53 protein-coding genes, 1 tRNA gene and 1 pseudogene (2 of these 55 running past the window's edge) are annotated in these 56,030 nt (G+C 71.8%); 28 read left to right on the plus strand and 27 right to left on the minus strand.

Annotation, left to right across the window (positions count from 1 at the left end; translation table 11 throughout):
- Window positions 1–1,147, plus strand: the 3' portion of a protein-coding gene (gene pyk, locus AB0I06_RS19990; protein WP_363120151.1) for a pyruvate kinase. It extends 275 nt beyond the left edge of the window; only the last 1,147 of its 1,422 coding nucleotides appear in the window; the start codon falls outside the window, past its left edge; its stop codon occupies window positions 1,145–1,147.
- 5 nt (window positions 1,148–1,152) lie between these two features.
- On the opposite strand, the gene AB0I06_RS19995 is transcribed toward pyk, so the two are convergent.
- Together AB0I06_RS19995 and AB0I06_RS20000 are read right to left on the minus strand one after the other, a co-directional pair.
- Window positions 1,153–1,941, minus strand: a complete 789-nt coding sequence (locus tag AB0I06_RS19995; RefSeq protein WP_363120152.1) for a helix-turn-helix domain-containing protein — start codon at window positions 1,939–1,941, stop codon at window positions 1,153–1,155.
- A gap of 87 nt (window positions 1,942–2,028) precedes the next feature.
- Window positions 2,029–2,112 (minus strand) — tRNA-Leu (locus AB0I06_RS20000).
- A 101-nt stretch (window positions 2,113–2,213) separates the two neighbouring features.
- Here AB0I06_RS20000 and AB0I06_RS20005 point away from each other — a divergent pair.
- Complete coding sequence (locus AB0I06_RS20005; RefSeq protein WP_363120233.1) at window positions 2,214–2,870, plus strand: response regulator; 657 nt, start codon at window positions 2,214–2,216, stop codon at window positions 2,868–2,870.
- A gap of 72 nt (window positions 2,871–2,942) precedes the next feature.
- Here the strand turns inward: AB0I06_RS20005 and AB0I06_RS20010 are convergent, their stop codons facing one another.
- From AB0I06_RS20010 to AB0I06_RS20045, 8 genes are all read right to left on the minus strand, one after another.
- Window positions 2,943–3,659 (minus strand): ABC transporter ATP-binding protein, encoded by a 717-nt coding sequence (locus tag AB0I06_RS20010; protein ID WP_363120153.1) that lies wholly within the window; start codon window positions 3,657–3,659, stop codon window positions 2,943–2,945.
- Window positions 3,656–4,519, minus strand: coding sequence for an ABC transporter ATP-binding protein (locus AB0I06_RS20015; protein ID WP_363120154.1), 864 nt, complete (start codon window positions 4,517–4,519; stop codon window positions 3,656–3,658). The genes AB0I06_RS20010 and AB0I06_RS20015 overlap by 4 nt, the downstream gene beginning before the upstream one ends.
- A 5-nt stretch (window positions 4,520–4,524) precedes the next feature.
- Entirely contained in the window at window positions 4,525–6,339 is a 1,815-nt protein-coding gene (locus AB0I06_RS20020) for a branched-chain amino acid ABC transporter permease (RefSeq protein ID WP_363120155.1), read from the minus strand.
- A gap of 4 nt (window positions 6,340–6,343) precedes the next feature.
- Window positions 6,344–7,273, minus strand: a complete 930-nt coding sequence (locus tag AB0I06_RS20025) for a branched-chain amino acid ABC transporter permease (RefSeq protein ID WP_363120156.1) — start codon at window positions 7,271–7,273, stop codon at window positions 6,344–6,346.
- Window positions 7,274–7,411: 138 nt separating this feature from the next.
- Entirely contained in the window at window positions 7,412–8,641 is a 1,230-nt protein-coding gene (locus tag AB0I06_RS20030; RefSeq protein ID WP_363120234.1) for a branched-chain amino acid ABC transporter substrate-binding protein, read from the minus strand.
- Window positions 8,642–9,427: 786 nt separating this feature from the next.
- A complete protein-coding gene (locus tag AB0I06_RS20035; protein ID WP_363120157.1) occupies window positions 9,428–10,300 on the minus strand; it encodes a trypsin-like serine protease in 873 nt (290 codons plus the stop codon).
- 129 nt (window positions 10,301–10,429) lie between these two features.
- A complete protein-coding gene (locus AB0I06_RS20040; RefSeq protein ID WP_363120158.1) occupies window positions 10,430–10,918 on the minus strand; it encodes a hotdog fold thioesterase in 489 nt (162 codons plus the stop codon).
- Between the two features lie 56 nt (window positions 10,919–10,974).
- Window positions 10,975–13,254 carry an FdhF/YdeP family oxidoreductase gene (locus AB0I06_RS20045; protein ID WP_363120159.1) on the minus strand — a complete coding sequence of 760 codons (2,280 nt, stop codon included), beginning with the start codon at window positions 13,252–13,254 and terminating at the stop codon, window positions 10,975–10,977.
- A gap of 846 nt (window positions 13,255–14,100) precedes the next feature.
- On the opposite strand from AB0I06_RS20045, the gene polA reads away from it, so the two are divergent.
- Window positions 14,101–16,827 carry a DNA polymerase I gene (gene polA / locus AB0I06_RS20050; protein WP_363120160.1) on the plus strand — a complete coding sequence of 909 codons (2,727 nt, stop codon included), beginning with the start codon at window positions 14,101–14,103 and terminating at the stop codon, window positions 16,825–16,827.
- Between the two features lie 681 nt (window positions 16,828–17,508).
- Here the strand turns inward: polA and AB0I06_RS20055 are convergent.
- The gene (locus AB0I06_RS20055) at window positions 17,509–18,375 is read right to left on the minus strand and encodes a DUF4184 family protein (RefSeq protein WP_363120161.1); all 867 of its coding nucleotides are present in this window, start codon (window positions 18,373–18,375) and stop codon (window positions 17,509–17,511) included.
- A 342-nt stretch (window positions 18,376–18,717) separates the two neighbouring features.
- Between AB0I06_RS20055 and AB0I06_RS20060 the strand changes: the two genes are divergently transcribed.
- From AB0I06_RS20060 to AB0I06_RS20070, 3 genes are all read left to right on the plus strand, one after another.
- Window positions 18,718–20,478: a lytic transglycosylase domain-containing protein gene (locus AB0I06_RS20060; protein WP_363120162.1), complete on the plus strand. Its 1,761-nt coding sequence runs from the start codon at window positions 18,718–18,720 to the stop codon at window positions 20,476–20,478.
- 149 nt (window positions 20,479–20,627) lie between these two features.
- Entirely contained in the window at window positions 20,628–20,762 is a 135-nt protein-coding gene (locus AB0I06_RS20065) for an SPW_0924 family protein (protein WP_363120163.1), read from the plus strand.
- A 24-nt stretch (window positions 20,763–20,786) separates the two neighbouring features.
- Window positions 20,787–21,779 carry a DUF3068 domain-containing protein gene (locus tag AB0I06_RS20070; RefSeq protein ID WP_363120164.1) on the plus strand — a complete coding sequence of 331 codons (993 nt, stop codon included), beginning with the start codon at window positions 20,787–20,789 and terminating at the stop codon, window positions 21,777–21,779.
- Here the strand turns inward: AB0I06_RS20070 and hrpB are convergent.
- Both hrpB and AB0I06_RS20080 read right to left on the minus strand, forming a co-directional pair.
- Entirely contained in the window at window positions 21,769–24,291 is a 2,523-nt protein-coding gene (gene hrpB, locus AB0I06_RS20075; RefSeq protein ID WP_363120165.1) for an ATP-dependent helicase HrpB, read from the minus strand. The genes AB0I06_RS20070 and hrpB overlap by 11 nt on opposite strands.
- 46 nt (window positions 24,292–24,337) lie before the next feature.
- Window positions 24,338–25,150, minus strand: coding sequence for a class I SAM-dependent methyltransferase (locus tag AB0I06_RS20080; protein ID WP_363120235.1), 813 nt, complete (start codon window positions 25,148–25,150; stop codon window positions 24,338–24,340).
- Between the two features lie 364 nt (window positions 25,151–25,514).
- Here AB0I06_RS20080 and rpsA point away from each other — a divergent pair, with 364 nt between their 5' ends.
- The 4 genes from rpsA to AB0I06_RS20100 all read left to right on the plus strand — a co-directional run bounded on the left by rpsA (window position 25,515) and on the right by AB0I06_RS20100 (window position 29,213).
- Window positions 25,515–27,011, plus strand: coding sequence for a 30S ribosomal protein S1 (gene rpsA, locus AB0I06_RS20085; protein WP_142164567.1), 1,497 nt, complete (start codon window positions 25,515–25,517; stop codon window positions 27,009–27,011).
- A gap of 159 nt (window positions 27,012–27,170) precedes the next feature.
- Window positions 27,171–28,109 (plus strand): PAC2 family protein, encoded by a 939-nt coding sequence (locus AB0I06_RS20090; RefSeq protein WP_363120166.1) that lies wholly within the window; start codon window positions 27,171–27,173, stop codon window positions 28,107–28,109.
- A 52-nt stretch (window positions 28,110–28,161) separates the two neighbouring features.
- Entirely contained in the window at window positions 28,162–28,782 is a 621-nt protein-coding gene (coaE, locus tag AB0I06_RS20095) for a dephospho-CoA kinase (RefSeq protein WP_363120167.1), read from the plus strand.
- 50 nt (window positions 28,783–28,832) lie between these two features.
- A complete protein-coding gene (locus tag AB0I06_RS20100; protein ID WP_363120168.1) occupies window positions 28,833–29,213 on the plus strand; it encodes a tetratricopeptide repeat protein in 381 nt (126 codons plus the stop codon).
- A 19-nt stretch (window positions 29,214–29,232) separates the two neighbouring features.
- Here AB0I06_RS20100 and AB0I06_RS20105 read toward each other — a convergent pair whose 3' ends face one another.
- Window positions 29,233–29,496, minus strand: a complete 264-nt coding sequence (locus tag AB0I06_RS20105; protein ID WP_363120169.1) for a DUF6343 family protein — start codon at window positions 29,494–29,496, stop codon at window positions 29,233–29,235.
- A 230-nt stretch (window positions 29,497–29,726) separates the two neighbouring features.
- Here AB0I06_RS20105 and AB0I06_RS20110 point away from each other — a divergent pair, with 230 nt between their 5' ends.
- From AB0I06_RS20110 to AB0I06_RS20120, 3 genes are all read left to right on the plus strand, one after another.
- Entirely contained in the window at window positions 29,727–30,407 is a 681-nt protein-coding gene (locus AB0I06_RS20110; protein WP_363120170.1) for a class I SAM-dependent methyltransferase, read from the plus strand.
- Between the two features lie 19 nt (window positions 30,408–30,426).
- Window positions 30,427–30,636, plus strand: coding sequence for a hypothetical protein (locus tag AB0I06_RS20115; RefSeq protein ID WP_363120171.1), 210 nt, complete (start codon window positions 30,427–30,429; stop codon window positions 30,634–30,636).
- 116 nt (window positions 30,637–30,752) lie between these two features.
- The gene (locus tag AB0I06_RS20120; protein WP_363120172.1) at window positions 30,753–31,214 is read left to right on the plus strand and encodes a DoxX family protein; all 462 of its coding nucleotides are present in this window, start codon (window positions 30,753–30,755) and stop codon (window positions 31,212–31,214) included.
- A 72-nt stretch (window positions 31,215–31,286) separates the two neighbouring features.
- Here AB0I06_RS20120 and AB0I06_RS20125 read toward each other — a convergent pair whose 3' ends face one another.
- Window positions 31,287–31,910, minus strand: a complete 624-nt coding sequence (locus AB0I06_RS20125) for an RNA-binding S4 domain-containing protein (protein ID WP_363120173.1) — start codon at window positions 31,908–31,910, stop codon at window positions 31,287–31,289.
- Between the two features lie 193 nt (window positions 31,911–32,103).
- On the opposite strand from AB0I06_RS20125, the gene AB0I06_RS20130 reads away from it, so the two are divergent.
- A complete protein-coding gene (locus tag AB0I06_RS20130; RefSeq protein ID WP_363120236.1) occupies window positions 32,104–32,808 on the plus strand; it encodes a uracil-DNA glycosylase in 705 nt (234 codons plus the stop codon).
- On the opposite strand, the gene AB0I06_RS20135 is transcribed toward AB0I06_RS20130, so the two are convergent.
- On the minus strand, window positions 32,805–33,458 hold the full coding sequence (locus AB0I06_RS20135; RefSeq protein ID WP_363120174.1) for a GntR family transcriptional regulator: 654 nt from the start codon (window positions 33,456–33,458) through the stop codon (window positions 32,805–32,807). The two genes, AB0I06_RS20130 and AB0I06_RS20135, sit on opposite strands and share 4 nt — an antisense overlap.
- A gap of 176 nt (window positions 33,459–33,634) precedes the next feature.
- Here AB0I06_RS20135 and AB0I06_RS20140 point away from each other — a divergent pair, with 176 nt between their 5' ends.
- Together AB0I06_RS20140 and AB0I06_RS20145 are read left to right on the plus strand one after the other, a co-directional pair.
- The gene (locus tag AB0I06_RS20140; RefSeq protein ID WP_363120175.1) at window positions 33,635–35,086 is read left to right on the plus strand and encodes an NCS1 family nucleobase:cation symporter-1; all 1,452 of its coding nucleotides are present in this window, start codon (window positions 33,635–33,637) and stop codon (window positions 35,084–35,086) included.
- A 5-nt stretch (window positions 35,087–35,091) separates the two neighbouring features.
- Entirely contained in the window at window positions 35,092–35,814 is a 723-nt protein-coding gene (locus tag AB0I06_RS20145) for an aspartate/glutamate racemase family protein (RefSeq protein ID WP_363120176.1), read from the plus strand.
- A gap of 17 nt (window positions 35,815–35,831) precedes the next feature.
- Here AB0I06_RS20145 and AB0I06_RS20150 read toward each other — a convergent pair whose 3' ends face one another.
- Window positions 35,832–36,245 (minus strand): RidA family protein, encoded by a 414-nt coding sequence (locus AB0I06_RS20150; RefSeq protein WP_363120177.1) that lies wholly within the window; start codon window positions 36,243–36,245, stop codon window positions 35,832–35,834.
- A gap of 141 nt (window positions 36,246–36,386) precedes the next feature.
- Here AB0I06_RS20150 and AB0I06_RS20155 point away from each other — a divergent pair, with 141 nt between their 5' ends.
- The gene (locus AB0I06_RS20155; protein ID WP_363120178.1) at window positions 36,387–37,166 is read left to right on the plus strand and encodes a nucleotidyltransferase domain-containing protein; all 780 of its coding nucleotides are present in this window, start codon (window positions 36,387–36,389) and stop codon (window positions 37,164–37,166) included.
- Between the two features lie 580 nt (window positions 37,167–37,746).
- Complete coding sequence (locus AB0I06_RS20160; RefSeq protein ID WP_363120179.1) at window positions 37,747–39,639, plus strand: FUSC family protein; 1,893 nt, start codon at window positions 37,747–37,749, stop codon at window positions 39,637–39,639.
- Between the two features lie 59 nt (window positions 39,640–39,698).
- On the opposite strand, the gene AB0I06_RS20165 is transcribed toward AB0I06_RS20160, so the two are convergent.
- Window positions 39,699–40,652: an endonuclease/exonuclease/phosphatase family protein gene (locus tag AB0I06_RS20165; RefSeq protein WP_363120180.1), complete on the minus strand. Its 954-nt coding sequence runs from the start codon at window positions 40,650–40,652 to the stop codon at window positions 39,699–39,701.
- Window positions 40,653–40,786: 134 nt separating this feature from the next.
- Here AB0I06_RS20165 and AB0I06_RS20170 point away from each other — a divergent pair.
- The 3 genes and pseudogenes from AB0I06_RS20170 to AB0I06_RS20180 form a co-directional block, all read left to right on the plus strand.
- A pseudogene (locus AB0I06_RS20170) lies at window positions 40,787–41,112 on the plus strand (amidohydrolase); the annotation flags it as partial.
- A gap of 131 nt (window positions 41,113–41,243) precedes the next feature.
- Window positions 41,244–41,954 (plus strand): DUF899 domain-containing protein, encoded by a 711-nt coding sequence (locus AB0I06_RS20175; RefSeq protein ID WP_363120181.1) that lies wholly within the window; start codon window positions 41,244–41,246, stop codon window positions 41,952–41,954.
- Between the two features lie 155 nt (window positions 41,955–42,109).
- Complete coding sequence (locus AB0I06_RS20180; protein ID WP_363120182.1) at window positions 42,110–42,292, plus strand: hypothetical protein; 183 nt, start codon at window positions 42,110–42,112, stop codon at window positions 42,290–42,292.
- Between the two features lie 134 nt (window positions 42,293–42,426).
- Here the strand turns inward: AB0I06_RS20180 and AB0I06_RS20185 are convergent, their stop codons facing one another.
- Entirely contained in the window at window positions 42,427–42,861 is a 435-nt protein-coding gene (locus AB0I06_RS20185) for a hypothetical protein (protein ID WP_363120183.1), read from the minus strand.
- Window positions 42,858–43,565 (minus strand): ATP-binding protein, encoded by a 708-nt coding sequence (locus AB0I06_RS20190; RefSeq protein WP_363120184.1) that lies wholly within the window; start codon window positions 43,563–43,565, stop codon window positions 42,858–42,860. The genes AB0I06_RS20185 and AB0I06_RS20190 overlap by 4 nt, the downstream gene beginning before the upstream one ends.
- 243 nt (window positions 43,566–43,808) lie before the next feature.
- On the opposite strand from AB0I06_RS20190, the gene AB0I06_RS20195 reads away from it, so the two are divergent.
- The 3 genes from AB0I06_RS20195 (at window position 43,809) to AB0I06_RS20205 (ending at window position 45,856) form a co-directional block, all read left to right on the plus strand.
- Window positions 43,809–44,669: a helix-turn-helix transcriptional regulator gene (locus AB0I06_RS20195; protein WP_363120185.1), complete on the plus strand. Its 861-nt coding sequence runs from the start codon at window positions 43,809–43,811 to the stop codon at window positions 44,667–44,669.
- Window positions 44,670–44,924 carry a DUF397 domain-containing protein gene (locus AB0I06_RS20200; protein ID WP_248501366.1) on the plus strand — a complete coding sequence of 85 codons (255 nt, stop codon included), beginning with the start codon at window positions 44,670–44,672 and terminating at the stop codon, window positions 44,922–44,924.
- Between the two features lie 119 nt (window positions 44,925–45,043).
- Window positions 45,044–45,856, plus strand: coding sequence for an SAM-dependent methyltransferase (locus tag AB0I06_RS20205; RefSeq protein ID WP_363120186.1), 813 nt, complete (start codon window positions 45,044–45,046; stop codon window positions 45,854–45,856).
- Window positions 45,857–45,910: 54 nt separating this feature from the next.
- Here the strand turns inward: AB0I06_RS20205 and AB0I06_RS20210 are convergent, their stop codons facing one another.
- The gene (locus AB0I06_RS20210; protein ID WP_363120187.1) at window positions 45,911–47,323 is read right to left on the minus strand and encodes a PLP-dependent aminotransferase family protein; all 1,413 of its coding nucleotides are present in this window, start codon (window positions 47,321–47,323) and stop codon (window positions 45,911–45,913) included.
- Between the two features lie 47 nt (window positions 47,324–47,370).
- Between AB0I06_RS20210 and AB0I06_RS20215 the strand changes: the two genes are divergently transcribed.
- Window positions 47,371–47,856, plus strand: a complete 486-nt coding sequence (locus AB0I06_RS20215) for a carboxymuconolactone decarboxylase family protein (RefSeq protein ID WP_363120188.1) — start codon at window positions 47,371–47,373, stop codon at window positions 47,854–47,856.
- A 96-nt stretch (window positions 47,857–47,952) separates the two neighbouring features.
- Here AB0I06_RS20215 and AB0I06_RS20220 read toward each other — a convergent pair whose 3' ends face one another.
- From AB0I06_RS20220 to AB0I06_RS20230, 3 genes are all read right to left on the minus strand, one after another.
- On the minus strand, window positions 47,953–49,443 hold the full coding sequence (locus AB0I06_RS20220; protein WP_363120189.1) for a glutamate synthase subunit beta: 1,491 nt from the start codon (window positions 49,441–49,443) through the stop codon (window positions 47,953–47,955).
- Between the two features lie 122 nt (window positions 49,444–49,565).
- Window positions 49,566–50,045: an anthrone oxygenase family protein gene (locus AB0I06_RS20225; RefSeq protein WP_363120190.1), complete on the minus strand. Its 480-nt coding sequence runs from the start codon at window positions 50,043–50,045 to the stop codon at window positions 49,566–49,568.
- 182 nt (window positions 50,046–50,227) lie between these two features.
- Window positions 50,228–50,926 (minus strand): DUF2293 domain-containing protein, encoded by a 699-nt coding sequence (locus AB0I06_RS20230; protein ID WP_363120191.1) that lies wholly within the window; start codon window positions 50,924–50,926, stop codon window positions 50,228–50,230.
- A 123-nt stretch (window positions 50,927–51,049) separates the two neighbouring features.
- Between AB0I06_RS20230 and AB0I06_RS20235 the strand changes: the two genes are divergently transcribed.
- Together AB0I06_RS20235 and AB0I06_RS20240 are read left to right on the plus strand one after the other, a co-directional pair.
- A complete protein-coding gene (locus AB0I06_RS20235; protein WP_363120192.1) occupies window positions 51,050–51,691 on the plus strand; it encodes a uridine kinase in 642 nt (213 codons plus the stop codon).
- 182 nt (window positions 51,692–51,873) lie between these two features.
- Window positions 51,874–52,302 carry a CBS domain-containing protein gene (locus tag AB0I06_RS20240; RefSeq protein WP_363120193.1) on the plus strand — a complete coding sequence of 143 codons (429 nt, stop codon included), beginning with the start codon at window positions 51,874–51,876 and terminating at the stop codon, window positions 52,300–52,302.
- Between the two features lie 164 nt (window positions 52,303–52,466).
- Here AB0I06_RS20240 and AB0I06_RS20245 read toward each other — a convergent pair whose 3' ends face one another.
- Window positions 52,467–53,594, minus strand: coding sequence for a magnesium and cobalt transport protein CorA (locus AB0I06_RS20245; RefSeq protein WP_363120194.1), 1,128 nt, complete (start codon window positions 53,592–53,594; stop codon window positions 52,467–52,469).
- Between the two features lie 270 nt (window positions 53,595–53,864).
- Between AB0I06_RS20245 and AB0I06_RS20250 the strand changes: the two genes are divergently transcribed.
- Window positions 53,865–54,656, plus strand: a complete 792-nt coding sequence (locus AB0I06_RS20250; protein ID WP_363120195.1) for a methyltransferase domain-containing protein — start codon at window positions 53,865–53,867, stop codon at window positions 54,654–54,656.
- Here AB0I06_RS20250 and AB0I06_RS20255 read toward each other — a convergent pair.
- Window positions 54,592–55,596, minus strand: a complete 1,005-nt coding sequence (locus tag AB0I06_RS20255; RefSeq protein ID WP_363120196.1) for a sugar kinase — start codon at window positions 55,594–55,596, stop codon at window positions 54,592–54,594. The two genes, AB0I06_RS20250 and AB0I06_RS20255, sit on opposite strands and share 65 nt — an antisense overlap.
- 100 nt (window positions 55,597–55,696) lie before the next feature.
- Window positions 55,697–56,030: the final stretch of a pseudouridine-5'-phosphate glycosidase gene (locus AB0I06_RS20260; protein ID WP_363120197.1), read on the minus strand. 575 nt of this gene lie beyond the right edge of the window; 334 of the gene's 909 nt are visible here — the last part of the coding sequence; the start codon falls outside the window, past its right edge — the gene reads right to left on this strand; the stop codon is at window positions 55,697–55,699.

Consider the following 56,030-nt stretch of genomic DNA (forward strand, 5'->3'; position numbering starts at 1 on the left):
CACCGTCGAAGACGGCGCCGAAGGCGACGGCCACATGTGCGGCACCACCTACGCCGGCCTCGCCGACGACGTCACCACCGGCGAACGCATTCTCGTCGACGACGGCAAGGTCTGCCTCGAAGTCACCCGGATCGACGGCCCCCGCGTCCACACCACCGTCCTCGAAGGCGGCGTGATCTCCGACCACAAAGGCCTCAACCTCCCCGGCGTCGCCGTCTCCGTCCCCGCCCTGTCCAAAAAAGACGAGGACGACCTCCGCTGGGCCCTGCGCACCGGCTTCGACGTCATCGCCCTCTCCTTCGTCCGCACCGGCCGCGACATCCAGGACGTCCAGCGCATCATGGACGAAGAAGGCCGCCGCCTCCCCGTCATCGCCAAAGTCGAAAAACCCCAGGCCGTCGAGAACATCGACGACATCGTCGCCGCCTTCGACGGCATCATGGTCGCCCGCGGAGACCTCGGCGTCGAAATGCCCCTCGAACACGTCCCCATCGTCCAGAAACGCGCCATCAAACTCGCCAAACGCAACGCCAAACCGGTCATCGTCGCCACCCAGATGCTCGACTCGATGATCGACAACGCCCGGCCCACCCGCGCCGAAGCCTCCGACGTCGCCAACGCCGTCATCGACGGCACCGACGCGGTCATGCTCTCCGGCGAGACCAGCGTCGGCAAACACCCGGTCGAGACGGTCCGCACGATGGCCCGCATCGTCGAAGCGGCGGAAGAAGACATCCTCGCCAAGGGCCTCCCGCCCCTCACCGAACGCAACAAGCCCCGCACCCAGGGCGGAGCCGTAGCCCGCGCGGCGGCGGAGATCGGCGACTTCCTCGGCGCGAAGTTCCTCGTCGCCTTCACCCAGTCCGGCGACACCGCCCGCCGCCTCTCCCGCTACCGCTCCCCGATCCCCCTCCTCGCCTTCACCCCCGACCAGGCCACCCGCTCCCAGCTCAGCCTCACCTGGGGCGTCGAGACGTTCCTCGGCCCGTGCGTCGACTCCACGGACGCGATGGTCGACCAGGTCGACGAACTGCTGCTGCGCTACGGCCGCTGCCGCCCGGGCGACACGGTCGTCATCACGGCCGGCTCCCCACCCGGGGTCTCGGGCTCGACGAACATGGTCCGGGTCCATCACATCGCGGAGTAGCCACGTCAGTACTTGGGCCCGACATGGGCGTCCATGAGGGCGACGGAGGCTTTGCGGGCGACGGAGATGTTGAACGGGTCGCCGTCGCGGGTGCAGTGCGTCCACTCGACGCCGAGCTTGTCCAAGGTGTCGGTGTAGAGCCGCCGGATGTCGTCGGAGACGTTGGTGAAGAAGTACCGCGGATACTCGTAGCGCTTCCGCTCACCGGCGACCATTCGGGTGGTCCAATTGGTGATCCGGCAGCCGTCGGAGTGAATGAGCCCGCGGATGAACTCCCAGGGGTGGGCATCGACGATGGCTTGCTGCCAGGGTTCCAGAGCGATGCGGCGTTCGTGTTTCTTGCCGGAGCCGTGCTGTGGGAAAAGGCAGTGCAGGTGCTTCGAGTAAACCTTCACATTGCGGCACCCGGTCTTGCGGACGCGGCAGACGGAGTTGTCGGGGAAGACCGTGCGCATGGCCGCTTCGCAGGCGTCCATGAGACCCGGCCATGACTCCGTGCAGGTGATCATGAGGTTGGGTACGCGGTGCTCGGAGTAGTGGCTGATGTGACCATCCCCGAGGTACAGGCCGAGGAGATAGGCATAGGCGGGCTCGTCCAGATCCCGCCCGTCGCAGCGTGGGCACTTCGGATCGTGGCGACCGGGGCACTCGCCGCGTTTCGCCCGGTCCACATGCTTCCAATAGCCGATCGTTCCCAGCGGCACGTTGAGGCTACGGGCCACCTCCGCGTTCCTCGCGCCCCCGCGCAGCAGGGTGATGGCCTTTTGTCGTACGTCCGTACCATGGAAGTTCATGCGACCACTGTGTGTCGCTGACAGTGACCAAGAGCAGCAAAAAGCGGAGAACCACGCGAACGTGATCCTCCGCTTCTGATCTTGCGGTGCCCGGTGTGGGATTCGAACCCACATGCCCAAAGGGCACGGCATTTTGAGTGCCGCGAGTCTGACCAGTTCCTCCAACCGGGCAAGTCAGGGGACCGATGAGCAGTGTACCGGTTCACTGTGCGGCCTTGCTGCTAGGTACGCTCTTGGGAGCAGTACCGGCCTGCCCCTACCAAGGAGCCCACGTGAGTGCCCCCGAGTCGCCCCAGCCTGTTGACGTGCCTGAAGAGGACAAGTCGCACGTGCCTCCGTTGACGACGCGGGTCGTCATCGCCGAGGACGAGGCGCTGATCCGGCTCGATCTCAAAGAGATGCTGGAGGAGGAGGGGTACACCGTCGTCGGTGAGGCCGGGGACGGGGAGCAGGCTGTCGAGCTGGCTCGTGAGCGCCGGCCCGATCTTGTCATTCTCGATGTGAAGATGCCGAAGCTGGACGGTATCTCCGCGGCGGAGAAGATCGCGGAGGAGAGCATCGCGCCGGTGCTGATGCTGACCGCGTTCTCGCAGCGCGATCTGGTGGAGCGGGCCCGGGACGCCGGTGCGATGGCGTATCTGGTGAAGCCGTTCAGCAAGAGTGATGTCGTGCCGGCGATCGAGATGGCCGTTTCGCGGTTCACCGAGCTGAAGGAGCTGGAGAAGGAGGTCGCCGACCTCACGCTCCGGCTGGAGACGCGCAAGCTGGTGGACCGGGCGAAGTCGATTCTGCAGACGGAGTACGGGCTGTCGGAGCCGGCGGCTTTCCGGTGGATCCAGAAGACGTCGATGGACCGTCGGATGTCGATGCAGCAGGTCGCGGAGGCGGTCATTCAGGACGCCGAGGAGAAGAAGGCGAACAAGGGCTGAGGCCCCGACGCGTGAGGCCCGTTGCCCTTCCAACCGGAAGGGCAACGGGCCTCTTGGCGTACGGGCGTGACCTCAGTCCTCGCCCAGGTATGCCTTGCGTACCGACTCGTCGTGCAGCAGGTCCTGCCCGGTCCCGGAGAGGACGACGTTGCCGACCTCCATGACGTGGCCCTGGTCGGCGAGGGAGAGCGCGGCTTGGGCGTTCTGCTCGACGAGGAGGATCGTCGTGCCCTGGGACTTCAGCTCGGAGATCGTGGCCATGATCTTCTGCATCATGATCGGGGAGAGGCCCATGGAGGGTTCGTCGAGCATGAGGAGCTTGGGCTGGGACATCAGGGCGCGGCCCATGGCGAGCATCTGCTGTTCACCGCCCGAGAGGGTTCCGGCGGCTTGGTTGCGGCGTTCGCCGAGGATGGGGAAGAGGTCGTACGCCTTCTGGATGTCCTTTTCGATGCCTTCCTTGTCCTTGCGGAGGAAGGCGCCGAGCTGGAGGTTCTCGAAGATCGTCAGGCGCGGGAAGATGTGCCGGCCTTCGGGGGAGTGGGCGAGGCCCAGGGAGACGATCTTGTGAGCGGGGATCCCGTTGAGGGGCTTGCCGTCGAAGAGGATCTTTCCGGAGGTCGGCTTGAGCAGGCCCGACAGCGTGCGCAGGGTGGTGGTCTTGCCTGCGCCGTTGGTGCCGATCAGGGTGACGACCTGGCCGGCTTCGACGCTGAAGGAGATGCCTTTGACGGCTTCGATCTTGCCGTAGGAGACCCGGAGGTCTTCGACCTCGAGGAGTGCGGTCACTTGGCTTCTCCCTTGGTGCTGCTGGTGGTGCTGGTCGCGTCGGCGGCGGCTTCGGCGGCTTCGACCTCGGCGGCTTCGGCCTCGCCGGGGTCGCCCTCGAAGGGCTCGCCGAGGTAGGCGGCGACGACGCGTTCGTCGGCCTGGACGACCTCGGCGGTGCCTTCGACGAGCTTTTCGCCCTGGACGAGGACGGCGACGCGGTCGGAGAGGTTGAAGACGAAGCGCATGTCGTGCTCGATGAGGAGGACGGCGATGCCCTTGTCGCGGATGGCGAAGACGAGTTCCTCGGTGGCCCTGGTCTCCTGGGGGTTCATGCCGGCGGTGGGCTCGTCGAGGAGCAGCAGGCCGGGCTCGGAGGCCATGGCGCGGGCGATCTCGAGCTTGCGCTGTTCGCCGTAGGGGAGGTTGCGGGCGAGGTGGTCGCGCTTGTGGGCGAGGCCGATGAACTCCAGGAGTTCCATGGCGCGTTCTTCGCTGTCGCGTTCGGCCTTCTTGAAGCCGGGGCCGCGCAGGAGGGCCGACCAGAGGCCTTCCTTGGTGCGGGTGTGGCGTCCGACGAGGACGTTTTCCAGGACCGTCATGTTGGCGAACAGGCGGATGTTCTGGAAGGTGCGGGCGATGCCGGCCTGGGTGACCAGGTGGGGCTTGGGCGGGAGGACGGTGCCTTTGTAGGAGACGGTGCCCTCGGTGGGGACGTACAGGCCGGTGAGGCAGTTGAAGAAGGTGGTCTTGCCGGCGCCGTTGGGGCCGATGAGGCCGACGATCTCGCCGGCGTTGACGGTGAAGTCGACGGAGCGGACGGCGGTGAGGCCGCCGAAGCGCATCGTGACGTCGCGGGCTTCGAGTACTGGTGTCGTCATGATGGTTACGCCCCCGCCTTGGTGACGGCCGGTTCGTCGGTCAGCGTGGTCTGTTTGGGTACGTCGAGTTGGCCGGTCTCGTGGAATTCGAGCTGGCGGCGGCGGTTGGCGATGATGCCTTCGGGGCGGAAGCGCATCAGGAGGATGAGCGCGATGCCGAAGGCGAGGAGCGACTTCTCCTGGAGGAAGACGAGCTTCTCGGGGAGCAGGTAGAGCAGGGCGGCGCCGAGGAGGGGGCCTGCGACGGTGCCCATGCCGCCGAGGACGACCGCGGCCAGGAGGAACGCGGAGTTGGGCGGGGTGGAGCCGGCGAACTGGTACGGCGTGGGGACGACGCTGTACGTGACGTGGGCGCTGACGGTGCCGGCGAGGCCGGCGAGGGAGGCGCCGAGGGCGAAGGCGACGAGCTTGACGCGGAAGCCGTTGATGCCCATGGCGGTGGCGGCGGTCTCGTCCTCGCGGATGGCGATCCAGGAGCGGCCGATGCGGGAGTCCGCGGCACGCGTGTAGACCAGTACCACGATGGCCATGATGAGGACCATCAGCAGGTAGTAGTTGGCGAAGCGGCCGAGGGTGAATCCGCCGATGTCGTGGGCCTGGCCGAAGTTGAAGCCGAAGAAGTTCAGGTCGGGGATGTTGGCGATGCCGTTCGGGCCGTTGGTGACGTCGGGGCCCGAGTCGCCGTCCATGTTGTTGACGGCGATGCGGAAGATCTCTCCGAAGCCCAGGGTGACGATGGCGAGGTAGTCGCCGCGCAGTCGCAGGGTCGGGGCGCCGATGAGGACGCCGAAGACGAGGGAGGCGGCGGCGCCGGCCAGGGCGGAGGCCCAGAAGGGCAGGTGGACGCCGGAGATGGTGGAGAACTCGGAGCCGGAGACGAGGGCGGCGGTGTAGGCGCCGACGCCGAGGAAGGCGACGTATCCGAGGTCGAGGAGTCCGGCGAGGCCGACGACGATGTTGAGGCCGAGGGCGACGGTCCCGAAGATCAGGATGTTGACGCCGATGTTGGCGTAGTGGTCGTCGGTCTGGGTGAAGGGGAAGGCGATGGCCGCGGCGAAGCCCATGGCGAGGGTGAAGCTGCGGTTGCCGGCGACCAGGGCGGAGAAGCGGTCGAGGAGGCCGGCGGTGTGCAGGGCCCAGATGGCGAAGGTGACGACGAAGAGGTAGCCGATGAAGAGTTCGCCGTACTCGGTGTCGATGCCGTAGGTGAAGACGCCGAGGCCGATGATGGTGACCACGGTGATCACGGCCCGCTGGATCCAGGGCGCGGTGGCCTGGGAGGCGGGGATGCGGTCGGGCTTGGCGATGTAGGCCTTGAGGGCCTGCTTGGTGCCGTCGGCGTGGGTGCGCTCCTGGGGGAGGGCGAAGGCGCCGAGGACGGGCAGCAGGGAGGCCACGGCCGCGATCCAGCCGCCGGGTTCGAGGTTGACGACGCCGCCGAGCTCGACGCTGATGGCGATGACGGTGAACCAGGTGACGGCGAGGCCGCCGAGGGCGGTGAGGACGAGCGGCGCGTTGTTGCGGGCGGGCAGCAGCCAGCCGAGGCCGCGGATGCCGTAGCCGGCGAGGGTGAACAGGGTGGTGAGGATGCCGGCGGTGAAGGTCAGCCATTGCAGGCCACCGGGGTAGCCGTTGATGGTGAGGTCGCCGGGGAATTCGGCGGTCCAGGTCCAGGCGAGGAACGCGGAGGCGGCGGTGGCGATGCCGCCGGCGAGGAGCAGGGCGCGAGCGGCCGTGGCGGGCAGCGGTATGAGACCGCGCGGAGCGGGCGTCGGGGTGGGGACGGCGTCCGGTGCCGGGGTCTTGGTCGTGTCGGTCATGTGATCACGCCCTGTCCGCGACGCGCTCGCCGAGCAGGCCCTGTGGCCTGAAGAGGAGCACGAGGATGAGGAGGCAGAAGGCCCAGACGTTCGCCCAGCTCTGGCCGCCGAGCTGCTGCATGCCGGGGATTTCGTCGATGTAGGCGGAGGCGAGGGTTTCGGCGATGCCGAGGACGACACCGCCGAGCATGGCGCCGTAGATGTTGCCGATGCCGCCGAGGACGGCCGCGGTGAAGGCCTTGAGGCCCATGAGGAAGCCCATGCGGTAGTCGACGTTGCCGTACTTCAGTCCGTAGGCGACGGCGGCTACGGCGGCGAAGAAGCCGCCGATGGCGAAGGCGATGACGATGATGCGGTTGGTGTCGATGCCCATGAGCTGTGCGGTGTCGGGGTCCTGCGCGGTGGCCTGCATGGCGCGGCCGGTGCGGCTGCGGCGCACGAAGATCGCGAGGGCGGCCATGCAGCCGATGGCGGCGAGGATGAGGAAGATGTCGGCGTCCTTGATGGTGACGGAGCCGATGTCGTGGGTGGCGTCGAGGCCGGGGAAGGCGCGGGCGCGGTCGGCGCCGGGGTAGAAGTTGCGCACGACCTCCTGGAGGGCCAGGGAGAGGCCGATGGCCGTGATGAGCGGCGCCAGGCGTGGTGCTCCGCGCAGTGGCCGGTAGGCGAATCGTTCCGCTCCGACGGCGATGAGGATGGCCACGAGGGCTCCGCCGAGGAGCATGAGGGGTACGGCGATGGCCATCGAGGTGCCGTCGGGGAGGACGTAGAAGTAGACCGTGAGGGCGCCGAACGCCCCGGTCATGAAGATCTCGCCGTGCGCGAAGTTGATGAGCTGGACGATGCCGTACACCATCGTGTAGCCGATGGCGATCAGCCCGTACATCGAGCCTAGGAGCAGCCCGTTGGCCAGCTGCTGCGGCAGGGTGTTCACCGCATGGCCTCCATGTCGCTGGTGGTCGTGTGCACTGGATGTGTGCGTGGTCGCGTGCTGTGGGGGGGTGTGGAAACGGGCCGCGCGGTCGGGGTCCCCTTCCGCGCGGCCCGTGATGCGGCGTTGTGGCGGGCCCGACTACTGAAGGTCGGCGGTGCCGGTCTCCACGTCCTTCCAGGCACCCTTCTCGACCTGGTAGACCGTCAGCTGCTTGTTGGTGGTGTCGCCGTACTGGTCGAAGGAGATCTTGCCGGTGAGGCCTTCGAAGTCGGACTTCTGGACACCGTCGACGACCTTGGAGCGCAGGTCGTTGATGTCGGTCGGGACCTTGCCGCCGTTGGCGTCGGCCGCGGCCTTGACGGCCTTGATGATGGCGGTGGTGGCGTCGTAGGCGTAGGCGCCGTACGCGCCGTAGTCGCCCTTGTAACCCTTGTCCTTGTACGTCTGGATGAACGTCTTGGCCGCGGGCAGGGTGTCGGCGGGGACGCCGATGGCGGTGGCGAGGTCGCCCTCGGAGGACTTGCCGGCCGCCTCGATGTAGGTGGTGGCGAACATGCCGTCGCCGCCGAACAGCGGGATCTTGACGCCGGCGTCCTTGAGCTGCTTGGTGATCAGCGCGGACTCGTCGTACTGGCCGCCGTAGTAGAGCAGGTCGGCGCCGGAGTTCTTGATCTTGGTGACGAGGGAGCCGAAGTCCTTGTCGCCGGTGTTGACGTGGTCGCTGCCGACGACCTTGCCACCGAGCTTCTTGTACTGCTCGTTGAAGATCTTCGCGAGGCCGGCGCCGTAGGTCTGCTTGTCGTCGACGACGAAGGCCTTCTTCTTCTTGAGGCCGTTGTACGCGTAGCCGGCCGCGAAGCTGCCCTGCAGTTCGTCGGTGGTGGCGGTGCGGAAGTACGTCTTGAACGGACGCTTCTTGTCCGTCTGCCAGTTCTTGCCCTGGGTCAGCTCGGGGGCGGTGTTCGCGGGGGAGATCTGCACCATGTTGGCCGAGGCGAACACCTGCTGCATCGTCTGGGCGACGCCGGAGTTCAGCGGGCCGACGGCGCCGACGGCGGTCTTGTCGCCGACGATGCTGGTGGCGTTGGACTGGCCGGTGGCCGGCTGCGCCTTGTCGTCGAGGGCCTTGAGCTTGAACTTCACGCCCGGGACCCAGTTGTTCTTGTTGGCGTCGTCGACGGCTATCTGGGCGCCGTACTGGATGCCGAGGCCGGTGGTGGAGTTCTCACCGGAGAGGGGGGCGTCGACACCGATGGTCAGCGTGGTGCCGCTCCCGTTGTCTCCGCCCTTGTCACCGCTGTCGTCTCGGGAGCCGCAGGCGGTGAGAGTCAGAGCTCCGGTCGTGAGAACGGAGGTAAGAATCACCAAAGAACGCTGTCGCACAATCAGTCCTTTCACAGGCAGGCCCCGCCCTGGTCGGGGGGTGAGTGCCGCGCTGGTACCGAACTCCCGATGGAGGCGGTGACTGGCCGTGACTCTAAGCCCGGGGTAAGGGCACGGTCAGCGGCGTGGGCTCGCTTGTGACTTTCTTGTTATGACGTCGTGGATGACCGGTCTCGGCGGCGGGCCCTCTCGGCGGGTTTGGTGGTTTTTCGCCGAAGTCCGCATTCTGAGAACGCGCACTTCCGGTTGGCCATGGCTGAGATCATGCTGTTGGCGGGGCGTGCGCGCCGCGAACAAGATCGGAAAGGTTTCGGGGGCGGGCCCGGCCGAAGGCGAAACCGTGGCGGTGTATTGCGCGCGCGTTACGGAGCGTCACAGCAGGAATTGCGTGGCTTATACACGGGAAACTCCGCGCTATCGGAATCGGCGTTTTTCCATGGGACGCGGCGGGTCGCTCGCCGGGCCGGGAGCGTGCGCGGGTCTCGCGGCGTGGGCGGTGCGGTGCCGGTGAGGGGCGTACCGCAGTCGAACTCGCCCGTGCCCGCGGCGGGTTGCGTGGCGCTTGGCGGCAACGGCGGTGCCCGGCCGAGGAGGTGCCGGACGGTCGCCGCTGTCCGGTCGCCCCTTCGGGGGCCGGAAGTGCCGGACGGGTCGTACGGGCAGTACGGGCCGCCCCGCCGGCCCGCGGCGTGCGCGGAGCGGCGGGGCGGTGGAGCGGAGCGTGCCGTGCGGCCTCCGGCGTCCGACGCCGCCGGTGGCCTCCGGCGCTGGCTACGGCAGCTTCACGAACGGCGCGAGGAAGGCCCGGGCGCCGGGGGTGTCCAGGCGGTACGTCACGTTGGTCGCGTAGCAGGGGGTGTCGCCGGTGATCGTGGTGGCGGCGAGGATCCGCTTGCCGCCGATGAGCGCGAAGTTGGGGCCGCCGGAGTCGCCGTAGCAGGCGCCGCCGTTGCCCTGCGGCGCGGTCATGGCGAGCCGGGCCCAGGAGGCGTTGAGGGCGTCGAAGGTGACGGGTGCCTTCATCCGGACGCCGCCGCCGGGGTGGGTCTGTCCGCCGGGCCCGTTGACGGCCTCCTGGGTGCCGTACCCGGCGACGAGCCAGTCGGTGGAGTTCAGGCCCTGCGGGCCGAGCCTGCCGAGCTGGTCGGCGGTGGGCAGGGTCGCCGGGGTGAAGCTCCAGCGGGCCTTGACGTCGGCCGCGGGCAGCTGGATCACCGCGATGTCGTGGGTGTCGGAGGCGGGGCCCGGGTAGTCGGGGTGCGTGTGGGCGGTGCCCCGGACGGCGACGGAGGCGGCCTGCGCGGCCGGGGCGCCCGGGTACTTCTTCGCCGCCGCGTCGAGCCCGGACTGCACGTCCTGGTCGAGGGAGACGTAGAAGCGCACGTTGTCGGGCCAGTCCGAGGTGCAGTGCGCGGCGGTCAGGAAGGTGTCCGCGTCGATCATGGTGCCGGAGCAGACCCAGTCGACCCGGTCGGGGGTCGCGGGGTCGCCGTCGTCGTCCCAGGTGGCCACGAGCGCGCCGACCTCGGTGCGTTCGGGGGCGGGCGTGGCGTTGTAGGAGTTGATGGCGGAGGACGGCAGCGCGGTGGCGAGCACGGTGGCACAGGCCGCTGCGGTGACGGCGTAGGCGCGTACGGAGGTCAAGAGAAACCCTTCTACGGGTGGTCGGGTCTTCTCCTGTGGGGGGAGCGCCAGTGAACCGCCCGGGGGCGGTCGCGGCAAGAGTGCGCCCGCCCCTCCAGGGTTTTCCCTACGTCGGCCTGATCGCGGAGGTCAGTCCGCGGCGCGGACGAACTCCTCGTCGCCCGGCTTCACCCCGCGCAGGAGGCAGGTCAGCCGGGCCGTGCACACCCTCTTGCCGTTCTCGTCCGTGATGACGATTTCGTAGGTGGCCGTCGACCGCCCCCGGTGCACGGGCGTGGCCACACCGGTGACCAGCCCGGAGCGCACGCCGCGGTGGTGGGTGCAGTTCAGGTCGACCCCCACGGCGATCTTGGAACTGCCGCCGTGCAGCATCGACCCGATCGAGCCGAGCGTCTCGGCGAGCACCGCGGACGCCCCGCCGTGCAGCAGTCCGTAGGGCTGGGTGTTGCCCTCCACCGGCATCGTCCCGACGACCCGGTCCGCCGACGCCTCGGAGATCTGGACGCCCATCCGGTTGCCGAGGTGGCCCGCGGAGAACAGGGCCAGGAGGTCCACGCCGAGCGCGGCGTACTCGTCGATGACCTCTTGCGGGAACTTCACATGCTGCTGCTCACCCATCGGGCCCGGCTCCGTTCGTCCTCGTCACTCGGCTGCCTGTGTCACTGAGCGAACGCTCAGTCGGTCGCCGATTGTTCCAGACGCACCACCACGGACTTGCTGGCCGGGGTGTTACTGGTGTCCGCGGTGGCGTCCAGCGGCACCAGCACGTTGGTCTCCGGGTAGTACGCGGCGGCGCAGCCCCGGGCCGTCGGGTAGTGCACGACGCGGAAACCGGGCGCCCGCCGCTCCACCCCGTCCCTCCACTCGCCGACCAGGTCCACGTAGACACCGTCCGCCAGCTTCAGGGCCCGCGCGTCCTCGGGGTTGACCAGCACCACCCGGCGGCCGTTGCGAATGCCCCGGTAGCGGTCGTCCAGGCCGTAGATCGTGGTGTTGTACTGGTCGTGCGAACGCAGCGTCTGAAGCAGCAGCCGGCCCTCGGGCAGCTCCGGGTACTCCACGGGCGCGGCGGTGAAGTTGGCCTTGCCGGTGGCCGTCGGGAAACGGCGCTCGTCACGCGGGGCGTGGGGCAGCGCGAAGCCGCCGGGGCGGGCCACGCGCGCGTTGAAGTCCTCGAAGCCCGGGATCACCCGGGCGATGCGGTCCCGGATCGTCGCGTAGTCCTTCTCGAACTCCTCCCACGGCGTGCGGCTTTCCTCGCCCAGCACGCGGCGGGCCAGGCGGCTGACGATGGCCGGCTCCGACAGCAGGTGAGGGCTCGCGGGCTCCAGCCGGCCCCGGGAGGCGTGCACCATGCCCATCGAGTCCTCGACCGTCACGAACTGCTCGCCGCCGCCCTGCAGATCGCGCTCCGTGCGGCCCAGCGTCGGCAGGATCAGGGCCCGCGCGCCGGTGACCGCGTGCGAGCGGTTCAGCTTCGTCGACACGTGCACGGTCAGCCGGGCCCGGCGCATGGCCGCCTCGGTGACCTCCGTGTCCGGGGACGCCGAGACGAAGTTGCCGCCCATGGCGAAGAAGACCTTCGCCTCGCCGTCGCGCAGGGCGCGGATGGCGCGGACGACGTCATAGCCGTGCTCACGCGGGGGCGCGAAGCCGAACTCCTTCTCCAGGGCGTCCAGGAACGCCGGCGCCGGGCGCTCGAAGATGCCCATCGTGCGGTCGCCCTGCACGTTCGAATGCCCGCGCACCGGGCACACGCCCGCGCCCGGACGGCCGATGTTGCCGCGCAGCAGCAGGAAGTTGACCACTTCCCTGATCGTGGGCACGGAGTGCTTGTGCTGGGTGAGGCCCATCGCCCAGCACACGATGACGCGCCGGGATCCGAGGACCATGCGCAGGGCCTTCTCGATGTCCTCCCGGCTCAGGCCCGTCGCCGTGAGCGTCTCGTCCCAGTCGGCGGCGCGGGCGGCCTCGGCGAACTCCTCGTAGCCGTGCGTGTGTTCCCGCACGAAATCCTCGTCGACCGCGCCGTCCGTCTGAAGGATCAGCTTGTTCAGGAGGCGGAACAGCGCCTGGTCGCCGCCGAGGCGGATCTGAAGGAACAGGTCGGTCAGCGCGGCGCCCTTGACCATGCCCTGCGGGGTCTGCGGGTTCTTGAAGCGCTCCAGGCCCGCCTCGGGCAGCGGGTTGACGCTGATGATCTGCGCGCCGTTGTCCTTGGCCTTCTCCAGCGCGGACAGCATGCGCGGGTGGTTCGTCCCCGGGTTCTGCCCGGCGACGATGATCAAGTCGGCTTTGTGGAGGTCCTCCAGCAGGACGCTGCCCTTGCCGATGCCGATCGTCTCCGACAGGGCCGAACCGGACGACTCGTGGCACATGTTCGAACAGTCGGGCAGGTTGTTCGTGCCGAGCTCGCGGGCGAACAGCTGGTAGAGGAACGCGGCCTCGTTGCTGGTGCGGCCGGAGGTGTAGAAGACCGCCTCGTTCGGGGAGGCGAGCGCGGCGAACTCCTCGCCGATGATGTCGAAGGCGCGCTCCCAGGTGACCGGCTCGTAGTGCGTGCCGCCCTCGGGCAGGTACATGGGGTGGGTGAGACGCCCCTGCTGTCCCAGCCAGTAGCCGCTGCGGCCGGCCAGGTCGGCGACCGGGTGCGCGGCGAAGAACTCGGGCGTGACCCGGCGCAGGGTGGCCTCCTCGGCCACGGCCTTCGCGCCGTTCTCGCAGAACTCCGCCTTGTGCCGGTGCTCGGGCTCCGGCCAGGCGCAGCCGGGGCAGTCGAAGCCGTCCTTCTGGTTCACGCTCAGCAGCGTCAGCGCGGTGCGCTTCACGCCCATCTGCCGCTGGGCGACGCGCAGCGTGTGCCCGATCGCCGGCAGCCCCGCGGCCGCGTGCTTCGGCCCGGCGACCTGCGGCGCGTCCTGAACCGGATCACTCTTCGGCGGCTTCGACGCCATCACACGCTCCCCTTCGACTGCACTGTGAGCTATGTCTCCGATCCTCGCACGGGGTGGTGACAGGGGAGGGGGTGGGCTGGGGGAGGGGAGGGGGTGTGTGCGGGTTCCGTGGGGAGGCGGCCGACGCGGTCCGCCTCGGTCCGCCGGCCTGGTCCCGCCGGACCGCAAGGCTGGTCCCGTCGGGTCGCCGGGCTCTTCGCGTCGGGCCGCCGGGCTGTTCGCGTCGGGCCGCCGGGCTGTTCGCGTCGGGCCGCCGTCGTCGGGTCACCGTCGTGGGGGCACGGGCACGGGCACGGGGCACGGGGCACGGGGCATGGGGCATGGGCACGGCCACGGGGCATGGAGCAGGGGGCAGGGCAGGGACCGCCGGGCCACGGGCACGGGGCCGGGGTGGGCGCTGGCGGGGGCGACCGTCGTGGCGTGTGTGTGTGGGTTCGCCGCCGCCTTGGTGCAGTGGGGGGCGCCCGCCCGGCGCTCACGGGGTCTGCTCGTGCTGCCTCGGCGGGGTTCGCCGCCTTGGCGCCCACAGAGGTTCGACCGCCCCGGCGCCCGCAGGTTCGACTGCCCTGGCGCTCGCAGGTTCGCCCCGACCGGCTCCCGCAGGTTCGCCCGCACTGGCCCCGTGGGTCTGCCGCCCCGGCGTGGACGAGGCTGCCGTCCTGGCCGTGGACGGGGCTGCCGTCCTGGCCCCGGAGGAGGGAGTGCGCCACGGCCTCGGCCTGGTGCGGTCCTGGCGGCGTGCGGGGTCCGCCGCCTCGGCTCCAGCCGGGTCCGCCGCTCCGGCCCGGCGGGGTCCATCCGTGGGGGCGGGGCGGAGTGTCAGTGGGGCGTGGCAGGATCGGGGGCGTGGCAGAGACAGCATCGAAGACGACCGACCAGACCTCCGGCGGCAGCCGGCCGCGACTGATGCTCATGGACGGGCACTCGCTGGCCTACCGCGCGTTCTTCGCGCTGCCCGCGGAGAACTTCACCACCGCGACGGGCCAGCCGACGAACGCGATCTACGGCTTCGCGTCGATGCTCGCCAACACGCTGCGCGACGAGGCGCCCACGCACTTCGCGGTCGCCTTCGACGTCTCCCGCAAGACGTGGCGCTCCCAGGAGTTCACGGAGTACAAGGCGAACCGCTCCAAGACCCCGGACGAGTTCAAGGGCCAGGTCGAGCTGATCGTCGAGCTCCTCGACGCGATGGGCGCCCAGCGCTTCGCGGTCGACGGCTTCGAGGCGGACGACGTCATCGCCACCCTCGCCACCCAGGCCGAGGCCGAGGGCTTCGAGGTGCTGATCGTCACCGGCGACCGCGACTCGTTCCAGCTGGTCAGCGAGCACACCACGGTGCTGTACCCGACCAAGGGCGTCTCCGAGCTGACCCGCTTCACCCCGGAGAAGGTATTCGAGAAGTACGGGTTGACGCCCGCGCAGTACCCGGACTTCGCGGCCCTGCGCGGCGACCCGTCGGACAACCTCCCCGGCATTCCCGGCGTCGGCGAGAAGACCGCAGCGAAGTGGATCAACCAGTTCGGTTCCTTCGCCGAGCTCGTCGAGCGCGTCGAAGAGGTCAAGGGCAAGGCCGGCCAGAACCTCCGTGACCACCTGGAGTCCGTCAAGCTCAACCGCCGGCTCACCGAGCTGGAGCGCCAGGTGGAGCTCCCCAAGGGTGTCAACGACCTGGAGCGCGCGGCCTACGACCGCAAGGCCGTCGCGATGATCCTGGACACCCTGGAGATCCGTAACCCGTCGCTGCGCGAGCGGCTCTTCGCCGTCGACCCCGGCGCCGAGGCGGTCGAGACGACCCCCGTCGACACCGAGGGCGTGCAGATCGAAGGCACCGTGCTCGGCACCGGCGAGCTGCCCGCCTGGCTCACCGAGCACGGCACCCGGCCCCTTGCCGTCGCCACGGTCGACACCTGGGCACTCGGCACCGGCTCGGTCGCCGAGGTCGCCCTCGCCGCGCCCGGTGGCCCCGCCGCCTGGTTCGACCCCTCCCAGCTGGACGAGGCCGACGAGAAGGCCTTCGCCGCCTGGCTCGCCGACGCCGCCCGGCCCAAGGTCTTCCACAACGCCAAGGGCGCCATGCGCGTCTTCGCCGAGCACGGCTGGAGCGTCGAAGGCGTCACCATGGACACGGCCCTCGCCGCGTACCTGGTCAAGCCCGGTCGCCGCTCCTTCGACCTGGACGCGCTGTCCCTGGAGTACCTGCACCGAGAGCTGACCCCCGCCGCAGCGGCCGACGGCCAGCTCGCCTTCGGGGCGGACGACGCCGCCGAGGCCGAGGCCCTGATGCTCCAGGCCCGGACCGTCCTCGACCTGGGCCAGGCCTTCGAGACCCGCCTGGAGGACGTCGGCGCCGCCGACCTGCTGCGTGACATGGAGCTGCCCACCTCGGCGCTGCTCGCCCGCATGGAGCGGCACGGCATCGCGGCCGACCGGCCCCACCTGGAGGCCATGGAGCAGATGTTCGCCGGTGCGGTCCAGCAGGCCGTCAAGGAGGCCCACGCGGCGGCCGGGCACGAGTTCAACCTGGGCTCGCCCAAGCAGCTCCAGGAAGTCCTCTTCGGCGAGCTGGCCCTGCCCAAGACCAAGCGGACCAAGACCGGTTACACCACGGACGCCGACGCCCTCGCCTGGCTCGCCACGCAGACGGACAACGAGCTTCCGGTGATCATGCTGCGCCACCGCGAGCAGGCCAAGCTCCGCGTCACCGTCGAGGGCCTCATCAAGACGATCGCGGCGGACGGCCGCATCCACACCACGTTCAACCAGACCGTCGCCGCCACCGGCCGCCTGTCCTCCACCGACCCGAACCTGCAGAACATCCCGGTGCGTACGGACGAGGGCCGGGCGATCCGCCGCGGTTTCGTCGTGGGCGAGGGGTTCGAGTCCCTCATGACGGCCGACTACAGCCAGATCGAACTGCGCGTGATGGCCCATCTCTCCGAGGACGCCGGCCTGATCGAGGCGTTCACCTCCGGCGAGGACCTGCACACCACGGCCGCCTCCCAGGTCTTCGCGGTCGAGCCGACCGCGGTGGACGCCGAGATGCGCCGCAAGATCAAGGCCATGTCGTACGGCCTGGCCTACGGCCTGTCCGCCTTCGGCCTCTCCCAGCAGCTGAACATCGAGGCGGCGGAGGCCCGCGCCCTGATGGACGCGTACTTCGAGCGGTTCGGCGGCGTCCGGGACTATCTGCGCCGGGCGGTCGACGAGGCTCGCGCCACGGGTTACACGGCGACGCTCTTCGGGCGCCGCCGTTACCTCCCCGACCTCAACAGCGACAACCGCCAGCGCCGTGAGGCCGCCGAGCGGATGGCCCTCAACGCGCCGATCCAGGGCACGGCGGCCGACATCGTCAAGATCGCCATGCTGAAGGTCGACGCCGCGCTGAAGGAGGCCGGCCTCACCTCCCGCATGCTCCTCCAGGTCCACGACGAAGTCGTGCTGGAGATCGCTCCCGGTGAGCGGGCCGCCGCCGAGGAACTGGTCCGCCGCGAGATGGCCAACGCGGTCCAGCTCCGTGTCCCGCTGGGCGTCTCGGTGGGCGCGGGACCGGACTGGGAGTCGGCGGCGCACTAGCCCGCCGCGCGGCCCGACAGCCGTCCCGCAGGACGTGGCGGGGCCGGGCGGTCCTGGGGAACACCCGGGCGCCCGGCCCCTGCGCCGGTCTGTCGAACGTGGTCGGACCGGGCGGGTTGACTCACCAGCGCACCCGGCCCACCACCCCCCACCCCCACTGCGGGACCGTCACTCGCGTGGCCCCCGAGAAGGCGCCCCGGCCTCCGGTCGTGGTCAGGATGCGGGGCATGGGTATACGCACCTTCCTCAGCCGTACGGCACCCGGTGTGGCACTCACGCCGGTTCCGGTGTCCGAGGCCGCCGCGAGCACCGTTCGCGTCCCCGTCCCCTTCACCACGGCCCTGCGCCACACGACGGCGGACCTCCGGCAGCGCCTTCTCGCCCACGGGCGACGCACCACCGGCCCCTCCGGCACCGTCAACGCCGGAGCCACCTCACCTGTCATCGCCACAGGCGCGGTAGCGGGGACGGGCGCAGGCAGAGATACGGACACCGCGCCGACCACCTCCCGTTGCGGCGACCCCCGTACCCCCGACGCCCCCGGCAAGCTCTGCCGCCCCTGGGCGCGGCTGGCCCGCGCTTATCTGACGCTCGCCCTCACACGGCTCCCGCGCCCGCGCACACGCCCACGCCCCGCGCACACCACCATCACGGTGTACATCACGACGGCCGACAGCCTCCTCAGCGAGCGGCCGGGCGGCTCGGCTCCGTCTCGGCGGCCGGGGCAGGGCCGGCAGAGCCGGCCGGGACCGGAGCCGGACGCCGCAGCCTGACGCCCACGGCGTAGAGCAGCAGCGCCGGGACGAGTCCCGCGCCCGCGCCGAAGCACACCGTCGGAACGATCTCCCACGGCTTGGCCTGCGAACCCCAGTACGCCCACCACCGTGCCGCCCGCTGCACCGCCCCCACCAGCGCGAAACCGCCGATCACGGCAGCGGCCGCCCAACGGTCGGCTGCCGTCAGCACGGGGACCCCCACCGGCTCCTCAAGGGGCGCCCGCCGCAGCGCGTGCGCCACGAACACGGCGATCACGACCGCCGCCACGGCCGAACCGCCGTACTGCAGGTACCAGTACAGCGGCGAGCCCGCCACCTCGCGGCCCAGCACCGGGAACAGCCGCATTCCCCACCGGTCGAGATGGGTGAACGCGTCCCAGACCACATGGGTCGACGCGCCGAGCACCGCGGACACGTACCACCACGCCACCAGCGACGGCCGCACCCGCGCGCGGGGCGCGCCGCAGCGCAGCAGCGTCGCCACCCGCCCCTGCCGGGCTCGCGGCAGCAGCGCCACGAGCGGCTCGCGCACGAGCAGCCACAGCCCCACCAGCGCCCAGGCGATGAGCACATCCACGGTGAAGACACCCGCGAACGCGTGCGTGACGTCACCGAACTCCATCGCGGCGGGCAGCACACTCGCCGCGTAATAGGTCATGTCGGGTGCGAAGGAACCCGCCACGAGCACGGCGGGCACCAGGGGGCCCCGGCCGGTGCCGTCGGTGCGGACGGCGGGCAGTACGGCTGCCGCGTGGCTCAGCGTGAACGGCAACTCGGCTCCTCGCGGCGGTCGTTGCACCGGGCCGGGCGGGTCCGGTGATCAGTCGCCCAGTATGCGGGATGCCACCGGGTGGACGGCGTGACGACCGCACATGACCAACTGGTGAAAAACGGTCACGAACGGGTGCCCGAGCAAAGGAAGTTGTCGTAGGGTCGCCAGAGCCGCCGCGCGGGGAGCGCGTCGTGTGCGTGACGGCGGTGATGAGCGGAACACGCAAGAGAACAGAGTTCTGACCGTCGGAGGGCAACCCCTCGGGCGGTTGGATCGTCACAACAGGGCGAACACTGAAGGCGAAGACCGGACGCTCGGGCGTCCACGGGAGGGGTTCACTCTATGGCGGCGCAATTCGGCAGTCGGCTGCGCAAGGGGGCGGCGACGACCGCCGTGGCCGCGGTGGCGGTCGCGGCACTGTCCGCCTCCCAGGCTCCGGGCGTGAACGACCACGGCAGACAGACCGCCGCCGACGCCACACCCGCACCCGGCACGAGCGCCTCCGACGGCAGCGCCACCGGCAACTCGCCGTACTACACGGACCTGCCGCCGCTCAAGAGCCCCAACCCGTCACCGTCCACGGGCCCCGCCCCGGGCGTCACGGGCACGACGGAAGCCGGCATCCCCGCGACGGTCCTGGACGCCTACAAGAAGGCCGAGAGCGCGCTGCGCGAGGCCAAGCCCGGCTGCAACCTGCCCTGGCAACTCCTCGCCGCCATCGGCCGGGTGGAGTCGGGACAGGCCCGCGGCGGCAAGGTCAGGGCCGACGGCACCACCATCAAGCCGATCCTGGGCCCGCAGCTCGACGGCAACGGCTTCGCCCTCATCAAGGACACCGACGACGGCGCGTACGACGGCAACAGCTCGTACGACCAGGCCATCGGCCCCATGCAGTTCATCCCCTCCACCTGGGCCTGGGCCGGCCGCGACGGCAACGGCGACGGCAAGAAGGACCCCAACAACGTCTACGACGCCGCGCTCGCCGCCGGCCACTACCTGTGCCGCAACGACTGGGACTTGTCCCAGCAGGGCGACCTCGACCGGGCGATCCTCAGCTACAACAACTCGCGGGAGTACCTGAACCTCGTCATGAGGTGGCTGGAGTACTACCGCAAGGGCACGCACGAGGTTCCGGACGGCACCGGCACGCTGCCCGACAACCGCAGCGACGACGGCGCGGGCGCGAGCCCCGCCCCCACCACGCCGGGCACGACGGGTACGACCCCTCCGGGCCGTTCGACGCCGGAGCCCGGCCCGAAGCCGGAGAAGCCGGGGAAGCCGGACAAGCCCGCCGGTGGCGGTACGGCCACCCCGAAGCCGCCCACCACTTCGCCCGGCACGCCCACCCCGCCGCCCACGACGACCCCCACGCCCACCGACACCGTGAACCACCTGGAGGACGCCGGAACCGGCAAGCTGACCGCCATGGCCGGTGACGTGTTCGGGCGGCGGATCAGCACCCGCGCCGAGACGCAGGCCGGCAAGTCCGTCGCCAAGGTCAGGGTCCGCTTCACGATCGTCGGCGACACGGACACGACCTTCACCGGCGGCGAGAGCGTGGCCACGGTCCTCACCAACAGCTCGGGCGTCGCCGTGGCACCCGCGCTGCGGGCGGGGGAGAAGACCGGGACCGTCACCGTCCGCGCCACCGTGGTCGGCCGTGCCGTCCCCGGCCTCGACTACAAGGCCACCGTCACCGAGCGGGCCGCCGACGCGCTCGCCCGCAACGGTGACGCGGCGCTGACCTGCGCCCCGGGCGGCACGTTCGCGAACCAGGTCGAGGTGAAGGCCACGTACAAGGGCGCCGTGGCCGACGGCGTCGCGGCCACCGCCACGCTGGTCAAGTCCGCGGACGACCCGGCCGCGAGCGACAAGGGCCCCTACTTCAAGGGCGCCGACGGCAAGGCCGTGCGCACCCTGACGGGCCTGAAGACGGACGCGAAGGGCCTGCTGACGCTGCCCCTGCTGTACGCGGACGACACGACCGGCACGTTCCTGCTGCGCGTCACCACGGCGGGCGGCGCGACCCTCACCGTCGAACTGACCGTCGCCGCAGCGGCCGAGACGTCCTCGCCGAGCCCGACGGCCGGCCCGAGCGCGTAGCTCTCCGGTACGACAGACGACGCCCCTTCTTCTGAGGAGGGGCGTCGTTGTGTGTGCAACGTGTTCTCATCTCCGCCACCCGTTGCTACGGTGCCGAGAAAGCTGACGGTGCATCAGTTGCGTCCGTCACGACCCGCGGGAGGCCCCGTATGCGCGCCCTCGTCGCCGCCGCCGGCGGCCTCGCCCTCGCGTTCGCCGTGGTCCTGACGCTGACCGCCCTGGGGACCCCCTCGGGCGGGACGTCCCCGAAGCCGCTGCTGACGACGGTGCCCGCACACCCCTGACCGCCCCCCGGGAGGGAGGCCGAGATGCGCCGCAAGGCAAGCCTGGTCCTGCTCGCCCTCGCCGTGTTCTTCACGGCCCTGTCCCCGCTGCTGCGCTGGTACGCCTTCCCGCGCCTGGCCAAGGTCCCCGCGAACCACTACCAGGACATGGTCCTGGAGGCGAAGGACGCCACCCTCCTCGACTACGGCACGATGCGGGCGAAGAAGGTCTCCAAGGTCACCATCGTGCAGACCCTCAAGGGCGATGTGGAGGCGTCCGAGCGGATCGAGGAGTCGGCCGGCCGGGACGTCGTCGTCTGGGACGGCCTGTCCTACGTCGTCGGCCCCGACGGCACCATGGTGTCCAAGATCCCCGAGCGCTACATCTTCGACGCCCACACCCAGGACCCCGTCCACGCCACCGGCGAGTCGGTCGACGGCGACCCGGTACGCCGCCGGGGCATCGAGTTCAAGTGGCCCTTCCTCACGGAGAAACGGGACTACGAGTACTTCGACGCCCAGGCCCGCGTCACCGCGCCCATCGCGTACAAGGGCACCCGGGACTTCCGCGGCCTGGAGGTCTACCTTTTCGAGCAGACCATCCCCTGGACCGAGGTGAAGATCCCCAAGACCCTGCCCGTCGAGGGCCTCACCCCCGAGGCGGTCGCCGAGACGGGCACCACCCGCTGGTACACCACGGTCCGCAGGTTCTGGGTCGAGCCCCTCACCGGCGCCCCCGTGTACGGCGAGGAGATCCACCGGGAGGAACTGCGCGGCGGCGCCCTCCTCGGCGACCGCGACAAGGTGACCGCCTTCGCCGGCCACGTGAAGATGCGCGAGGACTACATCGCGCACACGGTCGGCCTGGTGAAGTCCCAGCGCCTGCTCGTCCTGCTGATGACGTCGTACCTGCCGTGGGGTTTCCCGGCCCTCGGCGTCCTGCTCCTGGCCCTCGCGCTGTACCTGGAGGCCCGCGGCCGCCGCTCCGTCGGTCCGGCCTCCACGGCGGCCGAGGAGCCGTCGTCCGTCAGCGCCTGAGCCGCGCGTTGGTGTGCCGGGTCGGCTCGGCGGCCGCCGGGTCCTCGGGCCACGGATGCTTCGGATACCGTCCCCGCAGCTCCGCCCGCACGCCCTTGTAGCCGTCCCGCCAGAACGAGGCGAGATCGGCGGTGACGGCTGCCGGGCGCCCGGCCGGGGACAGCAGATGCACCAGCAGCGGCACCCCGGCGACCCGGGGCGACTCCTGGAGCCCGAACATCTCCTGCAACTTCACCGCGAGCACGGGCTGCTCGGGCCGGGAGTAGTCGATGCGGACCTTCGACCCGCTCGGCACGGTCATCCGCTCCGGTGCCAGCTCGTCGAGCCGCCCGGCCTCGCCGGAGGCCCAGGGCAGCAACCGGGCGAGTCCCTGCCCGGCGTCGATGCGCGCCAGATCGGCCCGCCGCCGCGCCCGGCCGAGCTCCGGCTCCAGCCACTCCTCGACGCGCGCGTGGAGCGCCTCGTCGGACACGTCCGGCCACGGCTCCCCGAGATGCAGGCGCAGGAACGCGAGCCGCTGCCGCAGGACACCGGCCTCCGCCGACCAGCGCAGCAGCCCGAAACCCTCCCGCCGCAATCCGTCGAGCAGCGCGTCGCGCACCAGCCCGGGGCCGGGGTCCTTCCACGCCCGTACGGCGAGCTCCACGGCCCCGAGCCGCTCCACCCTGCGGGCCACGACGTCCCCGCCGTCCCACCCGACCTCCTGCCGTTCCTGAAGCAACGCGCCCGCCGCGAACCGGGCCGTCTCCTCGTCGACCGCGGCGCCCAGCTGCACGCGCGCGTGCCCCTTGCCGACGGGCCGGTCGGCCAGGGCGACAGCGATCCAGGGGGAACCGCGCAGCGCGCTCCCGTCAGCGGCCTCCGCCCGGGTCCCGGACACCATGAGATACGACCCGCCTTCGGCTTTGGCGACCCGTTCGGGAAAGGCGAGAGCGGCGACGAGCCCGACCCGCTGCTCCTCGGTCCGGCTCTCCGGCCCCCCGGCTCCCGCCTCCGCCGTGCCGGCGACACCGGAGACGGCGGCCCGCAGCCGCCGCACCTCACTCCGCCACCGCGCGCCATAGGCGTCACCGCCGCGCCGGGCCCGGCGCAAGGCACCGGCCAGATCGTCGCCGTACTCCCGCGGAGCCTCCTCACTGAGCAGCGCCACGACCTCCGCGGCCCCCTCGGCCCCCAGGTACGGGACGGAGTCGAGCAGCGCCCGCCCCAGCCGGGGGTGCACCCCCACCCGGCTCAGCCGGACGCCCCGCTCGGTGGCCCGCCCGGCGGAGTCCACCGCCCCAACCGCCGTCAGGACATCCCGGGCCGCCGCCATGGCCCCGGCGGGCGGCCCGTCCAGCAGCGCCAGCCCGGACGCGTCCGGATCCCCCCAGCACGCCACCTGGAGCGCGAACGCCGTCAGGTCGGCCACCTTGATCTCCGGCGACGGATACCGCGGCAGCCGCGCGTCCTCGGCCTCCGCCCAGCAGCGGTACACGGCCCCGGGCGCCTCACGCCCGGCCCGCCCCGCCCGCTGCCGCCCGGCCGCCTGCGAGGCCCGTACGGTCGTCAGCGCGCTGAGCCCGCGCGCGTGGTCCACCCGCGGCTCGCGCGCCAGGCCCGAGTCCACGACGACCCGCACCCCCGGCACCGTCAGGGACGACTCCGCGACCGACGTGGCCAGCACGACCCGGCGCCGCCGCCCGGGCGCCAGCACCGCGTCCTGCACGGCCGCCGGAGCCCGCCCGTGCACCTGGAGCACCTCGACGTCACCGAGCCCCCCGAGCTGCCCGGCGACCCGGGCGATCTCGCCCACGCCCGGCAGGAAACACAGCACGTCCCCGTCCCGCTCGGCCAGCGCCCGCCGGACCACGGACGCCACGTGCGCCAGCAGCGCCGGGTCGACCCGCATCCCGTGCGGCGGCCGTACCGGACGCGCCGGCGGTACCCACACCGTCTCGACCGGATATGCCGCTCCCCGCGCCTCGACCACCGGCGCCCCGCCCAGGAGCCGCGCCCACCCCTGCGCGTCGGTCGTCGCCGAGGCCGCCACCAGCCGCAGCTCGGGCCTGAGCGCCTGCCGCACGTCCCACAGGAACGCCGCCGCCGTGTCCGCGTCCAGGTGCCGCTCATGGCACTCGTCGAGCACCACCACGTCGGCACCGGCCAGCTCCTGGTCCCGCTGGAGCCGCTGCACCAGCACCCCGGTCGTGACGACCTCCACGCGCGTGTGCCGCCCGACGACCCGCTCACCGCGCACGGTGTAGCCGACGCTCCCGCCGGGCTCCTCGCCCAGCAGCCAGGCCATCCGGCGCGCCGCCGCCCGGGCCGCGATCCGCCGCGGCTCGGCCACGATCACCCGCCGCTCGGGCCGCTCCCCGAGCAGACCCGCCAGCGCCAGCGGCACCAGGGTGGTCTTGCCGGTGCCCGGCGGCGCCACGAGGACGGCGGTCCCGTGCCCCTCCAGGGCGTCCTCCAGGGCGGGCAGGGCGCCGCGTACGGGCAGGGAGTCCAGGGCGTCGTAACGGATCACGCCATCAGTGTCGTACGCCCGGCGGGAGGCACTACGCGCGCGTGCCTCAGTCCCGCTCGCAGACGAAGATCGCGGTCCCCGGGATCAGGTTCCCGCGCAGCGGAGACCAGCCGCCCCACTCGGACGTGTTCCAGGCGGGCCACTCCGGCTCCACCAGATCGACCAGACGGAAGCCCGACGCCACGACGTCCCGGACGCGGTCGCCCAGTGTGCGGTGGTGCTCGACGTAGACCGCACGGCCCTCGTCGTCCTGCTCGACATAGGGAGTGCGGTCGAAGTAGGAGGCCGCCACCGACAGGCCCTCCGGCCCCGGCTCGTCCGGGAAGGCCCAGCGGATCGGATGCGTCACCGAGAAGACCAGGCGGCCCCCGGGGCGCAGCACCCGGCGCACCTCCCGCAGGACCTGGCGCGGATCGGCGACGAACGGCAGCGCCCCGTACGCCGAGCAGGCCAGGTCGAACGAGCCGTCCGCGAAGGGGAGCGCGCCGGCGTCGGCGCACACCAGGGGGAAGGAACCGCCGATGCGCAGCGCGTGCTGGAGCTGACGGTGCGAGATGTCCAGGGCGACCGGACGCGCGCCCTGGGCGATCAGCCAGCGCGAGCACTGGGCGGCGCCGGCGCCGATCTCCAGCACGTCCCGGCCCTTCAGGCCCTCCGCCGGCCCGAGCAGTTCGGCCTCCACCTCGTCCAGGCCCTCGGGGCCCCACACGAAGCGGTCGTCACCGAGGAACGTGCCGTGCTCGATCTGGTACTCGTCCGCGTTGCGGTCCCACCAGCCACGATTGGCCCGGGAGCTCTCCGTGCCATCGGCATCGCGCCGGGTGGCCTCGGGTTCGGACGCTTCGGACTCTTGGATGATCGGCTCCCTCGTCGTACTCTTCCGTCCAGCCGGTCCCGGCGGTGGCACAAAGAGGGCGTCCAGCGGCCTGCGTGGCCTCGGACGACGGGATTTGTGCCGGGTATGCGGCGATCCGCCCCGCGTGGGCGGCTTCGCGCATTGACCCTGCCCGGCTGCCCCCGTATGCTACAAGTTGCGCTGCGGGCCTGCGCACCTCAGACGTAGCAGGTCGCGCTCGCATCTGTTGTATGTCCCCTCGGTTGTCGAGGCGCCACCAGTGGTTTTGTGTGGCGCTTCCTTGGCTGTCCGGCTTCTTCAGAGCGAAACGGGCTCCCGGCGTAAGCAGTACCTACGACTCACTGTCCGTACCGGAGCCCTTTCCCACATGACGAGCAGCACCGAGACCACCTCTACCACTCCGCAGGTAGCGGTCAACGACATCGGTAACGAGGAAGCTTTCCTCGCCGCGATCGACGAGACGATCAAGTACTTCAACGACGGCGACATCGTCGACGGCGTCATCGTGAAGGTCGACCGGGACGAGGTCCTGCTCGACATCGGTTACAAGACCGAAGGTGTCATCCCGAGCCGCGAGCTCTCGATCAAGCACGACGTCGACCCCAACGAGGTCGTCGCCGTCGGTGACGAGATCGAAGCCCTTGTTCTCCAGAAGGAGGACAAGGAAGGCCGCCTGATCCTCTCGAAGAAGCGCGCCCAGTACGAGCGCGCCTGGGGCACCATCGAGAAGATCAAGGAAGAGGACGGCATCGTCACCGGTACCGTCATCGAGGTCGTCAAGGGTGGTCTCATCCTCGACATCGGCCTCCGTGGCTTCCTGCCGGCTTCCCTCGTCGAGATGCGCCGTGTCCGCGACCTCCAGCCCTACGTGGGCAAGGAGCTCGAGGCCAAGATCATCGAGCTGGACAAGAACCGCAACAACGTGGTCCTGTCCCGCCGTGCCTGGCTGGAGCAGACCCAGTCCGAGGTCCGCCAGACGTTCCTCACGACCCTCCAGAAGGGTCAGGTCCGTTCCGGCGTCGTCTCCTCGATCGTCAACTTCGGTGCCTTCGTGGACCTGGGTGGCGTCGACGGCCTGGTGCACGTCTCGGAGCTCTCCTGGAAGCACATCGACCACCCCTCCGAGGTTGTCGAGGTCGGCCAGGAAGTCACCGTCGAGGTCCTCGACGTCGACATGGACCGCGAGCGTGTCTCCCTGTCGCTGAAGGCGACCCAGGAAGACCCGTGGCAGCAGTTCGCCCGCACCCACCAGATCGGCCAGGTCGTGCCCGGCAAGGTCACGAAGCTGGTTCCGTTCGGTGCGTTCGTCCGCGTGGACGAGGGCATCGAGGGTCTGGTCCACATCTCCGAGCTGGCCGAGCGCCACGTGGAGATCCCGGAGCAGGTCGTCCAGGTCAACGACGAGATCTTCGTCAAGGTCATCGACATCGACCTCGAGCGCCGTCGCATCAGCCTCTCGCTGAAGCAGGCCAACGAGTCCTTCGGCTCGGACCCGGCCTCGGTCGAGTTCGACCCGACGCTCTACGGCATGGCCGCGTCGTACGACGACCAGGGCAACTACATCTACCCCGAGGGCTTCGACCCCGAGACCAACGACTGGCTCGAGGGCTACGAGACCCAGCGCGAGGCGTGGGAGACCCAGTACGCCGAGGCGCAGCAGCGCTTCGAGCAGCACCAGGCGCAGGTCATCAAGTCCCGCGAGGCGGACGAGAAGGCCGCTGCCGAGGGTGGCGAGGCCGCCGCTCCGGCCGCGTCCGGTGGTGGCGGTTCGTACTCCTCCGAGGGCCCGGACAACTCCGGTGCGCTGGCCTCGGACGAGGCGCTCGCCGCGCTGCGCGAGAAGCTGGCCGGTGGCCAGAGCTGACGTCGGCTTCTAGCTGAGGGCAGTTGAAGGCTTGAGGGGCCGTACCTTTCGGGGTGCGGCCCCTCGGTCATGCCTGTCAAGATCATGAATCTCCTCCCGGGGGAATGCCCAGCCCCGCAACGGCGTTGTCCGATGTGAACACGAGGAGGAGCGGTCACTGTGCTTGATCCGCAGGGTTTGTACGCATGGGAGCCGAAGGGCCTGGCCGTCGTCGACATGGCGCTCGCCCAGGAGTCGGCCGGACTTGTCATGCTCTACCACTTCGACGGATACATCGACGCGGGCGAGACGGGCGACCAGATCGTCGACCGGGTGCTCGGCTCCCTGCCCCACCAGGTTGTCGCCCGCTTCGACCACGACCGGCTCGTGGACTATCGCGCGCGCCGCCCGCTGCTGACGTTCAAGCGCGACCGCTGGACCGACTACGAGGACCCCGCCCTCGAGGTGCGGCTCGTGCAGGACGCGACCGGCGCGCCCTTCCTGCTGCTGTCCGGCCCCGAGCCGGATGTGGAGTGGGAGCGCTTCGCCGCCGCCGTGAGGCAGATCGTGGAGCGGCTCGGCGTCCGCCTCTCCGTGAACTTCCACGGCATCCCGATGGGCGTCCCGCACACCCGCCCGGTCGGTCTCACCCCGCACGGCAACCGCACCGACCTCGTCCCGGGCCACCCGAGCCCGTTCGAGGAGGCGCAGGTGCCCGGCAGCGCGGAGTCCCTCATCGAGTACCGCCTGCTCCAGGCCGGGCACGATGTCCTGGGCGTCGCCGCCCACGTCCCGCACTACATCGCCCGCTCCCCGTACCCGGACGCGGCCCTGACGGTGCTGGAGGCCATCACGGCGGCGACCGGACTGGTCCTGCCCGGCATCGCCCACGCGCTGCGCTCGGAGGCCCACCGCACCCAGACGGAGATCGACCGGCAGATCCGCGAGGGCGACGAGGACCTCACCGCGCTCATCGACGGTCTCGAGCACCAGTACGACGCCGTCGCGGGTGCCGAGACCCGGGGCAACATGCTCGCCGAGCCGGTGGACATCCCGTCGGCGGACGAGATCGGCCAGGAGTTCGAGAAGTTCCTGGCGGAACGCGAAGGCGACAACTGATCCCCGGGGGCCGGCCGAGGGCCCTGTCAGCGGCAGGGCCTAAGCTGCCGACATGCTGAAGGTGGGTCTGACCGGTGGCATCGGCGCCGGCAAGAGCGAGGTGTCACGGCTGCTCGTCGCACACGGGGCCGTGCTGATCGACGCGGACCGCATCGCGCGGGAGGCCGTCGCACCGGGGACGCCGGGGCTCGCCTCCGTCGTCGAGGCCTTCGGCGAGGAGATCCTCGCCGCCGACGGCAGCCTGGACCGGCCCCGCCTCGGAGCGGTCGTCTTCTCCGACGCGGAGAAGCTCGCGACCCTCAACGCGATCGTCCACCCCCTGGTCGGCGCCCGCTCCCGAGAGCTGGAGGAGGCCGCCGCCGAGGACGCCGTCGTGATCCACGACGTCCCGCTCCTCACGGAGAACGGCCTGGCGTCGCTCTACGACCTGGTGATCGTCGTCGACGTGGCGCCCGAGACGCAGCTCGACCGGCTCGTACGGCTGCGCGGCATGCGCGAGGAGGACGCCCGCGCGCGGATGGCCGCCCAGGCGACACGCGAGCAGCGCCGGGAGATCGCCGACATCGTGATCGACAACGACGTCCCGCTGGCCGAGCTGGAGCAGCGCGTGAAGGACGTGTGGGACGAGCTCGTCCGCAGGTCGCGGGCGCCCAGGCCGTCTGCCGCGGAATAGCGGCGGCCCCCGCGGGCGTTGAACCCGTGCAGTGAGGGAAGGACTCTGCCGTGCCCGAGACCAGCGGTTCGACCGGACGCACTCCGGAGACGCACGTCATCGACTTCCGTGCCGCCGAGCAACTGCTCGCCGCGCGGGACCCGCGGGGCGCGGTGAAGCTGCTCGACCGCGTCATCGCCACCCACCCCGAGAACACCGCCGCCCGGCTGCTGCGGGCCCGGGCCTTCTTCGCGGCGGCGCAGCTCAGGCCGGCGGAGCTCGAGTTCCAGATCGTCCTGGAGCGGGAGCCGGACAACGCGTTCGCGCACTTCGCGCTCGCCCGTACGTATGAGCGGCAGGGCCACCCCGACCAGGCGAAGCGCCACTTCCGCCTGGCGGCGGCGCTGGATCCGAACCCGGAATTCCTGAAGGCCGCGCGCTTCGACTCGTGACCGGCCGCCCGCTCTCGCGTCAGGGGCGATCGTCCGGCGGCCGGTAGGGCGGGATGTCGGGGCCCGGCTGGTAGTGCGGGCCCTGCCGGATGTGCCGCAGGACGACGACCAGGTCGATCGTGACGATCAGCAGCAGCACACCGCAGGCGATGGCCCACCCGGTCCGGCCTACGACGACGAACGCCACCGTCCCGAAGAGCGCCCAGACCAGCCCCCACACGCTCAGCCAGAAACGCGCCCGCAGGGCACTGCGCGCGGTCCGCGGTTCACTCCCTGTACGCATCGTCGATCACCACTCCTGTTTGCAACGTACTCCTCGAGACCGGGGTCCACCAAGGTCGACGGAGCGGGGGAGGGAGGGGGAAGAACGGGAAGGGGGCGGGGCAAGCCGGAAGCCCGCCTGCGAGCCACGCCGCCGGCGCCCCGTTCACCCCGTTCACTCGATCGGGTGAAGACTGGTGGCACGGGAACGGGTGTGCGGAGGTGGCCCGTTGGACGGACATGGAGATGAGAATGCGTGAGGGGTACGAGGGGACGGGACCCGGCGCCATCACCCCGGACGGCTGCGCGGTGGAGCTGTACGCGCGGTTACCCGTCCGGGACGAGCCGGATGTGATCGCCGCCGCCGTGCCCCCCGGTGCGCACATCCTGGAACTCGGCTGTGGCGTCGGACGCCTCACCCACGCCCTGCTGGACCGCGGATTCACGGCCACGGCGGTGGACGAATCCGCCCCGATGCTGGAGCGCGTGCGTGGTGCCCGGACGATACTCGGCCCGATCGAGGAGCTGGACCTCGGCGAGCGGTTCGACGTGGTGCTGCTCGCGTCCTTCCTCGTCCACGCGGGAGACGTCGAGGTACGGCGCGGCATCCTGCGCGCGTGTGTGCGTCATGTCGCTGAGGGCGGCTGCGTGCTGATCCAGCGCGAAGGCGAGGACCACCACGTCGACGTGCCGCGCGAGCGCAAGGACCCCGGCGGCTTCACCGTACGGATCGTGTCCTCGGAGCCGCTCGGGGACGGAGTCCACTCGGTGCGCGCGGAGTACGAGTTCCCCGACGCGGTCTGGACCCAGACCTTCCGCTCGCGACCGCTGACGAAGCACCAGTTCGAGGAGGCGCTGGGGGAGGTGGGGCTGGCGGTGGACCGGTATCTGACACCGGATCGTATGTGGGTGAGGGCGGTGCCGAGGGGCTAGCCGGCGTGAGGGGGTGGAGATGACCGGAGGAGACCGTCCGACCGTCTACGACTCGGTGTCGACGCACCTCGCCTCGTGCGGGGACGCCGAACTGCGAGCCCTGCTCGACGCAGCCGTGCCGCTGGGCACGGGCATCGGAGGGAGATCGGCCCGTCTGGACGTGTCCGGCACACCGGTCTTCGCGAAGCAGGTGCCGTTGACCGGAAGAGTCCGGCGGCTCAGCCCCTGAGGGACGGTGTCGGTGAATCGAGGCGAGTGAACTGCGACGGACACCGATGAGTTCGGCGCCTCGGCGCGGTCCATCACAGCGACAGCATCACGGACCACTTGCCGCAGGAGACCTCCATGTCCGAGACCACCGCTCCCACCACCGTCCCCACCGCGTCCACCCCGACCGGCGTCGTCGCGGAGCCCCCGGCCGCTCGCGGGCGGCGTGCCCGGATCGCGCTGCGCGGTCTCCAGGTCGTGCTGGCCCTCTTCTACGTGATCGCGAGCGCCCTGCCGAAGCTCATCGCGCACGCCTCGGCCGTCGAGTCCTTCGAGGAGCTCGGCTGGGGAAGTGCCGGGATGTACACGATCGGCCTGCTCGAGCTGGCCGGGGGAGTCGCCCTGCTGATCCCCGTGCTCCAGTCGGTGGCGGCGATGGCGCTGAGCGCGTTGATGGTGGGCGCGTTCGTCGTCCAGGTGACCGTCTTCGACGGGCAGTACGCGGCGACGCCGCTCATCCTCATCGTGCCGCTCGCCCTCATCGCCTGGGCGAGGCGGAGCCACAACGCCGATCTGCTGCGCCTGCTGCGGCGGGCCTGACGGGCGCGTGCGACCGCGGCGGCGTCCGGGAGGGCCATGTGCTCGTCCCGGACGCCGGCGTGTGGCTCCGCGTCAGGGCCTGGGCTTGCCGAAGCCGGGCCCCGCGCCAGGACGGGGGAACGGGCCGGGACCGGGGAACGGGCCCGGGCCGCCCGCACCGCGGAGCCGTTCCAGCTCGCGGCGGTCGCGTTTCGTCGGACGGCCCGCGCCGCGGTCGCGGATGCCGGCGGGGGCGACGGCCTCGCGGGGCGGGGGCGGCGGGGAGTTGTCGACGTAGCACTGGGTGGCGACAGGGGCTCCGACCCGCTTGCGGATCAGCCGCGTCACCACGACGACCCGTTCGCGGCCCTCGTGCCGCAGCCGCACCTCGTCACCGACGCGGACCGCGTGCGCGGGCTTCACCCGCTCGCCGTTGACGCGCACGTGCCCGCCCCGGCAGGCGGTGGCTCCCATCGAGCGGGTCTTGACGAGCCGGACGGACCAGATCCAGCTGTCCACGCGGACGGTCCCCCCGCCCGGCGGGCCGGCGGCCTCGGCGGCGGCGATCGCCGCGGCGACCTTCGGATCCGGGGACTTCGGGTCGCCGTTCCGGGAGCCGCTTGCGGGCTCGGGGGACTCGGGCGCCAGGGGCTCGGTCCGGTCCGCCGCATCCGGGGTCCCGTCCACCCCTTCGTACTCCGCACCATGAGAAGCCATGTCCCCGACCTTAGTCCTCCGAGCCGCCCTGCCGAACGGGATATCTCCGTCCCTCCTCACTCTGCCCAAAGGGGCCGCCGAGCGGACGGGCGAGGCGGGCCGCTCAGCGGGCGCGCCGGAGTGTCCGCCCCGATGCTCGGCGATCTTGCCCCCGGTGACGACCGCGGTCCGCGTCTGCGCCTACCGTGGAGTGATGGACGCGAGCGGCCTTCCTCTCCTCGACCGGCGTATAGCGGACTGTCGGGCCTGCCCGCGGCTGGTCTCCTGGCGTGAGGAGACGGCCCGTGCCAAGCGAGCGGCCTTCGCGGACTGGACGTACTGGGGCCGGCCGGTCCCCGGTTTCGGGCCGGCGGACGCCCGGCTGCTGATCGTCGGACTCGCCCCCGCCGCCCATGGGGGAAACCGCACCGGCCGGATGTTCACCGGCGACCGCTCCGGGGACGTCCTCTACGAGGCGCTGTACGACGTGGGCCTCGCCTCCCAGCCGACCGCGGTGCACGCCCACGACGGTCTGGAGCTGTACGGCGTGCGCGTCACCTCGCCCGTGCACTGCGCCCCACCCGCGAACAAGCCCACCCCGCAGGAGCGGGACACCTGCCGCCCCTGGCTCGTGCAGGAACTGCGGCTGCTGCGCCCCACGCTGCGGGCCGCGGTCGTGCTCGGCGGCTTCGGCTGGCAGGCCGCGCTGCCCGCGTTCGCCGAGGCCGGCTGGCCCGTGCCCCGGCCGCGTCCGGCCTTCTCGCACGGCGCCCGGTACCACCTCGATGGTCTGGAGCTGTTCGGCTGCTTCCACGTCAGTCAGCGCAACACCTTCACCGGCCGGCTCACCCCCGCCATGCTGCGTGACGTCCTGCGGACGGCGGGGCGGGCCGCGGGGCTGCCGACCGCGAGCGGCTAGGAGGCCTCCTCGCCGAACAGGTGGCGGACTGTGGAACGGTAGTTGGTGCGGACGTGGGTCAGCGCGTGCGCGCGGGCCCGGTCCGGGTCGCCCGAGGCGATGGCCTCGTACAACTCGCGGTGCTCCACGAGGAGCTGGGGCCATTCCTCGTTGCGCCGGGTCATCCAGCGCAGCCGGCCGGCGACCGGTTCCAGGGCCTCGGTCAGCAGGCTGTTGCCGGCCATCGCCACGATGCGGTCGTGCAAGCGGCTGTTGACGTCGGTGATCGCCTCGGCGTCCCCGGCCTCGGTGGCGGCGGCCGCGCGGTCGATCAAGTCCCGGACCTCGGCCAGGTCCTCCCGTGTCGCGCGGGACGCGGCGAGTCCGGCGGCGTAGACCTCCAGGGCTTCCCTCAGTTCGAACAGTTCCTTGACGTCGGTCGGGGTGAGGCGGCGCACCACCGTGCGGCGGGGGGTCTCGAAGTGGACGAAGCCCTCGGCCACCAGGGCCCGGATCGCCTCCCGGACCGGCACGCGCGAGACACCGAAACGCTCCGCCAGTTCCCGTTCGACCAGGCGGTCTCCGGGACGGAGGCTGCCCGCGATGATCTCCTGGCGCAGCTCGGCCGTGACGCGTTCGCGGACCGCTCCAAGGGGTTCGATCTTCGTCATGCAGCCATCTTCGTCGACGCGAAGGGTCTTTTACGCAGCGTTAACGACTGCGACATCGGTCAGAACGGTTGACGGCGAGACCATGAGGGCAGTTTGGTATACCAAACACCTCGCAGGGCGGCCGTCCGTCGTCCCGCAGAGCAGTCCTCCGCCGTCCCCTTGCTCTGGAGGCCCCCGTGTCCCTGGCCGACCGTGCCGCAACCACCGGAACCCAGGCGTTCGTTCCGGATCCCCGACTCACCAACGAAGACCTCGCGCCCGCCAAGAAGCGCAACTGGAAGGTCTTCGACCTCTTCGCCATGTGGATGTCCGACGTCCACAACCTCGGCAACTACACCTTCGCGGCCGGCCTGCTCTTCCTGGGCATGAACGTCTGGCAGATCTTCACGTCCCTGCTCGTCGGGTTCGTGATCATCTACATCGGCATGAACTGGATGGGGAAGATCGGCCAGCGCCACGGCGTGCCCTTCCCGGTGGTCAGCCGGATCGCGTTCGGCATCTGGGGCGCCAACATCCCCGCGCTGATCAGAGCCGTGATCGCCATCATGTGGTACGGCATCCAGACCTACCTCGCCTCCGTCGCCGTCAATGTGATGCTGCTGGCGGCCTGGCCCGGTCTGGAGTCCTGGACGCACAACTCCTTCCTGGGCCTGGACGCGCTCGGCTGGGTCTCCTTCGTCGCCCTGTGGCTGGTCCAGGCGGCCATCATCAGCCGGGGCATGGAATCGGTCCGCAAGTTCCAGGACTTCTGCGGGCCGGCGATCTGGCTGGTCATGATCGCGCTGGCCGTGTGGATCCTCGCCAAGGCCGGCTGGACGATCTCGCTCACCTCCACCCCGCACCCGGTCTCCGTCGGCGAGCAGTGGCGCCAGTGGTTCGGTGCGATCGGCCTGGTCCTCGCCACGTACGGCACGCTCATGCTCAACTTCTGCGACTTCTCCCGCTTCGCCCCCGACTACACGTCGGTCCGGCGCGGCAACTTCTGGGGCCTGCCCGTCAACTCCACGGCCTTCGTGATCGTGTCGGTCATCGTCACCGCCGGCGCCTTCGAGGTCTTCGGCAAGGAGATCACCGACCCGGCCTACCTCGTCGCCGAGATCGGCAACACCTGGGTGCTGGTGGTGGGCGCGCTGACCTTCGCCATCGCCACCATGGGCGTCAACATCGTCGCCAACTTCGTCTCGCCGGCGTACGACCTGGCCAACGTCTGGCCGCAGAAGATCACCTTCAAGGTGGGCGGCATGATCAGCACCGTCGCGGCGCTGCTCGTCACGCCCTGGAACCTCTTCTCCAACCCGACCGTCGTCAACTACTTCCTCGGCGGCCTCGGCGCCTTCCTCGGCCCGCTGTTCGGCGTGATCATGGTCGACTACTACTGGGTCAAGCGCGGCCGCGTGAACGTCGACGAGCTCTTCGACGCCTCTCCGGGCGCCCGCTACCACTACCGCAAGGGCTTCAACCCCAAGGCGCTGTGGGCGTTCCTGCCGGCGGCCGGTGTCGCCGCGGTGCTCGCACTGGTGAAGACCTTCAGCGACGTGGCCCCCTACTCCTGGTTCATCGGCACGGCGCTCGCCGCCGGCATCTACGCCGCCCTGGGCCGTTCCGAGCGTGCCACCGCGGAGGTCTGAGCAGCGTGCGGATCGTCGTCACCAACTGCAACACCACGCAGGAGATGACCGAGGAGATCGTGCGAGGTGCCCGGGCCGCCGCAGGCCCGGGCACCACCGTGACGGGCCTGACCCCCGCCTGGGGGCCGGCCTCGGCGGAGGGCTGGCTCGACAGCTACCTGTCCGCCGCGGCCGTCCTGGACACGCTGCGGACCTACGACGGGCCGCCGTACGACGCCGTGGTCATGGCGGGGTTCGGGGAGCACGGGCGGGAAGGCGTACGGGAACTGGTGGACGTGCCCGTCGTCGACATCACCGAGGCCGCGGCCCATCTCGCCTGCCTGCTGGGCCGCCGCTACGGCGTCGTCACCACGCTGGAGCGCTCGCGCGGCCAGATCGAGGACAGCCTGGAGACGGCGGGCGTGGCCCGCAACTGCGCCGCGATCGTCGGCACGGGCCTGAACGTGCTCGACCTCGGCGACGGGGAACGGACCGAGACGGCGTTCCTGGCCGCCGCCGAACGGACCCGCGCGGCCGGGGCGGAAGTCCTGGTGCTGGGGTGCGCCGGCATGACCGGGCTGCAACGGGCGGTCGGGGAGAAGCTGGGCCTGCCGGTCGTGGACGGGGTCGGCGCTGCGGTCAAGCTGGCGGAGTCGCTGGTCGCGCTGGGCCTGACCACGAGCCGGGCCGGAAGCTACGCCGGGCCGCTGCCGAAACGGAGGGTGTGGGGCAGACCCCCGGGGCAGTAGCGGGTGGGCGACTTCCCTCAGACGGACGGCTCGTCGGGCACGACGGCCGTCGCCGTGATCTCCACCAGCTGCCCCGCGTACCCCAGACACGCCACACCGATCAGCGTCGAGGAGTGCGGGCCCGCGCTGAGGCCGGACGCCTCGACCACACTCCAGACGGCGGACAGCACCGCCGGGTCGGCGCTCACCACGTACACGTCGGTCGCCACGACGTGCGCCAGATCGCTGCCCACGGCGGCCAGTTGCTCCCGCAGGTTGCCGATGACCTGCTCCGCCTGCCGCACGGGATCCCCGGGCCCGACGAGTGAGCCGTCCGGGCCCAGCGGTACCGACCCGGCGAGGAACGCCAGCCGGGTGCCCGCCTCCACGACGGACACATGGGAGTAGGCGGGCGGCGGGAAGAGACTCGGGACGGTGACGCGGCGGATCACGTGAGGTCTCCGATCAGCGGGCGACGACAGGACAACCCACCGATCATGAGACGTCCGGCACGCACCCGCACCCGTATTTCGTTTCCGGTCGACAAGGCCGTCCCCTACGCTTCCCGGGACCCCGCTGCCCAGGAGCCCACCGTGCCCACCGTCTCGGACCACACCTTCCTCGACACCACCGCCGACCGCCTCGCCGCCCTGCCCGCCGTGGAAGCCGTCACCCTGGGCGGCTCACGGGCCCAGGGCACCCAACGGCCCGACAGCGACTGGGACATGGCGGTCTACTACCGCGGCGCCTTCGACCCGGCCGACCTCCGCGCGGTCGGCTGGGAGGGCGAGGTCGGCGAGATCGGCGCGTGGGGCGGCGGCGTCTTCAACGGAGGGGCCTGGCTGACGATCGAGGGCCGCCGCGTGGACGTCCACTATCGCGACCTGGACGTGGTGGAGCACGAGGTGGCCGAGGCGGAGCGGGGCCGCTTCCGCGTCGAGCCGCTGATGTTCCACCTGGCGGGCATCCCGACGTACCTGCTCGTCGCCGAACTGGCGATCAACAAGGTGCTGCGCGGTCAACTGCCGCGTCCGGACGCCTACCCGGCGGCACTGCGCGTGAGCGCCCCGGCGCACTGGCACGGCATGGCCACCGCCACCCTCGCCTACGCCGAGGCCGGACACGCCCCCAAGGGGGCCGTCACCCAGGTCGCCGGCGCGATCGCCCTGGCAGCCACCCAGACGGCGCACGCGGTGCTCGCGGCGCGCGGGCAGTGGGTCACCAACGACAAGGGCCTGGTGGCACGGGCGGGGCTGCGGGAGGTGGACACGGTCGTACGCAACCTCACGGACGACCCGGACGCCCTCACCCGGGCCGTCACCGGCGCCGGGACGCTCCTCACCCGGGCCGTGGAGGCCGTCACCGCCGGGTGAACCGGACGCGGGTCGGCTGGACGACGTCGGGACGGACCGCGATCCGTCTTCATGGCCGCGACCAGCAGATCGGGGCTCGGGCCGTACAGGCAGGCGCCGTCACCGTCCTTGGCGTCGTAGTGGGTGGCGACGCCGTCGTAGGTGACACCGGGCCTGATCCGGCCGGCCAGGCCCGCCGTGCCGGACGCCGGACGCGCTGCGGACGGCCGGGTGGCGGTGGGGGAGGGCCGCGCCGGGGCCGCCGTCGCGGTGGCCGTGGAGGGCTTCGGAGTCGGGGAGGCCCCGGGGCGCTTCACTGCCGGTGCCGGTGTGGGCCTGTGGGGCGACGGCGAGGCGACGGCTGCCGGGGCACGCTCACTCCTCACCAGTGGCCGCCGGCCGCGCGAAGGTTGCCGCGGCTCGTTTTTTGATTGCGTACATAAATTTTGATTGCGTACATAAAGAACGCCGCTTCCGAGCCGCCCGGCGCGTTCCGGCCACCTATCCTCCAGGAACCCGCCCAGCGTGGACAGCCACACCCCGCCCCGGCCACCGTCGCCCGAAGGCCCATCCCCGCCCTCGTCGAGACGACAGGAGCCCCGTGTCCCGCCGCAACACCCCGCACCTGCCGCCCTGGCTCGCGCACGCCCTGCGCACGCAGCGCGGGCCCGTGCCCTGGAGCGCCGTGACGCGGGGGGCCCTGTCCGCCGGGCCCCTGCTGCTCGTGGCCGTGCGGACCGGTCTCACCTCCCTCGGCGTCGTCGCCGCCGTCGCCGCCATGCTCGCCGGGATCAACGACCGGCCCGGGAGCCGGCGCGTCTCCGTCCAGCGGATCGGAGTGCCCGCCCTGGGCGGCGCCGTGGGGCTCGTGATCGGGACGTACACCGGGCAGGGGACCGGGGCAGTCGTGCTCACCGTGGTGCTCACGGCCGTCGGGCTCGTCGCCGGGGGGATGAGCGCCGTCGGGCCCGTCGCGTCCGCCGTCGGGACCCAGCTGCTCGTCGGCGCGGCCATCGGCGCCGGAATGCCCCTGCCCGAGCCGGGCTGGGAACGGGCGCTCGCCTATCTCGCCGGGGCGGGATGGCTGCTCGTGCTGCGGCTCGTGCTGCCCACGCCCGGCTCCCTCGCCGGCGACTTCCGCTTCGACGGGGAGCGGGCTGCCGTCGCCCGTGTGTACGAAGCCGTCGCCGAGCTGCTCGACGCCGCCGGCGGGCCGGACGCCATCCGCCGCCGGACCGCGCTGACCGCCGCCCTCGACCACGCCCAGGACGCCCTCGCCGGGCCGCGGCTGCGGCGGTACGCCTCCTCGTCCACCGAGCGGCGGCTTCACGCGCAGTACGCCGCGGCCCTGCCCCTCGCCGAGGCCGCGACCGCCCTCGCCTGGGCCGGGGAGGCCGTCACCGAGCGGGCCTGTGAGGGTCCCCGGCGACTCGCCGCCGCGGTACGCGGCAATACCCCCACCGGGCCGCTGCCCGCGCCGTCCCGATCGGCACCCGCGCTGCGCGCCCTCGACGACGCCCTCCTGCACGCGGCCGAGGTGTTCGACCGGGGCCGGGGCGGCGATCTGCACACCAGGCCCCGCGGCGCCCGGGACCGGCTGCGCGCCGCCCTCGGCAGCGCCGGGCGCGAGTACGGACTGCGCGTCGCCCTCTGCTTCGGGGCCAGCGCGGCGGTCGCCCAGGCCCTGCACCGGAGCCAGTGGTACGGGCAGCACGAGCACTGGTACTGGCTGCCCGCCACCGCCGTATTCCTCGTCAAACCCGACCTCGGACCGCTGGCCTCACGGGTCCTGAACCGGGCCGCCGGCACCGTCCTCGGGGCCCTGCTCTTCGCCGGGTTCGCCGCCGTCCTGCCCCGCCCGGACGGGCTCGTCGCGCTCGTCGCCCTCAGCGGGGCACTCATCCCCGTCGCCACCCGCCACTTCGCCGCCCAGACCGCCGTCGCCACCGTCCTCGTCCTCGCGCTGGTCATGGTCGGCGGCGAAGCCCAGGCCTCCGCCGGCCGGATCGGCGAGACACTGCTGGCCTGCGTGATCGTGCTGATCGTCGGCCACCTGCCGATGCCCGGCCAGCGCGGCGGCGGCGTACGCGCCCGGCTCGCGACGGCGAATCAGGCCGCTCATGCCTACCTCACGCACGTCCTCGAGGAGGCCGACGCCCCGCGCATCGGGACCTCCGGCACCCCCTCCGACCACCGCGCCACCCGCTGGACCCTGCGCCGCGAGGCCTATCGCACCCTGGCCGAGGCCCGTTCGGCCATCTCCCTCGCCGCGCACGAACTGCCCGCCCTCGCCCGGCACACCGAGGGCGCGGACGAGGTGGCCGACCTCCTTGAACGCCTCGTCGACACCACGACCGCCTGTGCCGTGCACCTCGACGACACGGGCCGCATCGGGCCCGGCCACGAGGAACGCCTCACGGCTGTGCTCGCCGAACTCGCGGGCCGGGGCGAACGGGTGGGACTGCGCCCGCCCCGGACACCCCTGGCCGGCTAGCGACACCGCCGCACGAGGCCTCCCGCGTGCGCCCCTGCGGGCGCCCTGCCACCGGCGGTTCAGACGCCGACCCGCACCCACACCGGAGCGTGGTCCGACCCGGGCGCGCCCCGGCGCTGCGCCGGGTCCGGGCCGACCGACGGCAGCGGGGACGGGCCCTCGCCGGGCAGACCCGTGCCCGCCGCCGACGCCCGGCGCACCAGGCGGTGGCTCAGCAGCACGTGGTCGATCAGCTCCCGGCGCCCGGAGTTCACCCGGGACCAGCGCTGCCCGGGCGGGATGAGCGGGGCCACGTCCCACAACCGCGTCGCGTCGCCCCGGTCGGGCCGGTCGTGGCCCGGCGTGCCGATCTCGGAGCCGGGCGGGCCGAGCAGGATCTGTGTGGTCGCCGCCTGCACCTCGTCGTTCAGATCGCCCAGTATCGCCACGTCCCGGCCCTGCCCGTCACCGTCGAGCAGTTCGTCCGCGACGGCGCGCACGGCGCTCGCCTCGGCCGCCCGCCGGTACAGGGCGTAGGCCGCGTAACGGGCCCGTTCGCCCTCGTCGCGTGGGTGGAACCGGCCGTTCGGATACGACAGCAGCTTCGACTTCAGGTGGCACACCGCCACCCGCAACGGCCCGTTCCCGCCGTCGGCCTCGACCGCCAGGACACCCCGCCCCGCCTGCCCCGCCGTCACCCCCGAATCGTCCGCCTGCACGGGACGCAGCTCCGCGGGGAACGCCCGTGTGTCGGCCACCACCGTCACCGCCGTACGGCTCAGGAACCCGACGCGTATGCCCCGGTTGTCGGCATGCTCGGACAGGGTGACGTGCCAGTCGTCGTCGAGCATGCCGGCCAGGTCCTTCAGGGCCTCGGGGTCCCCGACCTCCTGCACCCCGAGAAGGGCCGGATCGAGTTCGGTGACGACGGCGGCGAGCGCGGCGAGTTTCGCCTCGTAGCCGGCCTCGTCCCTCGGGCCGTACGGGCCGCCGGGCCGGTAGAGGTTCTCCAGGTTCCAGGTGCCGAGGAGCATGCCGGGCTCCTTTCAGAAGCCGACAGACGGGGTGATGAGGCCAGGGTGCGCGCCCGGGCCGCCCCGCGACAGAGCCGTGACGGGATGCGCGGTTCGGCCCGTGCCGCCCTACGACACCGTCGTACGTCGGCGCGGTGACGTCTTCTGCCGCGGACAGTCCCGCCGAGCTCATCATCAGCGCATGTACCGTCCTCACGCACGACGATCAAGAGCGGGTCGGGTTCACACGGGACGCCGCGATCGTCGTACGGGACGGTGCCGTCGAGGCGGTCACGACCACCTGCGAGGCCGCGGAGCCGCCCGCCGCCGAGCGGATCGACGCCTCCGGGCAGGTCGCCCTGCCCGGCCTGGTCGACACACGCACGCGTCGATGGTCGCGCTGCGCGGCCTGGCCGAGGACCTCCCCACCGAGGAGTGGTTCAACGACGTGGTCTGGCCGGTCGAGGCCAACCTCACCGACGGGGCATGGAGTTGGGGCACTACGACAGCTGAGGGCCCGCGCCCACGCGCCGGAAATCCTCCCGCGCGGCGATGAGTTCCGCCCCTCCCGCCGGTCACCACTGGCGACGGACCGTTGTCACAGGAGGGCCCATGTCGCTTCCGGAGATCGTCTCGCGCGGCCAGTGGCGCGCGGCGCGTGCCGAACTGCTGCTCAAGGAGAAGGCCGTCACCCGCGCCCGGGACGCGCTCAACGCCGAGCGGCGCAGTCTGCCCATGGTGGAGGTCGACAAGGAGTACGTGTTCGAGGGCGGTGGGGGCACGTCCCCGCTCGGGGGAGACAAGGCCACCCTGCTCGACCTGTTCGAGGGCCGGCGCCAGCTCGTCGTCTACCACTTCATGTTCGCGCCCGAGTGGGACGCGGGCTGCCGCAGCTGCTCCGGATTCCTGGACCAAATAGGGCATCTCGCCCACCTCGCGGCGCGGGACACCTCGTTCGCTGCCGTGTCCCGGGCCCCCTACCGGAGGCTGCTGCCGTTCAAGGCGCGCATGGGCTGGACGCTGCCCTGGTACTCGTCGTACGGCAGCGACTTCAACCGTGACTTCGAGGTGACCCTGGAGCGCGAGGGCGAGCTCGTGGAGCGGCCCGGCCTCAGCTGCTTCCTGCGGGACCGCGACCGGGTCTTCCACACCTACTCGACCTACGAGCGTGGCCTGGACGGCCTGGGCTCCACCACCAGCCTGCTCGACCTCACCGCACTGGGTCGGCAGAAGGAGTGGGAGGAACCCAAGGGGCGTGCGTCGGCCTTTGGTGCGCCTGCGGGAAGTGAGCGCGTCCGGTATCACGACGAGTACGACGACTGATACGGAAAGTGAACACATCCGCCAAGAAGCTGAGAGGTTGGTCACACTTAGCGGTGAACGCGTGTCAACTACGTCTCAGAACCGTCACTTCGCGAGCCGTTGACCCCATGGTTGGCGTTTAACTCTACGAGTACAGCGCTACATGGAGGTGCAGGGTGAACGGGCGAACAGTGCTCGAGCGCTTTCCCGCCGGTGGGCCGCGCGGCTCCTGGCCTGCGGAGGAGTTCGCGCAGGCGCGGCGACGGGAAGGTCTGCCCGCAGAGGTCGTCATGGACCTCGCCTCGGACATGTTCCTGGTGATCGTGCGCAGCGGGGACGTGGCCGACGCCACGGCCTGAGGCATGCTCCCGCCCGCCTCCGGAACGGCCCCGGTGGGCGGGCGTACGGGGTGGAACGCTCCGCCTGAGCGCGTACGGCTCGGCGTAGAGCTCCCCCGGAGGCCGGTGGCCGGCGGCTCCTCGGTGAGGCGTGTCTACGCGCTGACCGGGCGGGACCAGGACGGTGCCGTTCCCGTGGCCCGGCACAGGGCCAGGTAGAGGGGGATCGGCGGCGTGTAGGGAAGCGTGCCGTCGGGGCGGTGGATCAGGTCGGGGACCTCGAGCAGGTCCGGGACGACCGCGCCGGTGACGTAGCGCGCCGGGGCGGGCCACTCCAAGGCGTGGTCGGAGTCCGACGGAACCAGCCACCACCAGTGCGTCGCATCGGCGTAGACGCAGCCCACACGGGGCAGCCGGGGCATCACCAGCGGGCCGACGCGGGCGGGGACCGCGACCGCGTCGCAGCCGAGCGGGGCGGTCATGCCGTCGGGCACGGGCAGGCGCAAGGCCTGGCCGGGTGCCCGCAGTCCGCGCCCGGCGCGGACCAGTGTGTCCAGGGTCAGCACACGGCCCGAGTGCACAGGGCTCATGCGCGCCCCCGGTCGTGGCGGCGCTCCTGCGGGGGAACCTCCGGGGCGCCCGGGCGGTGGCGCGCCCGGGAGGTGTCGTCCCCGTGGTCGTCCCCGTCGTCGGAAGGGCCACGCTTCGGTCGGGCGCCCCAGCCCAGGTCGGCTCGGGGCCCGGCGGGCTCACCCGGGGCGTCGGCCGTGCGGAGCGGCTCGGCCACCGTGTCGGGCGGCTCGGCCGCCGTGCGGGGCAGCTCGGCCCAGACCAGCAGTCCGGGGCCGTCCTCATGGGCGCCCCAGGCGTGACAGAGGGCGTCGACGAGGAGCAGTCCCCTCCCGTGCTCCTCCTCGGGCCGCGTCCGGCTGGCCGCGTGGGGCTGGCCCGGGGCGCAGCCCTCGTCGCGCACGGCTATCCGCACCAGGTCGTCGCCGTCGTGCAGCTCGCACACTATGTGGGTGCTCGCCGTGTGCACGATGGCGTTGGTGACCAGCTCGGAGACCACCAGGGCCGCGCTGTCGCACGTGTCCTCGCACACCGACCAGCCGGTCAGCCGGGCCTGTGTCAGGCGTCTGGCCCGGGCGGGGGAGCCGGGATGTGCGGCCAGCTCGAAACGGAACCGGCGCTCGGCGGCGACCCCGAGGGGAGCCTCTCCGGCGGCGGCGCCAAGGCCGGAAGGGCCTGCGGCGGCATCTGTTCCTAAGGGCGCGGACGGAATCACGCTTGCCACTATCGCCCCGCCGTGAACACTTGGCAAGTGTCACTCTGAAAATTGCAGAGTGCTGTGTGACGGTCTGGAAGGCCGTGGCACACTGCTCGCAACAGCACCCCGCGCGGCGCCAGTTGAGATCCTCGAAGATTCGTTCGAAACGCATGTTCGGATTCATCTTCTCGAAAAGGTCTTCGAATGGCGCCGCCGGGCTGTCAGCGTCTTTTTCGGTCGGCACGTCAGAACTCTTCATGGAGGTGGAGCGTGAGTGAACCGCGGTCCGCACCGACGGTCGGCCAGGTCGTACTCGGCCGACGATTGTGGGATCTGAGGGAACGCGCCGGGATGAAGCGCGAGGAGGCCGCGCGCATCCTCCGCGTCGCCCCCGCCACGGTCCGCCGGATGGAAATGGCCGAGGTCGCGCTCAAAATCCCGTACCTGCAACTGCTCCTCAAGGCGTACGGAATCTCCGACGAGGAGGCCGAAGCCTTCGTCCGGCTGGCCGAGGAGGCCAACCGGCCCGGCTGGTGGCAGCGCTTCCACGACATCCTGCCCGGCTGGTTCTCGATGTACGTGAGCCTGGAGGGCGCGGCCGGCGTCATCCGCAGCTACGAGCCGCATTTCGTCCCCGGGCTGCTCCAGACCGAGGACTACGCGCGCGGGGTGCTCCGGTCGGGCGCCATCGGCCAGACCCGGCCCGAGGACATCGAGCGTCACGTCGCGCTGCGGATGCGGCGCCAGGACCTGCTCACGCGCGAGGACGCGCCCCGGCTGTGGGTCGTGATGGAGGAGACCGCGCTGCGGCGCCCGGTCGGAGGTCCGGAGGTGATGCGGGCCCAGATCGACAAACTGCTCGACGCCACCGGGATGCCCAACGTGACGCTGCAGATCGCTCCGTTCGCCAACGGGCCGCACCCGGGCACGTACGGGCCGTTCGTGCTGTTCCGATTCGCCATGCCCGAACTGCCGGACATGGTCTACAGCGAGTACCTGACCGGCGCGGTCTATCTCGACGCGCGCACCGAGGTGGCCACCCACCTGGAGGTCATGGACCGCATGGCGGCGCAGGCCGCTACGGCACATCGCACGAAGGAGATCCTCCGGGATCTCCGCAAGGAGCTGTGAATGGATCGCATCAAGCCGCGCAAACACGTCTACAACGGCATGCCCGCGCGTGACTTGGGCAGCGAAGGCTGGCACAAGCCGTGGAGCGGCGGAAACGGAGGCAACTGCCTGGAGGCGATGAAACTCGCCGACGGCCGGATCGCGCTGCGCCAGTCCACCGACCCGGACGGCCCCGCGCTGATCTACACCACGGCCGAGATGACGGCCTTCATCGAGGGGGCGAAGGCGGGGGAGGCGGACTTCCTGCTGTCCTGACGCGATCGCCGTCGCCGTCGCCCGACTTCCTCACGTTGCTTGCGTTCCTCGCGTTCCCTGCGTCGTCACTGAATCGCCGGTGCTGAAATGACCACCCTCTGCGCCTTACGGAGTGCCACATGACCGGGCAGGACCCCACCTCGGCCGTCCAGATCGACACCACCCGACCCCATCCCGCGCGGATGTACGACTGGTACCTCGGGGGCAAGGACAACTATCCGGTCGACGAGGAGATGGGCCGGCAGATGCTCGCCCTGGACCCCAGGGTGCCGGTGATGGCGCGCGTCAACCGTGCCTTCATGCACCGGACCACGCGCTGGCTGGCCGGCAACGGCGTACGGCAGTTCCTGGACATCGGCACCGGCATCCCGACCGAGCCCAACCTCCACCAGATCGCCCAGGAGACCGCCCCCGACGCCCGGGTCGTCTACTGCGACAACGACCCCATCGTGCTCGCCCACGCGGCGGCCCTGCTGCGCGGCACGGACGAGGGCGCGACCGAGTACCTCCAGGCCGACGTGCGCGACCCGGACGCCATCTGGGAGGGCGCGAAAAAGGTCCTGGACCTCACCCGGCCCGTCGCGCTGTCGCTCGTCGCCCTCCTGCACTTCGTCTCCGACGAGGACGGCGCCCACGACCTGGTCCGCCGGCTGGTCGCCGAACTGCCCTCCGGCAGCTACCTGGTGATGACCCACGCGACCGCCGACTTCACCCCCGAGGAGTCTAAGGCGGCCACGGAGAAGCTGCGCGCCGCCGGAGTCACCCTCGCCCTGCGCTCCCGCGAGGAGTTCACCCGCTTCTTCGACGGCCTCGACCTCGTCGAACCCGGCGTCGAGGTGCCGCACCGCTGGCACCCGGAGCTGGGTGAGCCGGTACCGGGGCAGGACGACGGGGTGATCCCGGGCTACGGGGCGGTCGGACGCAAGGCGTAGTCCTTCCGGGGGCTTCCATTTTCGCTTGGGGCGCCGGGTTCCGCTTCGGGGCGGTCACGGCGGCGGCAGCGCACCGCACAGCGCCTCCAGGGCCGGTCCGTAGGCGTGCTCGGAGGGCGTGGCGTAGCCCACGACGAGGCCGTCGTCCGCGGGCATGTCCGTCTTCGGGTGCCGGAACGCGGCGAGGCCGTCGAGGGCGATGCCCTGCCACGCGGCGGCCTTGACCGCGGACGCCTCCGTGCCGGGCGGCAGCCGCAGCACCGCGTGCAGCCCGGCCGCGACGCCGGTGGCCTCGACGTGCGGCGCGTGCTCGGCGAGCGCGGCGACCAGCCGGTCCCGGCGGCCGCGGTAGCGCTGCCGCATCCTCCGGACCTGCCGGTCGTACGACCCGGAGGCGATGAAGTCCGCAAGGCTCAGCTGGTCCAGGACGCTCGCCCACGCCTCGCGTTCGCCCTTGGTGGCCAGGACGGCCCCCGCGTAGCGCTCCGGGAGCACCATCCAGCCCAGCCGCACCGCGGGCGACAGACTCTTGCTGACCGAGCCGATGTGGATCACCCGCTCGGGGTCGAGCCCCTGGAGGGCACCGACCGGCTTGCGGTCGTAGCGGAACTCCCCGTCGTAGTCGTCCTCCAGGACCAGCCCGTCACGCGCGCGTGCCCAGTCGATCACGGCGGCCCGGCGCTCGGGATGCAGCGGGCCGCCGGTCGGGAACTGGTGCGCCGGCGTGAGCAGCACCGCCCGCTCGCGCCCCAGCCGGTCCACCCGCGCGCCGTGTTCGTCGAGGGGGAGCGGCACCGTGCGCACCCCGGCCGCGGCCAGGATCTCCCGGTGGAACCCGAGCCCGTACGCCTCCACCGCGAGCGGCCCGCGCAGGACACCACCCGCGAACAGCAGCCGCAGCGCGTGCGCGAAACCGGAGCAGATCACGATCCGGCCCGGCTCGGTCCGCACGCCCCGCGCGCGAGCCAGGTACTCCGTGAGTGCCTCGCGCAGCTCCGGCCGCCCGGCGGGATCGCCCGGACCGAACACCTCGTTGGGGGCCTGCTGGAGAGCCCTCCGGTAGGAGGCCAGCCACGCGGTGCGCGGGAACGCCGAGACGTCCGGCGTGCCTTGTCTCAGATCGTGCCGGGGGCCACGCGCGCGGGGCGGCGCCTTCTTGGGCACGCGAGCGGCGGGCCGCAGCGGCTCGGCGCGCTCGGCGACCCGGGTGCCCGAGCCCTGCCGTGCGGTGAGCCAGCCCTCCGCGACGAGCTCCGCGTACGCGTCCGCCACCGTGTTGCGGGCGACGCCGAGGTCCGCGGCGAGCGAGCGGTACGGCGGCAGCCGCGTGCCCGGAGCGAGCCGTCCGCTGCGCACGGCCTCCCGCAGGGCCCGGATCAGCGCCGCCCGCCTGCCGCCCGGCCCGGTCAGCTCCAGATGCAGATCGGACCCGATGCCCTCCGCGGAATTGACCCACGATGTCGCCATGGAAATGCACCCTACAGCGGGTCTATCCGCCTCGTAGATTCGAGGGCATGACGACGCACACGAGCATGTACGACACCCAGGCGGCCCCGGTCCGGCTGGAGTTCGCCAAGTCCGCGCCCAAGGCCTTCCGGAGCCTGATCGCCTTCGACGCCGCCGCCCGCGAGGGCCTCGACCCGGCGCTCGTCGAGCTGATCCAGATCCGCTCCTCGCACCTCAACCACTGCGCGTACTGCCTGCACATGCACACCAACGACGCCCGCAAGGCCGGCGAGAGCGAGGACCGGCTGCACATGGTCGCCGTGTGGCGCGAGGCCCGCCACTTCTTCTCCGAGCGGGAACAGGCGGCCCTCGCCCTCACGGACGCACTGACCCTTGTCGCCGACGCCGGGGTCCCGGACGACGTCTGGGCACGGGCCGCCGCACAGTTCGAAGACGGCGAACTGGCCCAGGTGATCGCCCTGATCTGCACGATCAACACGTGGAACCGGGTGGCGCTGGCGACGCGGAAGGTGGCGGGAACGGACGAACGGTGACGCCCTGGGATGTCGTGGGGGCTGGACGAGCGGGGACGCCCCCGGGTCGGGACGATCGGTGGCATCCCTCGGCCGGCAGGGCGGCCGGGGCGGGCGCTACACCGCCATCGGCCGGTCGTACGGTCCGATCGGCGCCGGCAGTCTCGAACTGCCCGTCAGGTGACGGTCGACGGCCGCCGCCACCGCACGCCCCTCGGCGATCGCCCAGACGATGAGCGACTGCCCCCGGGCCGCGTCCCCCGCGGCGAACACCCCGGGCACGTTCGTGGCGAAACCGGCGTCCCGCGCGATCGTCCCGCGGGGATCCAGCTCCAGCCCCAGCTGGTCGACGAGGCCGTCCTCCCGGTCGGGCCCCGAGAAGCCCAGGGCGAGCAGCACGAGGTCGGCGGGAAGCCGCCGCCCGGTGCCTTCCACCGGGCGGCGGCGCGCGTCCACCTCGACCAGGTGCAGTGAGCGCACATGTCCCCGCGCGTCACCGTCGAAGCGCAGCGTGGACGCCGCGAACAGCCGCGCGTCCGCGTCCGCGACCGGGGCGGTGCGCAGGTCACGGGCTTCTTCATGGGCGGCGGACAGCCGGTAGATCCGCATCGGGTACGTCGGCCACGGCTCGGTGTCCTCGTCGCGCTCCGCGTCCGGCAGCGCGTAGATGTCCAGCTGGGTCACGGACGCGGCGCCCTCCCGGACGGCCGTGCCCAGGCAGTCCGCCCCGGTGTCACCGCCCCCGACGATGACCACGTGCTTCCCGGCGGCCGACAGCGGGGACGCCTCCAGATCTCCCTCACACACCCGGTTCGCCAGCGGCAGGTACTCCATCGCCTGGTGAATGCCCGTCAGTTCACGCCCGGGCACCTGGAGTTCACGCCAGGCTGTCGCACCGGTGGCCAGCACCACCGCGTCGTAGCGGGTCCGCAGCTCGTCGGCCCCGATGTCCCGCCCGACCGCCGTCGACGTCCGGAATTTCGTCCCCTCGGCCCCCATCTGCTCCAGCCGCCGCTCCAGATGGTGCTTCTCCATCTTGAACGCCGGGATGCCGTACCGCATCAGCCCGCCGGGCCGGTCGTCCCGCTCGTACACGGCGACCGTGTGCCCGGCCCGGGTCAGCTGCTGGGCCGCGGCCAGCCCCGTCGGTCCCGAACCGATCACCGCGACCGTCCGGCCGGACAACCGCTCCGGCGGCCTCGGCGGCGCGAAGCCCTCCTCCCAGACCCGGTCGGCGATCGCGCACTCGACGTTCTTGATGGTGACGGCCGGCTGGTTGATCGCCAGCACACAGCCCGCCTCACACGGTGCCGGACACAACCGGCCGGTGAACTCCGGGAAGTTGTTGGTCGCGTGCAGCCGCTCGGCGGCCGCCCGCCAGTCGTCCCTGGACACCAGGTCGTTCCACTCGGGGATCAGATTGCCCAGCGGACAGGCGTCGTGACAGAAGGGGATGCCGCAGTCCATGCACCGGTCCGCCTGCTCGCTGATGATCGGCAGCAGGGCCCCGGGGACGTACACCTCGTCCCAGTCGCGCGCCCGTTCCTCGACCGGCCTGCGCGGCCACTCCTGGCGGGGCGTGGTCATGAAACCCTTGGGATCGGCCATGGCCGTCTTCCTTGCGTGCGCGTGTGACGGGCCGTGCTTCGTGCTCTTTCGCCACGATACGTCCCCCTGAGGGGCGGTGCCTGTCGCCGCGGGCGGCGGTGGCGGATGGGCCCGGGCGGGGGTCAGGTGAGGGCCAGCACATACGCGAGTGCCGCTCCCGCCGAGGCGGCCGTGCGCACGTGGTTCCACAGCGTCCACTCCCGCACATACGACGGCCAGTACGCCGCCGCCTCCCGTGAGCCCGGCTCCAGCTCCGCCAGCGCGTCGTTGCGCGGCACGTTGGCGACCATGGTCAGCCCGAACGATCCGAACAGGTACAGCGCGCTGCCCACCAGCAGCTCCACCGCCCCCTCCTGCGGCCACAGAACGAACGTCACCACCGCGATCACGGCACACAGCACGGCCGTGCCCAGGAACACGACCATGAAGGGCGGCGTCACCGCCGCGACGTTGATCGCCTTCATCGCGGCCACCCCCTGCGCGGGCGGCAGCATGCCGAGGCCCCGCATCACGAAGGTCGAGAACCCGCAGAACACCCCGGCCACCAGACCGGTCCCGAGCACCCCCAGCACCGTCAGAGTGAAGTACGGTCCGCCGATCATGTCTTCTCCCGTCCGTCGAGCCGGCATCCCGCCCGGCACCCTTTCTCGATCCCAGTGAATTCCCCCCACGGGCACCCTGACCATGGCCGAACGGCGCGGCGCCATAAGCGAACGTCCACGGCCCGTCGAAGGGCCTGGCGTCGAGGGACGGCACGAGGCCGGGCGTCGCGGGGCCTCCCGCCTCACCCGGCGGAACCGACCCCCGCCTCGGTCCACCCCCTCAGCACCGTCGCCACCATCGGCGTGATCCGCCGCCGCGCCTCGTGTCGCGGCACGCCGCTCATCAGCAGCCGGTCGTACGGCGTGTCCAGATGCCGCACGGACGCGACGACCGCCGAGGTCACCGCCCCCTCGGTCAGCGCACGCCCCGCCGCGCTGCGGCCCACCCGCCCGCTGCCCCGCTCCGAGGCGTGCAGGGCGATGGCCCGCGCGCGATCGGGTGGGCACCCCGGAAACAGCCGCAGGATCTCGGCCGCGAACGCCTGGGCGAACAAGGCGTCCTGAGCCGCCCGCCGCCGCGCGTCCCGCACCCGGCGCCGCCGTCTCGCCTCGCCGTCCGCGAGACACCGCTGCTCCGCCCTCGCCAGCGCCGCCTCCTCGACCATCACCCCCTGCCGCTCGTACCGGCCCTTGCGCCGGTTGAACCGCACGACCACCGCCGACAGCGTGCTCTCCTCCCGCGACCTGCGGGTCAGCGCGGTGTCACCGCTCGGCAGGAACACCAGATGAGCGAGGTCGGCACAGTCGAGACAGCGCGGGGCACCGTCCTCGAGGACGAGCGCAGGCAGCGGCCCCCGCCGGCACTCGGCGCAGTGACGCCGCCTGAGGGGCTGGAAGACGAGGAGTCCGGTCAGGGGCGGGAGCATCGTGCGGGGGGCCATGAGAGGTTCATTCCCCCTGACGGCGGAGCGAACTACGCATGTCCCTACAGACCCAGGCGATCCGGTCCCCGCCCCTGCGCGGCAGCGCTGGACGCGACGTCTCCCGTCCCGGTCTGACGCATCATGGGCCCTGTGCGACTCGAAGCGATCACCTGGGAACGGCTCGGCGACCTGCTCGCCGAGCGGCTGCTCGGCCTCAAGCCCGCCGACGGCTCTCCCTGGCTTCGTGTCGCCCTCGACGGCGCCCCGGCGGCCCGCCCGGGCGACCTCGCCGGCCGGATCTCCGAGGCGCTGCGCGTACGCGGCCGCTCGTCGCTCGTCGTGGGGACGGAGGGTTTTTTGCGCCCCGCCTCCGTACGGCTGGAGTACGGTCACCAGGACGTCGAGGCCTACTACAGCGGCTGGTACGACACGGGCGCCCTGTGGCGTGAGGTGTTCGGCCCGCTGGAAGCCGGCGGTGACGGCCGCGTCCTGCCCGACCTGTGGGACCCGGACGCCGACCGCGCGACCCGCAGTCCCTACGTCCAACTCCCGCCAGGTGGAGTGCTGTTGCTGCACGGACCCTTCCTCCTTCGGCACTGGTTCCCCTTCGATCTGAGCGTCCACGTCCTCCTCTCCCCGGGCGCCCTGCGCCGTCGCACACCCGAGGCCGGGCACTGGACCCTTCCGGCGTTCGAGCGCTACGAGCAGGAGACGGATCCGGTGAGCACGGCCGACGTCCTGGTGCGCGCCGACGACCCTCGCCATCCCGCGTGGAGCGGCTGAGCGGCTGAGGTGCTGAGGAGCTGCGCCGACAGGTCGCTGGGCGGCTCGGAGGCCGAGCCGGGGCCCGGCCGGTGGCGGCGGGTTCCGTGTGCGGGCATCCGGTGGCGCGGCGAGAATGAAGGGCGCCGGGACTCGCGGTGCGTCCGGCGCCGCGCCGGCCGTCCGGCACCGGGAGGCACTCCATGACCACCGCCGGAGACATCATGCACCGCGGCGTCCAGTGGATCCCCGCCCACGAGACCCTCGACCGGGCCGCCCAGCTCATGCGTGAACTGAACGTCGGCGCCCTGCCCATCAGCGACGAGAACGAGCGGCTCTGCGGCATCCTCACCGACCGCGACATCGTCGTCGGCTGCGTCGCCATGGGCCACGACCCCGGCCGGGTCACCGCGGGCGAGATGGCCAAGGGAACGCCACGCTGGATCGACGCGGACGCCGATGTCGGCGAGGTGCTCCGCGAGATGCGGGAGCACCGGATCCGCAGGCTGCCGGTGATCCAGGACAAGCGCCTGGTCGGCATGATCAGCGAGGCCGACCTCGTCCGGCACCTCGCGAAGGACCAGATCGCCTCCTGGGCGCAGAGCGTCTACGCCACGACCGCGACGCACTGACCCCTCGACCGCGACGCGCTGACCCCGCCGGCCTCCGCCGGACAGGACTCCACCGCACCGGACCCAGGTCATCGCCGCACGCGCTGACGGCGCGAGTCACGGCCTCACGCGCTGACGGCGCGGGTCACGCCCTCATGCGCCGACGGCGCACGTCACGGCCCGCGTCACAGCCAGCCGCTGCGCCGGAAGCCCCGGTACAGCGCGAGACAGGCGACGGATATCACGCCGATCACCATGCCGTAGCCGTACCGCCAGTGCAGCTCCGGCATGTGATCGAAGTTCATGCCGTACACCCCGCAGACCATCGTCGGCACGGCGACGATCGCGGCCCATGCCGTGATCTTCCGCATGTCCTCGTTCTGCGCGACCGTGACCTGCGCGAGGTGTGCCTGGAGGATGGAGTTGAGCAGTTCGTCGAAGGCCGCGATCTGCTCCTTGGCCCGCAGCAGATGGTCCGAGACGTCGCGGAAGTACGCCTGTATCTCCGGGTCGACCGCGCGGATCGGCCGGGTGGCGAGATCCTCCAGCGGCCGGCTGAGCGGCACCACCGCCCGCTTCAGTTCCAGCAGTTCACGCTTGAGCTGGTAGATGCGCCCCGGGTCGGTCCGCGCACCGGCCTCCGAGAACACGTCCGTCTCGACCTGGTCGATGTCCGCCTGCACCGAGTCCGTGACCGTCAGATAGTCGTCCACCACGTGGTCCGCGAGCGCGTGCAGCACCGCCGACGGGCCCTTGGCGAGCTGGCCGGGATCGGACTCCAGCTCCTCGCGCAGGGGACCCAGGGAGCCGTGCCTGCCGTGCCGCACCGTGATCACGAAGTCCGCGCCGACGAACACCATGATCTCGCCGGTGTTCACCACCTCGCTGGTGGCGGTGAGTTCCTCGTGCTCGACGTAGCAGACCGTCTTGAACACCGCGAAGAGCGTCTCGCCGTACCGCTCCAGCTTGGGGCGCTGATGGGCTTCGATCGCGTCCTCGACGGCCAGCGGGTGCAGATCGAAGAGCTCGGCGATGCCCGCGAACTCCTGGTCCGTCGGCTCGTGCAGACCGAGCCACACGAAGCCTTCCCGGCTCTTGCGCACCCGCTCCACGGCGTCCACCAGATCGCCGCGCGCGGGGGCGCGCACTCCGTCCCGGTACGTCACGCAGTTGACCACCGAGGAGCCCAGCGGGGACCGGGCCGGGTGGCTCAGATCGACGCGGGGGCGTCGCCGGGCCAGCCGAGCCACCTTGCGAAGACCACCGACCCCGCCGAGGCTCGTGACCTTCCGCAGATTCCCTGCCATGGACATTCCGGATCTCCTTGCGTGGAACTCCTCGCGCCGTTCCTGCGCCTTGGCGCGTCAGTCTGCCAGGCCCGCGTGAGCTGCGGGTAAGCCTGTGGATACGGCCCATTCCGCTTGGTTCCCGGCTGTGGACGAACCGCGCGCCGACGCCATGCCCCCCACATGTCGACGCCTGCCCGCGCCCGGCGGTTCTGGCGTACGGCGGCCTGCGACGCGCCTCTCGGTGCCGGAGCGTCGACGAGTACGGATAAGTCGGACAACTGGGATGATCGTGGCATGACGCGAACCGACGGGTACCTCCTCGACCACCGGCGAACCGAGGCGGCCGAACACTTCAGCGCCTTCGCCACCCTCTTCGACCCCACGACGTTCCGGCATCTCGAAGCGCTCGGGATCGGATCCGGCTGGCGGTGCTGGGAGGTCGGCGCCGGCACCACCGTGGTGTCCTGGCTGGCCAAGAAGGTCGGACCGACCGGGCGCGTCCTGGCGACCGACACCGACACCTCACGGCTCGCTTCCGCCGCCCGGCCGCCCGTCGAGGTGCGCAGGCACGAACTCGGCACGCACGAGCCGCCAGGGGATGGCTTCGACCTGGTGCACGCCCGCCTCGCCCTCGTCCACGTGACCGACCGGGAACGGGCGTTGCGGTCCATGGTCGCGTCCCTGCGCCCGGGCGGACGCCTCCTCGTCGAGGACGCCGACCCCTCCCTCCAACCCCTGCTCTGCCCCGACGAGTACGGTCCCGAACAGCAGCTCGCGAACCGGCTGCGGCAGGGCTTCCGCACCCTCCTCGCCGACCGCGGGACCGATCTCCCCAGCGGCCGCACCCTGCCGCGGCTGCTCCGGGAGGCCGGACTGACCCGGGTCCACGCCGACGCCTACTTCCCCCTCTCCTCGCCGGCCTGCGCGGCCCTGGAGTCCGCCACGATCCGCCAGATCCGCGACCAGCTCGTCACCGCGGGCCTCGCCACGGACCAGGACATCGACCGGCACCTCGTGAACGTCACGTCGGGTGTCCTCGATCTGACGACGGCCCCGATGATCTCGGCGTGGGGGCGGAAGCAGTAGGCGGTGGTAGTGGCCTGCCGCCCACCGTCTCCACCGCTCGCGCACCCGCCCGGCAGCCCTCCGCCGAGGCCTCCTCCGGCCCCGCGCCCGCGAGCAGGGCGGCGAGGAACGCGCCGGTGAAGGCGTCACCGGCACCGGTCGTGTCCCGTGGCGTCGCCGGCACGGCCGGAATCCGGGCGCGCACCTTCCCCGAGCGGGCCACGACAGCGCCCTCGTGGCCCTGTTTGGCGACGACCAGCGGCACGCGCAGGCTCAGCTCCGCCGCCGCCTCGGCCGCGTCCGCGAGACCCGTCAGCAGCCGGGCCTCGTCCCGGCTGGGCAGCAGGACGTCCACCCCCTCCACGAGCGCCAGGAACCGCTCGGCGCCCAGCTCCGCGAGGAAGCCGGCCGATGCCGGATCCAGACTCACCGGCACCCCCCGCGCCTGTGCGGCCTCCACCGCGACCCTCACCAGGGCCCGGCTCGTCCCGGAGAACAAGAGATAGCCCGACAGGTGCAGCCGGGCCACACCGTCCAGCAGCGCGTCCGACCAGTCGGCGGGTTCGAGCCGCAGCGACGCTCCGCTGTCCGTGAGGAACGTCCGTTCCGCCGACGCGCCCCCGTCGACCATGCAGATCACCGTGCCGGTCGGCGCCAGCGGGTCGACCACCAGCCGCGGACGCACGCCCTGGGCGACCAGCTCCCGCTCGTGCCAGGCCGCCGCGTCCGCCCCCACGCGCCCGAGCAGCCGCACGTCCGACGCCCCCTGGCGGGCCGCCCAGCAGGCCACGTTCGCGCCCGCCCCGCCCGCCACCGTCCGGATGGAGGCGGACGTGTCCGTACCGGCCGCGAGCGGCCCGCGGTGCCGTGCGACGACATCGGTGATGACGTCCCCGACGACCAGCAGCCCACGCCCGGCCCCCGGCCCCGCACCGCCCTGCGCCGGCTCGGCGCGGCTCACCACGGCACCCCCACCGCCCCGGCCCCGCCTGGCGAAGCCCCCGCTCCGGCCCCCTTCGCCCCTGCCCGGCTCGCCGCGGGCCCCGCGCCGCCGGTCACCGTCACCCCCGGCTCCAGGCCGCCGCGATCCGGGCCGCCAGGCGTACGTTGCCGCGCACCGCCGCCAGGTTGGCGCTCAGGGAGGCACCGTCGGTGTGCCGCACCAGGTAGTCGAGCAGGAACGGTGTGACGGCCTGGCCGGAGACCCCTTCCTCCTCACACGCGTGCAGCGCGTCCGCGAGCACGCGTGCGTGCAGCTCCGGATCGAGCTGCTCCTCCTGCGGGACGGGGTTGGCGATGATCAGCGCGGACTCCGGCCCGCCGAGTGCGTCCTGGGCCCGCATGACGTCCGCCACCTGCTCCGGCGTCTTCAGCGTCCAGTCCACCGGATGCCCC

The organism is Streptomyces sp. NPDC050674, from assembly GCF_040654575.1.
Classification (GTDB): Bacteria; Actinomycetota; Actinomycetes; order Streptomycetales; family Streptomycetaceae; genus Streptomyces.

Coding starts and splice junctions, on each gene's coding strand:
- AB0I06_RS20230 (WP_363120191.1), bottom strand. CDS start 50,926: ATGGCCCCCCGCACGATGCTCCCGCCCCTGACCGGACTCCTCGTCTTC.
- AB0I06_RS20130 (WP_363120236.1), top strand. CDS start 32,104: ATGGACGCGAGCGGCCTTCCTCTCCTCGACCGGCGTATAGCGGACTGT.
- AB0I06_RS20110 (WP_363120170.1), top strand. CDS start 29,727: ATGCGTGAGGGGTACGAGGGGACGGGACCCGGCGCCATCACCCCGGAC.
- AB0I06_RS20240 (WP_363120193.1), top strand. CDS start 51,874: ATGACCACCGCCGGAGACATCATGCACCGCGGCGTCCAGTGGATCCCC.
- AB0I06_RS20065 (WP_363120163.1), top strand. CDS start 20,628: ATGCGCGCCCTCGTCGCCGCCGCCGGCGGCCTCGCCCTCGCGTTCGCC.
- AB0I06_RS19995 (WP_363120152.1), bottom strand. CDS start 1,941: ATGAACTTCCATGGTACGGACGTACGACAAAAGGCCATCACCCTGCTG.
- AB0I06_RS20135 (WP_363120174.1), bottom strand. CDS start 33,458: ATGACGAAGATCGAACCCCTTGGAGCGGTCCGCGAACGCGTCACGGCC.
- AB0I06_RS20225 (WP_363120190.1), bottom strand. CDS start 50,045: ATGATCGGCGGACCGTACTTCACTCTGACGGTGCTGGGGGTGCTCGGG.
- AB0I06_RS20020 (WP_363120155.1), bottom strand. CDS start 6,339: ATGACCGACACGACCAAGACCCCGGCACCGGACGCCGTCCCCACCCCG.
- AB0I06_RS20210 (WP_363120187.1), bottom strand. CDS start 47,323: ATGGCGACATCGTGGGTCAATTCCGCGGAGGGCATCGGGTCCGATCTG.
- AB0I06_RS20205 (WP_363120186.1), top strand. CDS start 45,044: ATGACCGGGCAGGACCCCACCTCGGCCGTCCAGATCGACACCACCCGA.
- AB0I06_RS20070 (WP_363120164.1), top strand. CDS start 20,787: ATGCGCCGCAAGGCAAGCCTGGTCCTGCTCGCCCTCGCCGTGTTCTTC.
- AB0I06_RS20015 (WP_363120154.1), bottom strand. CDS start 4,519: ATGACGACACCAGTACTCGAAGCCCGCGACGTCACGATGCGCTTCGGC.
- AB0I06_RS20040 (WP_363120158.1), bottom strand. CDS start 10,918: ATGGGTGAGCAGCAGCATGTGAAGTTCCCGCAAGAGGTCATCGACGAG.
- AB0I06_RS20045 (WP_363120159.1), bottom strand. CDS start 13,254: ATGGCGTCGAAGCCGCCGAAGAGTGATCCGGTTCAGGACGCGCCGCAG.
- coaE (WP_363120167.1), top strand. CDS start 28,162: ATGCTGAAGGTGGGTCTGACCGGTGGCATCGGCGCCGGCAAGAGCGAG.
- AB0I06_RS20120 (WP_363120172.1), top strand. CDS start 30,753: ATGTCCGAGACCACCGCTCCCACCACCGTCCCCACCGCGTCCACCCCG.
- AB0I06_RS20060 (WP_363120162.1), top strand. CDS start 18,718: ATGGCGGCGCAATTCGGCAGTCGGCTGCGCAAGGGGGCGGCGACGACC.
- AB0I06_RS20175 (WP_363120181.1), top strand. CDS start 41,244: ATGTCGCTTCCGGAGATCGTCTCGCGCGGCCAGTGGCGCGCGGCGCGT.
- AB0I06_RS20165 (WP_363120180.1), bottom strand. CDS start 40,652: ATGCTCCTCGGCACCTGGAACCTGGAGAACCTCTACCGGCCCGGCGGC.
- AB0I06_RS20115 (WP_363120171.1), top strand. CDS start 30,427: ATGACCGGAGGAGACCGTCCGACCGTCTACGACTCGGTGTCGACGCAC.
- AB0I06_RS20125 (WP_363120173.1), bottom strand. CDS start 31,910: ATGGCTTCTCATGGTGCGGAGTACGAAGGGGTGGACGGGACCCCGGAT.
- AB0I06_RS20200 (WP_248501366.1), top strand. CDS start 44,670: ATGGATCGCATCAAGCCGCGCAAACACGTCTACAACGGCATGCCCGCG.
- AB0I06_RS20185 (WP_363120183.1), bottom strand. CDS start 42,861: ATGAGCCCTGTGCACTCGGGCCGTGTGCTGACCCTGGACACACTGGTC.
- AB0I06_RS20105 (WP_363120169.1), bottom strand. CDS start 29,496: ATGCGTACAGGGAGTGAACCGCGGACCGCGCGCAGTGCCCTGCGGGCG.
- AB0I06_RS20235 (WP_363120192.1), top strand. CDS start 51,050: ATGGGCCCTGTGCGACTCGAAGCGATCACCTGGGAACGGCTCGGCGAC.
- rpsA (WP_142164567.1), top strand. CDS start 25,515: ATGACGAGCAGCACCGAGACCACCTCTACCACTCCGCAGGTAGCGGTC.
- AB0I06_RS20250 (WP_363120195.1), top strand. CDS start 53,865: ATGACGCGAACCGACGGGTACCTCCTCGACCACCGGCGAACCGAGGCG.
- AB0I06_RS20215 (WP_363120188.1), top strand. CDS start 47,371: ATGACGACGCACACGAGCATGTACGACACCCAGGCGGCCCCGGTCCGG.
- AB0I06_RS20220 (WP_363120189.1), bottom strand. CDS start 49,443: ATGGCCGATCCCAAGGGTTTCATGACCACGCCCCGCCAGGAGTGGCCG.
- AB0I06_RS20245 (WP_363120194.1), bottom strand. CDS start 53,594: ATGTCCATGGCAGGGAATCTGCGGAAGGTCACGAGCCTCGGCGGGGTC.